Origin of the sequence: Bradyrhizobium cosmicum, assembly GCF_007290395.2 — a bacterium.
GTDB classification, from domain to species: Bacteria; Pseudomonadota; Alphaproteobacteria; order Rhizobiales; family Xanthobacteraceae; genus Bradyrhizobium; species Bradyrhizobium cosmicum.
The window spans coordinates 169,412-225,432 of the sequence record NZ_CP041656.2 but is presented as its reverse complement, the minus strand read 5'-3'; the positions used below and the strand labels follow the sequence as shown (position 1 = coordinate 225,432).

The 56,021-nt window shown below is 64.9% G+C and carries 54 protein-coding genes (2 of these 54 running past the window's edge); 27 read left to right on the top strand and 27 right to left on the bottom strand.

What is annotated here, in order from left to right; genetic code table 11:
- Positions 1-430: the 3' portion of a diguanylate cyclase domain-containing protein gene (locus tag FNV92_RS01040; protein ID WP_143842580.1), read on the top strand. It extends 1,268 nt beyond the left edge of the window; the window shows 430 of its 1,698 coding nt (coding positions 1,269-1,698); its start codon lies beyond the left edge, outside the window; it ends in the stop codon at positions 428-430.
- A 3-nt stretch (positions 431-433) separates the two neighbouring features.
- On the opposite strand, the gene FNV92_RS01035 is transcribed toward FNV92_RS01040, so the two are convergent.
- On the bottom strand, positions 434-1,480 hold the full coding sequence (locus FNV92_RS01035) for a GGDEF domain-containing protein (protein WP_186355520.1): 1,047 nt from the start codon (positions 1,478-1,480) through the stop codon (positions 434-436).
- 191 nt (positions 1,481-1,671) lie between these two features.
- Here FNV92_RS01035 and leuS point away from each other — a divergent pair, with 191 nt between their 5' ends.
- The 3 genes from leuS (at position 1,672) to holA (ending at position 5,924) form a co-directional block, all read left to right on the top strand.
- Positions 1,672-4,296 (top strand): leucine--tRNA ligase, encoded by a 2,625-nt coding sequence (gene leuS, locus FNV92_RS01030; protein WP_143842581.1) that lies wholly within the window; start codon positions 1,672-1,674, stop codon positions 4,294-4,296.
- Positions 4,283-4,834, top strand: coding sequence for an LPS assembly lipoprotein LptE (gene lptE, locus FNV92_RS01025; protein ID WP_143842582.1), 552 nt, complete (start codon positions 4,283-4,285; stop codon positions 4,832-4,834). Before leuS ends, lptE begins: the two co-directional genes overlap by 14 nt.
- A 61-nt stretch (positions 4,835-4,895) precedes the next feature.
- Complete coding sequence (gene holA, locus FNV92_RS01020; protein WP_143842583.1) at positions 4,896-5,924, top strand: DNA polymerase III subunit delta; 1,029 nt, start codon at positions 4,896-4,898, stop codon at positions 5,922-5,924.
- A 228-nt stretch (positions 5,925-6,152) separates the two neighbouring features.
- Here the strand turns inward: holA and FNV92_RS01015 are convergent, their stop codons facing one another.
- The 7 genes from FNV92_RS01015 to hemJ form a co-directional block, all read right to left on the bottom strand.
- Positions 6,153-7,040, bottom strand: coding sequence for a ParB/RepB/Spo0J family partition protein (locus tag FNV92_RS01015; protein WP_014438847.1), 888 nt, complete (start codon positions 7,038-7,040; stop codon positions 6,153-6,155).
- Between the two features lie 158 nt (positions 7,041-7,198).
- Positions 7,199-8,053, bottom strand: a complete 855-nt coding sequence (locus tag FNV92_RS01010; protein ID WP_014438846.1) for a ParA family protein — start codon at positions 8,051-8,053, stop codon at positions 7,199-7,201.
- 30 nt (positions 8,054-8,083) lie between these two features.
- Complete coding sequence (gene rsmG, locus FNV92_RS01005) at positions 8,084-8,725, bottom strand: 16S rRNA (guanine(527)-N(7))-methyltransferase RsmG (RefSeq protein WP_186355521.1); 642 nt, start codon at positions 8,723-8,725, stop codon at positions 8,084-8,086.
- A 141-nt stretch (positions 8,726-8,866) separates the two neighbouring features.
- Positions 8,867-10,747 (bottom strand): tRNA uridine-5-carboxymethylaminomethyl(34) synthesis enzyme MnmG, encoded by a 1,881-nt coding sequence (gene mnmG, locus FNV92_RS01000; protein WP_143842586.1) that lies wholly within the window; start codon positions 10,745-10,747, stop codon positions 8,867-8,869.
- Between the two features lie 360 nt (positions 10,748-11,107).
- Positions 11,108-12,466, bottom strand: coding sequence for a tRNA uridine-5-carboxymethylaminomethyl(34) synthesis GTPase MnmE (mnmE, locus tag FNV92_RS00995; RefSeq protein ID WP_143842587.1), 1,359 nt, complete (start codon positions 12,464-12,466; stop codon positions 11,108-11,110).
- Positions 12,467-12,777: 311 nt separating this feature from the next.
- Positions 12,778-14,043, bottom strand: a complete 1,266-nt coding sequence (gene rho, locus FNV92_RS00990; RefSeq protein ID WP_014438841.1) for a transcription termination factor Rho — start codon at positions 14,041-14,043, stop codon at positions 12,778-12,780.
- Between the two features lie 260 nt (positions 14,044-14,303).
- The gene (gene hemJ / locus FNV92_RS00985; RefSeq protein ID WP_014438840.1) at positions 14,304-14,738 is read right to left on the bottom strand and encodes a protoporphyrinogen oxidase HemJ; all 435 of its coding nucleotides are present in this window, start codon (positions 14,736-14,738) and stop codon (positions 14,304-14,306) included.
- Positions 14,739-15,196: 458 nt separating this feature from the next.
- Between hemJ and FNV92_RS00980 the strand changes: the two genes are divergently transcribed.
- Genes FNV92_RS00980 through dnaQ form a run of 4 tightly spaced genes read left to right on the top strand, consistent with a single transcriptional unit; the run spans position 15,197 to position 18,024 of the window.
- On the top strand, positions 15,197-16,036 hold the full coding sequence (locus FNV92_RS00980; protein ID WP_014438838.1) for a pyruvate, water dikinase regulatory protein: 840 nt from the start codon (positions 15,197-15,199) through the stop codon (positions 16,034-16,036).
- A gap of 9 nt (positions 16,037-16,045) precedes the next feature.
- The gene (locus FNV92_RS00975; RefSeq protein ID WP_143842588.1) at positions 16,046-16,654 is read left to right on the top strand and encodes a Maf family protein; all 609 of its coding nucleotides are present in this window, start codon (positions 16,046-16,048) and stop codon (positions 16,652-16,654) included.
- Between the two features lie 22 nt (positions 16,655-16,676).
- Positions 16,677-17,276: a dephospho-CoA kinase gene (coaE, locus tag FNV92_RS00970; protein WP_143842589.1), complete on the top strand. Its 600-nt coding sequence runs from the start codon at positions 16,677-16,679 to the stop codon at positions 17,274-17,276.
- A gap of 31 nt (positions 17,277-17,307) precedes the next feature.
- Positions 17,308-18,024, top strand: coding sequence for a DNA polymerase III subunit epsilon (gene dnaQ, locus FNV92_RS00965; RefSeq protein ID WP_014438835.1), 717 nt, complete (start codon positions 17,308-17,310; stop codon positions 18,022-18,024).
- A gap of 10 nt (positions 18,025-18,034) precedes the next feature.
- Here the strand turns inward: dnaQ and secB are convergent, their stop codons facing one another.
- On the bottom strand, positions 18,035-18,520 hold the full coding sequence (secB, locus tag FNV92_RS00960; RefSeq protein ID WP_143842590.1) for a protein-export chaperone SecB: 486 nt from the start codon (positions 18,518-18,520) through the stop codon (positions 18,035-18,037).
- Between the two features lie 417 nt (positions 18,521-18,937).
- Here secB and FNV92_RS00955 point away from each other — a divergent pair, with 417 nt between their 5' ends.
- The 3 genes from FNV92_RS00955 to FNV92_RS00945 are packed head-to-tail and all read left to right on the top strand — an operon-like array spanning position 18,938 to position 21,763.
- Positions 18,938-19,645, top strand: coding sequence for a Tim44/TimA family putative adaptor protein (locus tag FNV92_RS00955; protein ID WP_143842591.1), 708 nt, complete (start codon positions 18,938-18,940; stop codon positions 19,643-19,645).
- Positions 19,623-21,176 (top strand): murein transglycosylase A, encoded by a 1,554-nt coding sequence (mltA, locus tag FNV92_RS00950; protein WP_168213400.1) that lies wholly within the window; start codon positions 19,623-19,625, stop codon positions 21,174-21,176. Before FNV92_RS00955 ends, mltA begins: the two co-directional genes overlap by 23 nt.
- A complete protein-coding gene (locus tag FNV92_RS00945; RefSeq protein WP_143842592.1) occupies positions 21,173-21,763 on the top strand; it encodes a Smr/MutS family protein in 591 nt (196 codons plus the stop codon). Before mltA ends, FNV92_RS00945 begins: the two co-directional genes overlap by 4 nt.
- On the opposite strand, the gene FNV92_RS00940 is transcribed toward FNV92_RS00945, so the two are convergent.
- Genes FNV92_RS00940 through hslV form a run of 4 tightly spaced genes read right to left on the bottom strand, consistent with a single transcriptional unit; the run spans position 21,760 to position 25,455 of the window.
- Entirely contained in the window at positions 21,760-22,884 is a 1,125-nt protein-coding gene (locus FNV92_RS00940) for a hypothetical protein (protein WP_143842593.1), read from the bottom strand. The two genes, FNV92_RS00945 and FNV92_RS00940, sit on opposite strands and share 4 nt — an antisense overlap.
- Positions 22,885-22,912: 28 nt before the next feature.
- The gene (gene hslU, locus FNV92_RS00935; protein WP_014438827.1) at positions 22,913-24,217 is read right to left on the bottom strand and encodes an ATP-dependent protease ATPase subunit HslU; all 1,305 of its coding nucleotides are present in this window, start codon (positions 24,215-24,217) and stop codon (positions 22,913-22,915) included.
- 53 nt (positions 24,218-24,270) lie between these two features.
- Positions 24,271-24,891, bottom strand: a complete 621-nt coding sequence (locus FNV92_RS00930) for a DUF2585 domain-containing protein (RefSeq protein WP_041747955.1) — start codon at positions 24,889-24,891, stop codon at positions 24,271-24,273.
- Positions 24,892-24,894: 3 nt separating this feature from the next.
- Positions 24,895-25,455, bottom strand: coding sequence for an ATP-dependent protease subunit HslV (hslV, locus tag FNV92_RS00925; RefSeq protein ID WP_014438825.1), 561 nt, complete (start codon positions 25,453-25,455; stop codon positions 24,895-24,897).
- Between the two features lie 200 nt (positions 25,456-25,655).
- Between hslV and hisB the strand changes: the two genes are divergently transcribed.
- The 7 genes from hisB (at position 25,656) to coaA (ending at position 30,565) form a co-directional block, all read left to right on the top strand.
- Positions 25,656-26,249, top strand: a complete 594-nt coding sequence (hisB, locus tag FNV92_RS00920) for an imidazoleglycerol-phosphate dehydratase HisB (protein ID WP_014438824.1) — start codon at positions 25,656-25,658, stop codon at positions 26,247-26,249.
- A 65-nt stretch (positions 26,250-26,314) separates the two neighbouring features.
- The gene (locus FNV92_RS00915; RefSeq protein WP_143842594.1) at positions 26,315-26,845 is read left to right on the top strand and encodes a DUF2628 domain-containing protein; all 531 of its coding nucleotides are present in this window, start codon (positions 26,315-26,317) and stop codon (positions 26,843-26,845) included.
- Entirely contained in the window at positions 26,842-27,492 is a 651-nt protein-coding gene (gene hisH / locus FNV92_RS00910) for an imidazole glycerol phosphate synthase subunit HisH (RefSeq protein ID WP_014438822.1), read from the top strand. Before FNV92_RS00915 ends, hisH begins: the two co-directional genes overlap by 4 nt.
- A gap of 166 nt (positions 27,493-27,658) precedes the next feature.
- On the top strand, positions 27,659-28,396 hold the full coding sequence (hisA, locus tag FNV92_RS00905; RefSeq protein ID WP_143842595.1) for a 1-(5-phosphoribosyl)-5-[(5-phosphoribosylamino)methylideneamino]imidazole-4-carboxamide isomerase: 738 nt from the start codon (positions 27,659-27,661) through the stop codon (positions 28,394-28,396).
- 10 nt (positions 28,397-28,406) lie between these two features.
- On the top strand, positions 28,407-29,183 hold the full coding sequence (gene hisF, locus FNV92_RS00900) for an imidazole glycerol phosphate synthase subunit HisF (protein WP_143842596.1): 777 nt from the start codon (positions 28,407-28,409) through the stop codon (positions 29,181-29,183).
- 78 nt (positions 29,184-29,261) lie between these two features.
- On the top strand, positions 29,262-29,582 hold the full coding sequence (locus tag FNV92_RS00895) for a phosphoribosyl-ATP diphosphatase (RefSeq protein WP_143842597.1): 321 nt from the start codon (positions 29,262-29,264) through the stop codon (positions 29,580-29,582).
- A gap of 26 nt (positions 29,583-29,608) precedes the next feature.
- Positions 29,609-30,565 carry a type I pantothenate kinase gene (coaA, locus tag FNV92_RS00890; RefSeq protein ID WP_014438818.1) on the top strand — a complete coding sequence of 319 codons (957 nt, stop codon included), beginning with the start codon at positions 29,609-29,611 and terminating at the stop codon, positions 30,563-30,565.
- A gap of 104 nt (positions 30,566-30,669) precedes the next feature.
- On the opposite strand, the gene FNV92_RS00885 is transcribed toward coaA, so the two are convergent.
- From FNV92_RS00885 to FNV92_RS00875, 3 genes are all read right to left on the bottom strand, one after another.
- Positions 30,670-32,895, bottom strand: coding sequence for a response regulator (locus FNV92_RS00885; protein ID WP_168213777.1), 2,226 nt, complete (start codon positions 32,893-32,895; stop codon positions 30,670-30,672).
- 204 nt (positions 32,896-33,099) lie between these two features.
- Positions 33,100-33,573: a hypothetical protein gene (locus tag FNV92_RS00880; protein WP_014438816.1), complete on the bottom strand. Its 474-nt coding sequence runs from the start codon at positions 33,571-33,573 to the stop codon at positions 33,100-33,102.
- A 109-nt stretch (positions 33,574-33,682) separates the two neighbouring features.
- Positions 33,683-35,221 (bottom strand): YifB family Mg chelatase-like AAA ATPase, encoded by a 1,539-nt coding sequence (locus FNV92_RS00875; RefSeq protein WP_143842599.1) that lies wholly within the window; start codon positions 35,219-35,221, stop codon positions 33,683-33,685.
- A gap of 228 nt (positions 35,222-35,449) precedes the next feature.
- On the opposite strand from FNV92_RS00875, the gene FNV92_RS00870 reads away from it, so the two are divergent.
- Positions 35,450-35,695, top strand: a complete 246-nt coding sequence (locus FNV92_RS00870; RefSeq protein ID WP_027534981.1) for a PilZ domain-containing protein — start codon at positions 35,450-35,452, stop codon at positions 35,693-35,695.
- A gap of 80 nt (positions 35,696-35,775) precedes the next feature.
- Complete coding sequence (locus FNV92_RS00865; protein WP_143842600.1) at positions 35,776-36,561, top strand: tetratricopeptide repeat protein; 786 nt, start codon at positions 35,776-35,778, stop codon at positions 36,559-36,561.
- 79 nt (positions 36,562-36,640) lie between these two features.
- Here FNV92_RS00865 and FNV92_RS00860 read toward each other — a convergent pair whose 3' ends face one another.
- The 7 genes from FNV92_RS00860 to rsmI all read right to left on the bottom strand — a co-directional run bounded on the left by FNV92_RS00860 (position 36,641) and on the right by rsmI (position 43,767).
- On the bottom strand, positions 36,641-37,933 hold the full coding sequence (locus tag FNV92_RS00860; protein ID WP_143842601.1) for an AAA family ATPase: 1,293 nt from the start codon (positions 37,931-37,933) through the stop codon (positions 36,641-36,643).
- The gene (locus FNV92_RS00855; protein WP_143842602.1) at positions 37,930-38,664 is read right to left on the bottom strand and encodes a CpaD family pilus assembly protein; all 735 of its coding nucleotides are present in this window, start codon (positions 38,662-38,664) and stop codon (positions 37,930-37,932) included. Before FNV92_RS00855 ends, FNV92_RS00860 begins: the two co-directional genes overlap by 4 nt.
- Before the next feature lie 51 nt (positions 38,665-38,715).
- Positions 38,716-40,233, bottom strand: coding sequence for a type II and III secretion system protein family protein (locus FNV92_RS00850; RefSeq protein ID WP_014438811.1), 1,518 nt, complete (start codon positions 40,231-40,233; stop codon positions 38,716-38,718).
- A gap of 13 nt (positions 40,234-40,246) precedes the next feature.
- Positions 40,247-41,065 (bottom strand): Flp pilus assembly protein CpaB, encoded by an 819-nt coding sequence (cpaB, locus tag FNV92_RS00845; protein WP_143842603.1) that lies wholly within the window; start codon positions 41,063-41,065, stop codon positions 40,247-40,249.
- A 363-nt stretch (positions 41,066-41,428) separates the two neighbouring features.
- Complete coding sequence (gshB, locus tag FNV92_RS00840) at positions 41,429-42,373, bottom strand: glutathione synthase (protein ID WP_143842604.1); 945 nt, start codon at positions 42,371-42,373, stop codon at positions 41,429-41,431.
- A gap of 10 nt (positions 42,374-42,383) precedes the next feature.
- Positions 42,384-42,833: a YraN family protein gene (locus FNV92_RS00835; protein ID WP_143842605.1), complete on the bottom strand. Its 450-nt coding sequence runs from the start codon at positions 42,831-42,833 to the stop codon at positions 42,384-42,386.
- Complete coding sequence (rsmI, locus tag FNV92_RS00830; RefSeq protein ID WP_143842606.1) at positions 42,817-43,767, bottom strand: 16S rRNA (cytidine(1402)-2'-O)-methyltransferase; 951 nt, start codon at positions 43,765-43,767, stop codon at positions 42,817-42,819. The genes FNV92_RS00835 and rsmI overlap by 17 nt, the downstream gene beginning before the upstream one ends.
- Before the next feature lie 340 nt (positions 43,768-44,107).
- On the opposite strand from rsmI, the gene FNV92_RS00825 reads away from it, so the two are divergent.
- Positions 44,108-45,361, top strand: coding sequence for a penicillin-binding protein activator (locus FNV92_RS00825; RefSeq protein WP_186355509.1), 1,254 nt, complete (start codon positions 44,108-44,110; stop codon positions 45,359-45,361).
- Positions 45,362-45,511: 150 nt separating this feature from the next.
- Here the strand turns inward: FNV92_RS00825 and hemW are convergent, their stop codons facing one another.
- Genes hemW through rph form a run of 3 tightly spaced genes read right to left on the bottom strand, consistent with a single transcriptional unit; the run spans position 45,512 to position 48,088 of the window.
- Positions 45,512-46,711 carry a radical SAM family heme chaperone HemW gene (gene hemW, locus FNV92_RS00820; protein WP_143846124.1) on the bottom strand — a complete coding sequence of 400 codons (1,200 nt, stop codon included), beginning with the start codon at positions 46,709-46,711 and terminating at the stop codon, positions 45,512-45,514.
- 16 nt (positions 46,712-46,727) lie between these two features.
- Positions 46,728-47,363, bottom strand: coding sequence for an RdgB/HAM1 family non-canonical purine NTP pyrophosphatase (gene rdgB / locus FNV92_RS00815; RefSeq protein ID WP_143842608.1), 636 nt, complete (start codon positions 47,361-47,363; stop codon positions 46,728-46,730).
- Positions 47,364-47,374: 11 nt separating this feature from the next.
- Positions 47,375-48,088 carry a ribonuclease PH gene (gene rph, locus FNV92_RS00810; protein ID WP_014438802.1) on the bottom strand — a complete coding sequence of 238 codons (714 nt, stop codon included), beginning with the start codon at positions 48,086-48,088 and terminating at the stop codon, positions 47,375-47,377.
- Positions 48,089-48,262: 174 nt separating this feature from the next.
- Between rph and hrcA the strand changes: the two genes are divergently transcribed.
- Positions 48,263-49,351 carry a heat-inducible transcriptional repressor HrcA gene (hrcA, locus tag FNV92_RS00805; protein ID WP_014438801.1) on the top strand — a complete coding sequence of 363 codons (1,089 nt, stop codon included), beginning with the start codon at positions 48,263-48,265 and terminating at the stop codon, positions 49,349-49,351.
- Positions 49,352-49,448: 97 nt separating this feature from the next.
- Positions 49,449-50,066, top strand: a complete 618-nt coding sequence (grpE, locus tag FNV92_RS00800; protein WP_143842609.1) for a nucleotide exchange factor GrpE — start codon at positions 49,449-49,451, stop codon at positions 50,064-50,066.
- A 172-nt stretch (positions 50,067-50,238) separates the two neighbouring features.
- On the opposite strand, the gene FNV92_RS00795 is transcribed toward grpE, so the two are convergent.
- Entirely contained in the window at positions 50,239-51,180 is a 942-nt protein-coding gene (locus FNV92_RS00795) for a hypothetical protein (RefSeq protein ID WP_168213401.1), read from the bottom strand.
- A 398-nt stretch (positions 51,181-51,578) separates the two neighbouring features.
- Between FNV92_RS00795 and dnaK the strand changes: the two genes are divergently transcribed.
- The 4 genes from dnaK to FNV92_RS00775 all read left to right on the top strand — a co-directional run.
- Positions 51,579-53,480, top strand: a complete 1,902-nt coding sequence (dnaK, locus tag FNV92_RS00790; protein ID WP_014438798.1) for a molecular chaperone DnaK — start codon at positions 51,579-51,581, stop codon at positions 53,478-53,480.
- Between the two features lie 275 nt (positions 53,481-53,755).
- The gene (gene dnaJ, locus FNV92_RS00785; protein WP_014438796.1) at positions 53,756-54,883 is read left to right on the top strand and encodes a molecular chaperone DnaJ; all 1,128 of its coding nucleotides are present in this window, start codon (positions 53,756-53,758) and stop codon (positions 54,881-54,883) included.
- An 88-nt stretch (positions 54,884-54,971) separates the two neighbouring features.
- Positions 54,972-55,571, top strand: coding sequence for a class I SAM-dependent methyltransferase (locus FNV92_RS00780; protein WP_041747951.1), 600 nt, complete (start codon positions 54,972-54,974; stop codon positions 55,569-55,571).
- Positions 55,572-55,628: 57 nt separating this feature from the next.
- A protein-coding gene (locus FNV92_RS00775) for an NADPH-dependent FMN reductase (RefSeq protein ID WP_143842611.1) crosses the window boundary here: on the top strand, positions 55,629-56,021 show its 5' portion. The gene runs 186 nt beyond the window's last position; the window shows 393 of its 579 coding nt (coding positions 1-393); it begins with the start codon at positions 55,629-55,631; its stop codon lies beyond the right edge, outside the window.

Genomic DNA, 56,021 nt, shown 5'->3' with positions numbered 1-56,021 from the left:
CGTCGACCACTTCAAGCTGTTCAACGACACCTACGGCCATCTCGAAGGCGATTCCTGCCTGACCCGCCTGGGCGAATCGCTGTCGGGCATCGCCGCCGACACGATGGGCTTTGCGGCGCGCTATGGCGGCGAGGAGTTCTGCCTGCTGCTGCCGAACACCGACGTGAACCGCGCCGTCGAAATCGGCGAACAGGTGCGCGCGGCCGTGCTGAGGCTTTGCCTGCCGCACATCACCTCGGCGCACATGATCGTCACCGTCTCGATCGGTGTTGCCGCCACGAAGCCCAACGAGACCCTGCGCCCCGGCGATCTCATCGAAGCCGCGGACGCTGCGCTCTACGCCGCAAAACATCGCGGCCGCAACAATGTCGTCGAGCACGGCATCCAGGTGATCGAGAACGGCGCGGCCGACATGATGATGGCAGGTTGATCGCTAACCCGCGGCTGCGGCGCGATCGAGCTCGCTCTCCGTCACCACGCGATTGCGGCCGCCACCCTTGGCGAGATAGAGCGCGCGGTCGCAGCGCTCGATCAGATCGGTGATCGCTTCGCCGGTCCGGTACTGCGCCACGCCGATCGACACGCTGATGCTGGGCAGCATCTCGCCGGTCGAGCGCCGCGTGATCGTGCATTCGGCGATCGCGCGCCTGATGACCTCGGCGATCTCGGCGCAAATGGCGAGATCGGCATCCGGCAACACCGCGATCAGTTCCTCGCCGCCATAGCGCGCCGGCAAATCCTGCTGACGAACCTTTTCGCGCAGCACCCTCGCCATCAGCCGCAGCACCTGGTCGCCGACGCTGTGACCGAAATTGTCGTTGAAACTCTTGAAGTGGTCGATGTCGAGCAAGAGCACGCTGAGCGGCTCGCCCCAGTCCGCCGTCGTCTGCGCTTGGCGCAGGAACTCGTCGAGCGCTCGCCGGTTTGCGAGGCCCGTCAACATATCCGTCCGGGCGCGCTCCTCGGATTTGGAGAGCGAATCGCGAATCACGTCGAGCTCGCGGGTCTTTTCCGCAAAGCCTGCCTCGAGCCGTGTCGCTCTCGTCGCGGCGCGCGCCAGCTCGTTCATGAGCTGACCGACCAGCACCTTCGGATCGACGCCGGCGTTGCCCTGGTCGGTCACTTCGCTGATCGCCTGGATCTGGGATTGGTTGTCCGCGATCGCGGTCGCCAGAAACTCCTTCGCTGCGCCCATCAGGGTATGCAGCCGCTCGGACGTATTGACGGCGACGGCGCTTACCTGGGGCGCGACATAGGTCTCGAACAGATTCCGATTGGTCCCGGCGTCGAATGGGCGATTGTGGTCGATCAGGAGATCCACGGCGTTGCGCAAATCGTCCTGGCTGCCTGCAAAATACCGGAACCAGACGGCAAAATTGGCCGGCGTCGGTGGAATCCGCTGCTCGGCCATGCTCCGCATCGCCCGTCCGGCGATGGACGCGGCATAGTCGTGATCGGGATCGTCGAAGCCTGAATCCATTGCCTGGCGGGTGCTGTTGGCGGCCAACCTCGCACCGCCCCCTTAACCCGATCCCAACAAGCTGCACCGTAGTTTTGCGGAGCAGCCTTGCGGCGTGCCGGCGCCAGCGGCAACCCATTGACCCCTTGAGGACTTCTATGGCCTAGTCCGCCGTCTTTAGGCGGCCCAAACCACGAAAACCGAACGATTCCATGACCTCCGAACGCTACAACGCCCGCGACGCCGAACCGCGCTGGCAGGCCGCCTGGGACGACCAGGCGATCTTCGTTTCCAAGAACGACGATTCGCGGCCGAAATACTATGTGCTGGAAATGTTCCCCTACCCGTCCGGGCGCATCCATATCGGCCATGTCCGCAATTACACGCTCGGCGACGTGCTGGCCCGCTTCATGCGCGCCAAGGGGTTCAACGTGCTGCACCCGATGGGCTGGGACGCTTTCGGCCTGCCGGCCGAGAACGCCGCCATCGAGCGCAAGGTCGCCCCGAAGGCCTGGACCTACGACAACATCGCCGCGATGAAGAAGCAGCTCCGCTCGATCGGGCTGTCGCTGGACTGGAGCCGGGAGATCGCGACCTGCGACCCCAGCTACTACAAGCACCAGCAGAAGATGTTCTTGGACATGCTCGCCGCCGGCCTCGCCGAGCGCGAGAAGCGCAAGCTCAACTGGGATCCGGTCGACATGACCGTGCTCGCCAACGAGCAGGTGATCGACGGCCGCGGCTGGCGTTCGGGCGCCGTTGTCGAACAGCGCGAGATGAGCCAGTGGGTCTTCAAGATCACGAAGTACTCGCAGGAGCTGCTGTCGGCGCTGGATGGGCTGGACCGCTGGCCCGACAAGGTCCGGCTGATGCAGCGCAACTGGATCGGCCGCTCCGAGGGGCTCTTGATCCGTTTCGCGCTGGATGCGGCGACGACGCCCGCCGGCGAGAGCGAGCTGAAGATCTTCACGACACGCCCCGACACGTTGTTCGGCGCAAAATTCATGGCGATCTCGGCCGACCATCCGCTGGCGCAGGCAGCCGCCGCGAAGAACCCGAAACTCGCGAAGTTCATTGCCGACATCAAGAAGATCGGCACCGCGCAGTCGATCATCGACACCGCGGAGAAGCAGGGTTTTGACACCGGCATCCGCGCGGTGCATCCGTTCGACCCGAACTGGAAGCTTCCGGTCTATGTCGCCAACTTCGTGCTGATGGAATACGGCACCGGCGCGATCTTCGGTTGCCCCGCGCACGACCAGCGCGACCTCGATTTCGTCAACAAGTACGGTCTCGGCAACACGCCGGTCGTCTGTCCCGAGGGCCAGGATCCCAAGACGTTCGTCATCACCGACACCGCCTATGACGGTGACGGCCGCATGATCAATTCGCGCTTCCTCGACGGCATGACCATCGATCAGGCCAAGGACGAGGTTGCAAAACGCCTGGAAACCGAGCTGCGCGGCAACGCGCCGGTCGGCGAGCGGCAGGTCAATTTCCGCCTGCGCGACTGGGGCATTTCGCGCCAGCGCTATTGGGGCTGCCCGATTCCGGTGATCCACTGTCCGAAGTGCGACGTGGTGCCGGTGCCGGCTGCCGACCTGCCGGTGGTGCTGCCGGAAGATGTCAGCTTCGACAAGCCGGGCAACGCGCTCGATCATCACCCGACCTGGAAGCACGTCGCCTGCCCGAAATGCGGGGCTAAGGCACAGCGCGAAACCGACACCATGGACACCTTCGTGGATTCGTCCTGGTACTTCGCGCGCTTCACAGATCCCTGGAACGAGGCCGCGCCGACGACGCCCGCCATCGCCAATCGGATGCTGCCGGTCGACCAGTATATCGGCGGCGTCGAGCACGCGATCCTGCATCTGCTCTACAGCCGCTTCTTCACCCGCGCGATGAAGGCGACCGGGCATATTGCGCTGGACGAGCCGTTCGCCGGCATGTTCACGCAGGGCATGGTGGTGCACGAAACCTATCAGAAGGCCGACGGCACCTATGTGCAGCCGGCCGAGGTGAAGATCGAGGTCGGCGGCAACGGGCGCCGCGCCACGCTGCTGACGACGGGCGAAGACATCCAGATCGGTGCGATCGAGAAGATGTCGAAGTCGAAGAAGAACACGGTCGATCCCGACGACATCATCGAGACCTACGGCGCCGATGTCGCCCGCTGGTTCATGCTGTCGGACTCCCCGCCCGACCGCGACGTGATCTGGAGCGACGAGCGCGTCCAGGGCGCCTCGCGCTTCGTGCAGCGGCTGTGGCGGCTGGTGAATGACGCGGCGGAACTCGGCAAGGGCGCGCCGGCGGCCCGGCCGGCTTCGTTCGGGCCTGATGCGACCGCCTTGCGCAAGGCCGCCCATGGCGCGCTGGACAAGGTCACCAGCGGTATCGAGCGACTGCACTTCAATGTGTGCCTGGCCCATATTCGCGAGTTCGCCAATGCGTTCTCGGAGATCCTCCAGCGTCCCGGCCAGCCCGCCCCCGACTTGGTGTGGGCGATCCGGGAGGCCAGCCAGATCCTGGTCCAGCTGTTCTCACCGATGATGCCGCATCTGGCCGAGGAGTGCTGGCAGGCCCTGGGCCACAGCGGGCTGGTTTCCGAGGCCAATTGGCCCCAAATCGAACGCGATTTGCTGGTTGAAGACAGTGTGACCCTGGTGGTCCAGGTCAACGGCAAGAAGCGGGGCGAGGTCACAGTTGCAACAGCGGCGCAGAATCCGGAAATCGAGGCTGCCGTTTTGGCGCTTGATGCGGTAAAATTAGCCTTGGACGGCAAGCCCGTCCGCAAGGTGATTATCGTCCCCAAGAGGATCGTGAATGTTGTCGGCTAGGATCCGCATCGCAGCCCGCCTGCTGGCAATCGCCGCTCTGGCGGCGCTGACGGCCGGCTGCTTCCAGCCGATGTATGCCGAGCGTACCGACGGCACCCCCGGCCTGCGCGAGAAGCTGATGGGGGTCGATCTGCCGCCGATCTCCAAGGCCAACGCCTCGCGCGAGGCGCGCATCGGCGTCGAGGTCCGCAACGCTCTGGCTTTCAAGCTGTACGGCACAGCCACCGGAATGTCGCCGACCCACCGTCTTGAGATCCGCTTCACGACCAACAAGTCGTCCCTGATCGTCGATCCCAATACCGGCCTGCCGAGCAGCGAAAACTACGGCATCGACGCCCAGTACAATCTGATCGAAGTCGTGACCAACAGGTCGGTGATGACCGGAACGACGTTCTCGCGCGTGTCCTACGATATGCCCGGCTCCTATCAGCGCTTCGCCCGCAACCGCGCCCTGCGCGATGCGGAGGATCGTGCCGCGAACGAGATCGCCGAGAACATTACGACGCGGCTCGCCTCATTCTTTACTGCGGGTACGTAGTTCATCCCTGTCATTCCGGGGCTCGCGCTTCGAGCGCAGGGCATGACGACTTTGAGGCGGCATGGTCGCACTCCGCGGAAAAGAGATCGACGCCTTCCTCGCCCGCCCCGATGCGGGCCGGCCGATCATCCTGCTCTACGGTCCCGATGCCGGCCTCGTGCGCGAGCGCGCCGATGCGCTGATCGCCTCCGCCGTCGACGATCCCAACGATCCTTTCGCGATGGTCAAGCTCGACGGCGACGAGCTCTCGGCCGAGCCGTCGCGTCTGGTCGATGAAGCCATGACGGTGCCGCTGTTCGGCGGTCGTCGCGCCATCCGCGTCCGCGCCGGCTCGCGCAGCTTTGCCAGCGGTATCGACACGCTGGCGGAAATGGGCGTGAAGGATTGCCGGATCGTGATCGAGGCGGGCGAGCTGCGCCCGGAATCGCCGCTGCGCAAGGCCTGCGAGCGCGCCAAGACGGCCGTGGCGATCGGCTGCTATCCCGACACCGAGCGCGATCTTGCCAAGCTGATGGAGGACGAGCTCCGCATCGCGAATTTGCGGATCGCACAAGATGCCCGCGCGGCACTGATGTCGTTTCTCGGCGGTGACCGCCAGGCCTCGCGCAACGAGCTGCGCAAGCTCACCCTCTATGCTCATGGCAAAGGCGAAATCACGCTGGATGACGTGATGGCCGTGGTCGCCGATGCATCCGAACTGAAGCTCGATCCGATCGTCGATGGCGCCTTCGCCGGCCGGCCCGATATCGTAGAGACCGAATTCGCAAAGGCCATGATCGCCGGCACCTATCCCGGCGTGATCATCTCGGCCGCACAGCGACAGGCCGCGTGGCTGCACAAATCGGCGCTCGCCATCGCCGACGGCACGCCGGCCTCCGCCGTGCTCGACGGCGGATTTCCGCGGCTGCATTTTTCGCGAAAGCCGGCCGTCGAAACCGCGCTGCGCAATTTCAGCGTGACGCGGCTCGCCGCAATCATCGAGCAGCTGGCGATGGCCGCGCTCGACACCCGCAAGCAATCCACCCTCGCCGCCGCCATCGCCCAGCGTACGCTGATGGCGATCGCCGCGAACGCGAAGCGGCGGGGATAGGCCCCACTCTCTCCTCCTCATTGCGAGCGCAGCGGCGCAGCGAAGCAATGACGATGTGGGGACAGATGCGCGCCACACACTCCGCTGTCGTCCCCGCGAACGCGGGGATCCATAACCACAGGGAGTAGTTTGGCGGAGACTCGCAGTCCGTTACGACTACCCGATTTAATCGAGGGATCCCGCGGTATGGGTCCCTGCGTTCGCAGGGACGACAGCGGTGGCCGAAGCCTACAGCGCGCCCTTGGCCAGCCGCTTCATCACCTCGTCGAGCTGGTCGAGGTTGCGGTAGTTGATCTGCACGGAGCCGCCGGGGTCGCGGTGACTGACCGTGACCTTGAGGCCGAGCGCATCGCTGACGCGCTTTTCCAGATCGATCGTGTCGGGGTCCTTTTCCTTCCCCCCAGGGCTGCGCGCCTTCTGCGGCTTGCGCTCCGGCACCCCCTCCTCGTGCGCCAGCGCTTCCGCCTGACGGACGTTGAGGCCCTCCTCGACGATGCGCTTGGCGGCAGCGAGCGGATCGGGAACACCGATCAGCGCGCGGGCGTGGCCTGCCGTCAGCTCGCCGGTCGCGATCAAGGCTTGCACCTCGGCCGGCAATTTCGTCAGCCGCATCATGTTGGCGACGTGGCTGCGGCTCTTGCCGACGACTTTTGCGATGTCGTCCTGGCTGCGTTTGAACTCGTTGGCGAGCGCATGGTAGCCCTGCGCCTCCTCCATCGGATTGAGGTCTTCGCGCTGCACGTTCTCGACGATCGCAAATTCCAGCGCATCGCTGTCGCTGATGTCGACCGGCACGATCGGCACGTCGTGAAGGCCGGCCATCTGCGAAGCACGCCAGCGCCGTTCGCCGGCAATGATCTCAAAGCGATCCTGTGCGCCCTTCACGGGGCGCACGACGATCGGCTGGATCACGCCGTGCTGCCTGATCGACTCGGACAGCTCCTTGAGCTCGGTGTCCGAAAAGGTGCGGCGCGGGTTGCGCGGGTTGGGCTTGATGAATTCGATCGGCACCTTGCGCTGCGCGCGTGGGCGATCGACATGCTGCGCCTCGCCGCCGACGTCACCGATCAGACTTGCAAGACCGCGGCCCAGTCGCGAACGCGCTTCATCGGCCATCGCCAGCTCCCTTGGATTCACGGTGCAACACTCCAGAACTGAATTTCGAATCGTGGATCGTGGAGCGGATTAGCGCAGCACAATCCGCCACAGATTTACTCGAGGCGAGAGACATGGCGGGTTACGCTGCGCTAACCCACCCTACGGATTCTCGACTATCAATGCGTGACGCGCAGCTCGCGCTCGCGCTGGATCACTTCCGTGGCGAGCCGCAAATAGGCTTCGCTGCCGACGCATTTGAGATCGTAGACCAGCACCGGCTTGCCATAGGACGGCGCTTCCGAGATGCGCACGTTGCGCGGGATCATGGTCTTGTAGACCTTCTCGCCCATGAACTGACGGACGTCGGCGACGACCTGGTTCGAGAGGTTGTTGCGCGAGTCGAACATGGTCAACACGATGCCGTGGATCGACAGGTTCGGATTGAGCGTCGAACGCACCTGCTCCACCGTCTGAAGCAATTGCGACAGACCTTCGAGCGCGAAGAACTCGCACTGGAGCGGCACCAGGATCGCGTCCGACGCCGCCATTGCATTCACGGTGAGCAGGTTGAGCGAGGGCGGGCAGTCGATCAGCACATAGGTGTAGTCGGCGTCCGGCGAGACGTTGTTGTTGAGCGCACCGATGGCGTCGCGCAGCTTGAACGCGCGGCCCGGCGTGGTGCCGAGCTCGAGCTCGAGGCCGGAGAGATCCATGGTCGAGGGCGCGATGTGCAGCCGCGGCACCGCGGTCGACACGACGGCTTCGCGCAAGCTCGATTCGCCGATCAACACGTCGTAGGTCGAACAGGAGCGGTTGCGGCGATCGATGCCGAGGCCGGTGGAAGCGTTGCCTTGCGGATCGAGATCGACGATCAGAACACGCTCGCCGATCGCAGCGAGTGCCGTGCCGAGGTTGATCGCCGTGGTTGTTTTTCCCACGCCGCCCTTCTGATTCGCCAGCGCCAGGATGCGCGGGTGGCCCTGCGGCACCTCGGCGGCTTGTTGTTGCTGCGGCTCGTCAATCACGCTCATCGCAAATTCCCCACTCGACCCCTGAACGCCTCACCCGCGCCGCTCGACGGACGTCAGCTCGACGATCCAACCATCGCCGGTACGGCTTCGATGGAGGTGCGGCTGAATATTCCAATATTTAGCGGCTTCGGTCAATTCAGCCTCTACATCTTGACCCTTCGGAAACAGCGCCTTTGCGCCCTGGCGCATCAGCGGCTCCGCAAAGCCGATGAGTTGATGTAGCGGAGCAAGCGCACGCGCGGTGACGCAATCGACGGAGCCGGTGATTCTATCCACATTATCCCCGATCTCAGCCAGATGTACGACTCCCGGAGAGGCGGTGACGCGAATAGCTTCACGCAGGAATGCAGCTTTCTTGGTGATTCGCTCGACCAGATGGACGCGCGCGTCCGGCGTCCCCGCCATGGCACACGCCAGCACGACGCCGGGAAAGCCGCCGCCGCTGCCGAGATCGGCCCAGCGCTTTGCCGAGGGCGCGAGATCGATCAGTTGAAGCGAGTCGGCAATGTGCCGGGTCCAGAGGTGCGGCAAGGTCGATGGCGCGACGAGGTTGGTCTTGGCCTGCCACTCCCTGAGCAGCGCGATGTAGCGATCGAGCCGGGCCTCGGTTTCATGTGAAACGGGCGCGAGCTTGAGCGCCGCCGCCTTGTCGGCGGCGATGATGGCATCCAGCGATTGATCGTTGGCGCTCGCCTTGTCGAACTTCGGCCTAGCCGGAGTCGATTCGGATTGACGCGCGGCGCCCTCGCCCGCGCCGGGTCGTCGCGATAGCGGCCTGTCCCCGCCCGATCCGCGCTGTTTCACGTGAAACGCCTATGCAATTGCCTTGGAAGTCTTTCGTGCTTTGCGCCGGAGATACGCCGCGAGGATACCAAGCGCCGCCGGCGTCATGCCGTCGATTCGGCCGGCCTGGCCGACCGTGAACGGACGCGCCTTCTCCAGCTTGGCGCGGACCTCATTGGAGAGACCCGGGACCTGCTGATAGTCGACCTCGGACAGCACCATGCCCTCGTCCCGCCTGAAGGCTTCGACATCGGCGCTCTGGCGCTCGAGATAGACATCGTACTTGGCGTCAATCTCGAGATGGGTGGCAATGACGGGATCAATGGCCGACAGCTCCGGCCAGATCGCGCGGACCTGGCTCCAGCCGATGTCCGGATACGCCATCAGCTCGAAGGCCGAGCGGCGCTGGCCGTCCCGGTTCAATGACAGTCCGTGCTTGATCGCCTCGTTCGGGGTGATGGTCAGGGACTTCGACAATACCCGGGCCGCATTCAGGGCATCCATCTTGGCGCGGTGATGCTGCATTCGGACGCTTCCAACGCATCCGAGCGCGATCCCCTTCTCGGTGAGGCGCTGGTCGGCATTGTCCGCCCGCAGGGTCAGCCGGTATTCGGCGCGCGAGGTGAACATGCGATAGGGCTCGCTGATACCGCGGGTGACGAGGTCGTCGATCATCACGCCGAGATAGCCGTCCGCACGATCGAACACCGTCAGTGCGGCCCCGCTTGCGGCCAGCGCCGCATTCAGCCCGGCGACGATACCCTGACCGGCGGCTTCCTCATATCCAGTGGTCCCGTTGATCTGCCCGGCGAGGAACAGACCGCGCAGCCGCTTGGTCTGCAGGGTCGGGTCGAGCTCGCGGGGATCGACGTGGTCGTATTCGATGGCGTAGCCCGGGCGGAACATCTTCACCCGCTCCAGGCCGGGAATGGTGGCGAGGATCGCGAGCTGGACCTCCTCGGGAAGCGAGGTCGAGATGCCGTTGGGATAGACGGTGCTGTCGTCGAGGCCTTCCGGCTCGAGGAAGATCTGGTGGCCGTCGCGGTCGCCAAAGCGGACGATCTTGTCCTCGATCGAAGGGCAATAGCGCGGTCCGGAGCTCTTGATCTGGCCGGAGTACATCGGGGAGCGGTGGACGTTGGCCCGGATCACCTCGTGGGTCGCAGGCAGAGTCCGGGTGATGCCGCACTGGATCTGCGGCGTCGTGATCCGCTCAGTCAGCACCGAGAACGGCTCCGGCGGCTCGTCTCCGGGCTGCATCTCGACCGCCGACCAGTCGATCGTGGTCCCGTCCAGACGCGGTGGGGTGCCGGTCTTGAGCCGTCCGAGGGTGAAGCCGGCACGTTCGAACGAGCTCGACAGGCCCATCGCCGGCGCCTCGCCGACCCGTCCAGCCGGCCAGTTCTTCTCGCCGAGATGGATCAAACCACGCAGGAAGGTGCCGGTGGTGACGACGACAGCGCCTGCGCGCAGCTCCCGGCCATCCGCCAGGCGCAGTCCGGTCACCCGGCCGTCGACCACGATCAGCTCGTCAGCCTCGCCCTCGAGAACGGAAAGACGCTCAGTCCCCCGGATCGCGGCCTGCATGGCGGCGGCATAGAGCTTCCGGTCAGCCTGGGCCCGGGGACCACGGACAGCGGGGCCCTTCCGGCGATTGAGAACGCGAAACTGGATGCCACCGGCGTCTCCGACCCGGCCCATCAGGCCGTCGAGTGCATCGACTTCGCGAACCAGATGGCCCTTGCCGAGACCGCCAATGGCGGGATTACAGGACATCGCGCCAACCGTGGAGAAACGGTGCGTCACCAGAGCTGTTGTCGCGCCCATCCGGGCAGCGGCAGAAGCGGCCTCACAGCCGGCATGGCCGCCGCCGATCACGATGACGTCGTAGCTCTCTCGCTCTGTACGCATGCGGGGACTTCTAGCTCAGGGAGGAAAAAGCCGGAAGTGGAAACTGGGCGATGCGCGTGTTTCATGTGAAACAGAGGGGCCCGAGGGCGAAATGCAGCTTGGCGAAAACAACCCCATGCACAGTAGAGAGCGCCTTGTTCCGCTTGCTGTTTCACGTGAAACAGACAAGGACGTCCCGGAACTCATCGCAATGGCGAGTTTGAGGCGGGCGCTGCTCGGAACCGGGGAAAGCTATCGCGGCAAGCCAATCGTCGGGAGCCGGTGGGTGTTTCACGTGAAACACCACGGAACCATCCAAAGCGTTTCACGTGAAACACCAAACTGGAGCCCAAGCGCTAGTTCTAGAATAAAGAACTAGCGCTACTTTCCGATACAGAACTTTTCGAAAATGGCGCCAAGGACGTCTTCGACATCCACCCGGCCCAAAAGCCGCCCCAAGGCATAGGCGGCCGCGCGCAGCTCTTCGGCGGCAAGTTCTTCGCCCTCTTCTACAAGGTCCAGACTCCGGCGCAAGCTATCCGACGCTCGCCGCAGCAGATCCCGTTGACGGGCCCGGGTCACCAACGCACCCTCACCCGTTCCAAAGAACACGGCGGCGAACTTGACCAACGCGTCGACCAGATCGGGAATGCCATCGCCCCGGCTGGCCGAGATTCCGAACTCGCCTTGTGGCAAGGCTTCCCCGGCACCCTTCAGATCGATCTTGTTGCGCACGATCCAGACCGAGCTACCTGACGGATCACTCGTGTCGCCGGACACCCACAGCGATCGCATCGCGCTGGGATCCACAGCCCGGTCCCCCTCGACCAGCCACAGCACGAGGTCGGCGTCTTCGGCTCGCGCCCGCGCGCGGCGCACGCCTTCCTGCTCGACGGGATCGTCGGTCTCGCGAATGCCGGCCGTGTCGATCACCGTCACCGGATAGCCGTCAAGATCGAGCTGCACCTCGATCACGTCGCGCGTGGTGCCGGCATGCGGCGAGACGATCGCGACCTCGCGGCGCGCGAGCTGATTCATCAGCGTCGACTTGCCGACGTTCGGCTCGCCGGCGATCGCAACCACCAGGCCGTCGCGCAGGCGTTCAGAATGTCCCTGTGCCGCAAGAACATTTGCGATTTCATCATGCAGAGCTCTGATCGCCTTGACCGCCGGCGCCATCAATTCGGAGGGCACGTCGCCCTCATCCGAGAAATCGATGCCGGCCTCGATCAAGGCCGAGGCTTCGATGATGCGCTCGCGCCAGTCGCGCGCGCGATCGCCAAGGAGACCCTGCAATTGCCGCAGCGCCTGGCGCCGCTGCCGGTCGGTATCGGCGTGGATGAGATCGTCGAGACCCTCGGCCTCGGTCAGATCGAGCTTGCCGTTTTCGAAGGCGCGCCGCGTGAACTCGCCGGGCTCGGCCGCCCGCGTATTCGGTATTACCGAAATAGCGGCGAGGAGCGCCGAGAGCACCGCACGGCCGCCATGGACGTGGAATTCGGCGACGTCCTCGCCGGTCGCGCTGGCCGGCCCCGGAAACCAGAGCACCACCGAATCGTCGATCGGCTGGCCGACGCCATCCCGGAGCAGCCGGTGGCTGGCCTGTCGCGGCGCCGGCAGCTTGCCCGCGAACGTTGCCAGCACCAGACCAGCCTGCGGCCCGGAGACGCGCACCACCGCAATCGCGCTTGGTGCCCGCCCGGACGACAGTGCAAAGATGGTCTGGTCTCGCGGATGCATGGCCTATTTGTCCGGCTGCCGGAGAAAAGGCAAACGCGCTGTTATCGCGCGAGGCGATCCCGGTTTTGCTGCGCTCTAACCCGCAGTAATGTTTATATTGCGATGCAACATAAATCGCAGCATTCTTCTGCCGATACCTCCCGCTTGCGCGCGATAAGCCAGGCCCGAGTCAAGCATTCCGTAGATAAATCAACAGCTTTCATAACCCAGATCTATGTCGGGCCGTTCGTCATGCTGCAAATTTGCTGCAGCAATACCGCACAAACAAAAGGGCGCCCGAAGGCGCCCTCTGGTCTCATATTGCACTGCAATCAGGTATTCATGGAGTCGAAGAACTCCGAATTGCTCTTGGTCGAGCGCAGTTTGTCGAGCAGGAAGTCGATCGCGTCCATCGTGCCCATCGGGTTGAGGATGCGGCGGAGCACGTACATCTTCTTGAGCACCTGCGGGTCGGTGATGAGCTCTTCCTTGCGCGTGCCGGAACGCGAGATATCGATCGCCGGGAAGGTCCGCTTATCCGAGACCTTGCGGTCCAGGATCAGTTCCGAGTTACCGGTGCCCTTGAACTCTTCGAAGATGACTTCGTCCATGCGGCTGCCGGTATCGACCAGCGCGGTCGCGATGATGGTCAGCGAGCCGCCCTCTTCGATGTTGCGGGCGGCACCGAAGAAGCGCTTCGGGCGCTGCAGTGCGTTGGCGTCGACACCGCCGGTCAGCACCTTGCCGGATGACGGCACCACGGTGTTGTAGGCGCGGCCGAGGCGCGTGATCGAATCGAGCAGGATGACGACGTCGCGGCCATGCTCGACCAGTCGCTTGGCCTTCTCGATCACCATCTCGGCGACCTGGACGTGACGCACCGCCGGCTCGTCGAAAGTCGAGGACACGACCTCGCCCTTCACCGAGCGCTGCATGTCCGTGACTTCTTCCGGACGTTCGTCGATCAGCAGCACGATCAGATAGCATTCGGGATGGTTATGCGTGATCGAATGCGCGATGTTCTGCATCAGCACGGTTTTACCCGTGCGCGGCGGCGCCACGATCAGTGCGCGCTGGCCCTTGCCGATCGGCGCGACGATGTCGATCACCCTAGCAGAAAGGTCTTTTCGCGTCGGATCGTCGATTTCCATCCGGAAACGCTGATTTGGAAACAGCGGCGTGAGGTTGTCGAAATTGACCTTGTGCCTGGCCTTTTCCGGGTCCTCGAAATTGAGCGTGTTGACCTTCAGCAGCGCGAAATAGCGCTCGCCCTCTTTCGGGCTGCGGATGTGGCCTTCGATGGTGTCGCCGGTCCTCAGGCCGAAACGGCGGATCTGCGACGGCGAAACGTAGATGTCGTCCGGGCCCGGCAGATAATTCGCATCGGGCGAGCGGAGGAAGCCGAAACCGTCCGAGAGCACCTCGACGACGCCTTCGCCGACGATATCGGTTTCCGCGAGCGCAAGCTGCTTGAGGATGGCGAACAGCAATTCCTGCTTGCGCATGGTGCTGGCGTTCTCGACCCCATGCTCTTCCGCGAACGAGACGAGTTCGGCCGGCGTCTTCGACTTGAGGTCCTGGAGTTTAATTTCCCGCATTGGGGTGGTCCTGTGGGGTAACCTTGGGAGGGGGGTGCGAGGAGGCTCTGAAATGCGGACGCGAAAAGGTAAGGTCCGCAGGTCTGGCAAGGAGAGCGCCGGTGAGGCTTCAAACCTGATGCGGTGTCCGGCCTCTGGAAAGCTCAGACACAACCACATCCGCCTGCGTTGGGTGGGATGCCGTCAATATAGAAAATCACTTGTCGCTACGCAAGCCGAAGCGCTGAGCGATCGTTCGCGATTATTGCCCAGAATCTTGCCTAGAACGGCTTCACGATCACCATGACGACGATGAGAATCATCAGGACGGTCGGCACCTCATTGATAATCCGATAGAATTTCTGGCTCCGCGGGCGCCGGTCGGCGGCGAAATCCTTCACCCAGCGCGAAAAAAAGCCGTGGACCGCGGACATCGCCAGGACCAATGCCAGTTTTACGTGCAGCCAGCCGAACGTGAACCAGTGGCCGGACCAGGCGAGATAGAGCCCGGCGAGCCAGGTCACGATCATGGCGGGGTTGATGATCGCCTTGAGCAGCCGACGTTCCATGACCTTGAACGTTTCCGACTGCTTCGAGCCGATCTCGGCTTCGGAGTGATAAACGAACAGCCGCGGCAGATAGAGCATGCCGGCCATCCAAGCGATGACCGCGATCACATGCAGCGCCTTGAGCCAGAGGTAGACGTCTTCGAACATGTTTGGCGCTCGGGATTTCTGCCAGCAAATGGAACTGGGGATAGTAAGAACTCGTTAAGGTATCACCTGCACACATAGTCCATCTGGAGCGCCCCTTCTCCTATAAAGAATCTTAGATTCTTAAGGTTTGAGTCTATGTGACCGTGAATTGGACTCACAAGATTCCGTCCGCACGTTCCCGGTCGTTTGTTCACATCCATCAACATATCCCTGGCAGCTTTGGCGACTTCCGGGAAGTTGCCCAGCTTCAAAGGCTTGCGCGTGTCTGTCGGCAGCTTATCAAGGGGGTTGTCCGCGGAATCCCATGTCTGCATTTCCGGGGCATCGAACTTGTTCAGAGGGGCAGTGGTGTGAACAAAATTGGCAGTTGTCCCGCCCCCGGTGTCGCGCAACCCTTTCCGAGGGGTTAAGGTCCACAGAAATCCACAGACCACACCGTCTCCATACAAAGGGTTTTTGTGCCGACCTCGAACAATTATTTCCATCTGCACCTCGTGTCCGACTCCACCGGCGAGACGCTGATCACCGTCGCGCGCGCCGTCGCTGCACAATATGCAAACGTCACCCCGGTCGAGCATGTCTATCCGCTGGTGCGCAGCCAGAAGCAGCTCGATCGCGTGCTCGACGAGATCGAGGAAGCGCCGGGCATCGTCCTGTTCACGCTGCTGGAGAAGGATCTGGTCGCCAGGCTGGAGGACAAGTGCAAGGGGATCAACGTTCCGAGCCTGTCGATCATCGGTCCGGTGATGCAGCTGTTCGAGGCGTATCTCGGGGCTGCGACCACCGGTCGCGTCGGCGCCCAGCACGTTCTCAACGCGGAATATTTCAAGCGTATCGACGCGCTGAACTACACGATGATTCATGACGACGGTCAGCACGTCGAAGGTCTCGACGATGCTGACGTCGTGCTGGTCGGCGTGTCCCGAACGTCGAAGACGCCGACGTCGATCTATCTGGCCAATCGCGGCATCCGCACCGCCAACGTGCCGTTGGTACCGGGCATTCCGGTGCCGGCGCAATTGGAGACGCTGACGCGGCCGCTGGTGGTCAGCCTGCATGCGACGCCGGAACGCCTGATCCAGGTTCGTACGAACCGTCTTCTCTCGATGGGCGCCGACTCCAGCGGCGACACCTATACCGACAAGCAATCGGTCGCCGAGGAGGTCGCGTTCGCCCGCAAGCTCAGCGCCAAGCACGATTGGCCGCTGCTCGACGTCACGCGGCGTTCGATCGAGGAAACCGCAGCGGCGATCATGAAGCTCTACAGTGATCGCCAGCGCAATCGACCCTCTGAGTAAGTGTCGGCGATGGGTCTGTGGCTCGGCAAGTCTCCGTTGATCTTGGCCTCGCAAAGCGGCGCGCGGAAAATGCTGCTTTCCAATGCGGGGCTCGCGTTCGAGGCTGTTACGGCCGACATTGACGAGCGCGGCATTCAGGCTGCCTCAGGGCTTTCCAACCCGCGCGAGATTGCTCTGCTGCTGGCGCGCGAGAAAGCGAAAGCGGTCTCGGTGCATCGTCCCGGGAGCCATGTGATCGGCGCCGACCAGACGCTCGCTCTCGGGATGCGTCTCTTCAACAAGCCCGCGGGCCGGCCGCAGGCGCTGGCGCAGTTGCACGATCTCGCCGGCAAGAGCCACGAGCTGAATTCCGCCGTCGCAGTGGCGCGCGACGGCAAGATTGTTTTCGAGGACGTCGCGGTCGCCCGCATGACCATGCGGCAGATGAGCGAGGATGAGCTTTCAGCCTATCTCGACGCCGCCGGCGATGCCGTTACCACCAGCGTCGGCGCCTATCAGCTCGAAGGCCTCGGCATCCATCTGTTCGAGCGGATCGAGGGCGACCATTCCACCATTCTCGGATTGCCGCTGCTGCCGCTGCTTGCGTTCCTGCGCAGCGAACGGCTAGTTGCGGTGTGAATGGCAGACGAGGCTGGCGCTGATGCGGATCCTGGGACTGACCGGCTCGATCGGGATGGGTAAATCCACCACCGCGAAATTGTTCGCGGAAGCAGGCGTGCCCGTCTACGACGCCGACGCTGCCGTCCATCAGCTCTATGAGGGAGAGGCCGCTCCCGCGATCGAGGCTGCCTTTCCCGGGACCACCGTGAACGGCAAGGTCGACCGGCCGAAACTGTCCGCGCGTGTCGTGCATGATCCCGCCGCGATCAAGCAGCTCGAGCAGATCGTGCATCCGATGCTCGGCGCCTCCCGCCAGAAATTCTTTGCCGCTGCGGAAGCCGCCAAGGCGCCGGTCGTCGTGCTGGACATTCCGCTGCTGTTCGAAACCGGCGGCGAGAAGAGGGTTGATGCCGTCGTCGTGGTGTCGACCACGCCAGAACTCCAGCGTGAGCGGGTGCTGGCGCGCGGCACGATGGACGAGGCCAAGCTCGACGCCATCATCGCCAAGCAGACTCCGGACGCGGAAAAGCGCCGGCGCGCCGATTTCGTGGTGGATACGTCACACGGAGTTGAGCCTGTGCGCGCGCAAATCACGCACATTCTGGCCGAGGTCGTTAAAATGCCGCAGCGGCGAGCCTGATTCGCCGCCCCTCACACGGCGTCTCAAGATCATGCGCGAAATCGTTCTCGATACTGAAACCACCGGCCTCGATCCTCTGCGCGGCGATCGCCTGGTCGAAATCGGCTGTGTCGAGATGTTGAACCGGATGCCGACGGGGCAGACGTATCACGTCTATATCAATCCCGAACGGGATATGCCGGCGGAAGCCTTTGCGGTGCATGGGCTGTCGGCCGAATTCCTGTCGACCAAGCCACTGTTCCACGAGGTGGTCGATGCATTCCTGGAATTCATCGGCGACGCGCCGCTGGTGATCCACAACGCCTCGTTCGACATCAGCTTCATCAATGCCGAGCTCGACAGGATCAAGCGCGCGGCAATTCCTCGCGAGCGGCTGGTGGACACTCTGTTGCTGGCGCGGCGCAAGCATCCCGGTGTGTCGAACCGGCTCGACGATCTCTGCTCGCGCTATTTGATCGACAATTCGCGCCGCACCAAGCACGGCGCCTTGCTCGATGCCGAGTTGCTTGCCGAAGTCTATGTCGATCTGGTCGGGGCGCGGCAGTCGCAATTGCTGCTGGCGTCGGAATCCGAGGACATCCGTATCCATGCGGCCGGCGATGCACCGCGGCGGCAGCGGCTGGTGCCGCTCGCGCCGCGGATTTCGGATGCCGAGCGCGAAGCGCATCGGGCCTTTATCGCCACGCTCGGCGACAAGGCGATCTGGAACGAGTTCCTGCCCGCTCCAGTCGCCGCTCCGGCCGGTTAGGCCCGGCTGGTTAAGCCTGACCTGCCTGGCCACCGGCGGCCATTTGCCGTTCCATGTTCTGACGGTAGAGACCGACGAAGTCGACCGGGTCCAGCATCAGCGGCGGGAACCCGCCGTCGCGCACAGCGGTCGCGATGATCTCGCGGGCGAACGGGAACAGCAGGCGCGGGCATTCGATCATGACCAGCGGATGCAGGTTCTCCTTCGGCACGTTGGCGATCCGGAACACGCCGGCATAAGCGAGCTCGAACGAGAACATCACCTTGCCGGCGGTCTCGGCCTTGCCCTCGACCGACAGCGTCACTTCGAACTCCTGTTCGCTGAGATTGTTGGCGCTGACGTTGATCTGGATGTTGATCTGGGGCGGCTGGCCCTGCTGCTGGAGCGAGCTCGGCGCGTTCGGGTTTTCGAACGAAAGGTCCTTGGTGTACTGCGCCAACACGTTGAGCTGGGGAGCCTGGGCCGCCTCGGGAGGGGTGCCGTTGCCGTTGGTCATGAAAGTCTCTCCTTACCCGAATTGGGCTGAATTTCGCGGCGGTTGGCTAACATAGGGCCGCCTCGTTCCACAAGGACGAACGGTCCCGGATGGGGTTTCCGGTCCGTGCCCGCAACTGGGACGTTGATCCCGTCCGCCCAGCGAAATCGCGCGTTAAACGCTTGAAGATGCGCGATTTCCGGGCAGGATCGGGTTTCCCCTTAAGCATAAAACGCGCTACACTGGCGACTGTGCCAAATGGCGCCATTGGCCGGGCAAGATTTCGTGCCTACATCCCACGGACCTGACGCGCGGACCTAAAATGGTGATGTAGACTTGCCGTTCCGGTATGGAACGGTCTACTGGCCGGATTGATTTTCCCGGCGACGACCCCTTCGAGACGGCCCCTTCTAGAGAAGACCAGAAAGCGAATACGACGTGGACATCTATACCATCATCTTCCTGGCGCTGGCGGTCTTCATCTTTCTGAGGCTGCGCAGCGTATTGGGGCAGCGAACGGGCAGCGAACGGCCGCCGTTCGACCGCACCGCCGCCCGCAATGCGCTGGGGGGTGCCCCGGACAAGAACGTCGTGACCATGCCGGGCAAGGTGATCGACCAGGCCCCGCTGGCTCCGACGGCCGAGCCGGCCCCGCCGTCCGACCGCTGGAAGGGCCTGACCGAGCCGGGCACCACGCTCGCCCAGGGTCTCGACGCCATCGTCGAGAAGGATTCCACCTTCGATCCGCGCCATTTCATTTCGGGTGCCCGTGGCGCCTACGAGATGATCGTGCTGGCCTTTGCCAATGGCGACCGCCGCGCGCTGCGCGACCTGTTGTCGTCGGAGGTCTATGAGAGCTTCGACGCCGCCATCAAGGAGCGCGAGAAGAACGAGCAGAAGACCGAGACGCGCTTCGTCTCGATCGACAAGGCCGAGCTCGTCGGCGCCGAGCTGCGCGATCGCACCGCCCAGCTCACGATCCGCTTCGTCTCGCAGATGATCTCGGCCACCCGCGACAAGGCCGGCAACATCGTTGACGGCAGCGCCGACACGGTTGCCGACATCACCGACATCTGGACTTTCGCCCGCGACATCACCTCTCGCGATCCGAACTGGAAGCTGGTTGGCACCGGAAGCGCGAATTAAGGTATTCCTGAAGAACAGCGCGACGGCGCTTTGCGCTGCCATCGTCGTGCTGTCGACGTTTTCGCTCGGCGCCGAGGCGGCGCGGCGGCACCATCGCAGCCATCATCACCACCTTCCGGCACTGCCTGCGGCTCCGCCGCGGGCCTTGCCCTATCCGCAGCTTCCCCTGCCCTTCGAAATCCCCGGCGCGCAATATCTGCCGCTGCCCTGGGCCGACGTAAAGGGCTGGAGCGATGACGATCATCTCGTCGCCTACAAGACGTTCCGCGCGAGTTGCAGGTCGATCAATGCGCAGAACGGCGCTTCCGAGCCCAAGGCGTTGGCTGGCTCGCTGAACGAACCTTGCCGCGCCGCCAAGTCGCTCGAGCTCACCGACGACACCAAGGCCAAGGCCTTCTTCGAGGAGAATTTCACGCCGCTGCGGATCTCCCGCCTCGGCGAGCCCGACGGTTTCGTCACCGGCTATTACGAGCCGGTGCTCGAGGGATCGCGCACGCAGACCGATGTCTACAACGTCCCGGTCTATCGCCGCCCATCGAACCTGTTCGTGCGCGGCTACAAGCAGGACTCGGTGAGCCTGCCCAACAAGGGCCCGGTCTATCGCAAGATCGGCCGCCGCAAGCTGGTCCCCTATTACGATCGCGGCGAGATCGAGGACGGCAAGATCGCCGGCCGCGGGCTCGAAATCGCCTGGCTGAAGGATCCGACCGATCTTTTGTTCGCCCAGATCCAGGGCTCGGCGCGGATCAAGTTCGAGGACGGCGCGACGCTCCGGCTGAACTACGACGCCTATAACGGCTATCCCTATACGGCCGTGGGTCGCATCCTGATCGAGCGCGGCATCATCCCGAAAGAGGAGATGTCGATGCAGAAGATCAGGGAGTGGATGGCTCAAAATCCTGACGGCGCCAAGGAGCTGCGCCGCGCGAACCGCGCCTACATCTTCTTCCGCGAGGTCAATCTGTCCGACAAGGACGAGGCGGTCGGCGCGCAGGGCATTCCGCTGACCGCGGGTCGCTCCATTGCGGTCGACAAATCGCTTCATGTCTATGGCACGCCGTTCTTCATCGAGGGCGAGCTGCCGATCGAATCCGAACGCGCCAGGACGCCGTTCCACCGGCTGATGATCGCGCAGGACACCGGCTCGGCCATCATCGGACCCGCGCGCGCCGATCTCTATTTCGGCGCAGGCGCGGATGCCGGCCGGGTCTCGGGGCGGCTGCGCCATCCGATGCACTTCGTCATGCTGGTGCCGAAGGGCATCGACCCCACGGTGCGCGCCGCCAAGCTACCGGTGCCGGACCCGCGGCCCTCGGAGAAGATCGCAAAGCTGTTTCCACAAACCGCTCCCGCCAAGGATTCCAGCAAGGATCAGGGCAAGCCGGCGGCTCCAGCCGCGGCCGTGGCGCAAGACAAGAGTGAGACCGTCGCCGTCGCGAGCCCGGTCCCGCTGCCGGTGCCGCGTCCTGCGATCGACCCTGTTCCGGAGCCCAAGCGGCCGGTGAAAAATCGTCCCCCCCGGCAGCAATGAAGCGATCGTCCCGTCCGCCCGTGCTGGAGCCTCGTCCCTCGCCGCGCCGCCGCGCGCTGAGCGAGGAAGAGCGCGAGCTCTGGGACACGGTCGCAAGACAGGTCAAGCCGCTGAGAAAGCATCGCGCGGCAAAGGCGCCGACGGCGGTGCGCGCTGAGCCCTCACCTGTTCCAGCGGTGATGCGACCAGCGCCGCCGCCGCGTCCCATCGTCGCTGCGCCCGCGCTGCGCGCGGCGAAACCGGCCATGCCGCCGCTCGCACCGCTCGGCAAGCGCGAGCGCACAAAACTGTCGCGCGGCCGCAGCGAGATTGAGGCACGCCTTGATCTGCACGGCATGACCCAGACGCGGGCCCATCGCGCGTTGACCGGCTTCCTGCACCGCGCCCATCACGACGGCCTGACCTTCGTGCTGGTCATCACCGGCAAGGGGAGGAGCGGCGGCGAAAGCGGCGTGCTCCGCCGCCAGGTGCCCGAATGGCTGAGCCTGCCGGAATTCCGCGCCTTCGTCGTCGGGTTCGAGGAGGCCGCGATCGGCCATGGCGGCGAGGGCGCGCTGTATGTGCGGATCCGCCGGGCGAGATTCTAGAACGGCCGCACGATCCCGACGCGCGGGATCAGGGTGAGGATCAGGCCGAAGATGTTCGTCGTCCGATCCTCTGACGGAATTGGCGTCGTCTCCCGCGCGGCAGGCAGCATCTTCACGCCATGCAGGATCAGGAACATGCAGACCGCCCAGTTCGAGATCCAGCGCGAATAGTCGAACACCATCGCGAACATCACGAGATAGGCGAAGCTGACGCCAATCAATGCCGCGAGCACGAGACGGCGATGTGCCTCGCTCGCAAGCGCACCGATCAGGTTTGCGAAGAAACGCCACAGCGGCGTGTGGAGCCAGATCAAGAGCGCGAACACGGGCACGCCGAGGCTGTTGTGCGGCAGGCGGCCCCAGGTGTCGGAAATCTCCTTCGCCAGCGGCTGATACCAGATGTATGCGAATTGCAGCAGGTCGGTGCGCGAGGGATCGGCCATCCGGGTTTTCAGGTACGCAACGAAATCCGCTTCCGGGATCGGCATCGTTCCCCAGAATTGCGCGGCGAAGAACAGCGCGGAGACGACGGCGAGGGCGGTGATGCCGAACGCGACGTTGCTGCGATTGCAGCCATAGGCGAGATAATGCCGGATCACGACGATGGTGATGATGGTCGGCACATACATCAGCAGGTGAATATGGTGGATCAGGACGAGGACGATCGAGAACAGAGCGGCCGTCGCAACGAACAGCAATGAGCCCGCCGGCATCAGCAGCAGGATGATCGCCAGCGCGCAGCCATAGATGTCGAAATGGCCGAGCGTGTGCATGAAGTTCTTCAGGAAGAACGGCGAGCCCGCGATGAACACGAACAGCGGCAGTGTTCTCGCGGTGAAGCCGAACGTCTTCTGGAACAGCCGTGCGTAGAGGGCTGCTGTCACCAGCCATGCCGCCCCGCCGATCGCGAACACCAGCCAGACCGGCACCTTGGCGGTGAACAGCGCAACGATGGCGCCGATCAGCGCGCGCTTGATGAAGCCGAAATGATAGTCGACGAGCAGGTGGATGTAGGGGACGTAAGGCGGCAGCTGGATCTTGTGGACGAACACGCCGACGATGACCGCCGCGTTGATCGCGAGCAGCAGGCGCCAGGGATTTTGCAGGATGCGTGCGGTCACGCCGCATCCATAGCGTGGCCGCGTGGAATTACAAAATGAACCGGCTCAGATCGGCGTTCTTGGCGAGGTCGCCGACGTGCTTCTGCACGAAATCGGCGTCGACCCGGACGGTCTCGCCGCTGCGGTCGGGGGCGGTGAAGGAGATTTCGTCCAGCACCCGCTCCATCACGGTCTGAAGCCGCCGTGCGCCGATGTTCTCGACCGTGGAATTGACGGCGACCGCGACGTCGGCCAGCGCGTCGATGGCGCTGTCGGTGATGTCGAGCGTCACACCCTCGGTCTGCATCAGCGCGATATATTGCTTTATCAGCGAAGCCTCGGGCTCGGTCAGGATGCGGCGCATGTCGTCGCGGGTCAGCGCCTGCAATTCGACGCGGATCGGCAGGCGGCCCTGCAGTTCCGGCAGCAGGTCGGACGGCTTGGCGACATGGAAAGCGCCGGACGCAATGAACAGGATGTGGTCGGTCTTCACCGCGCCGTGCTTGGTCGAGACCGTCGTGCCCTCGATCAGCGGCAGCAGGTCACGCTGCACGCCCTCGCGCGAGACGTCGCCGCCGACGCGGCCGTCACGGGCGCAGATCTTGTCGATCTCGTCCAGGAACACGATGCCGTTGTTCTCGACCGCGCTGATCGCCTCCAGCGTCAGCTGATCGGTGTCCAGCAGCTTGTCGGATTCCTCGTTGACGAGGATCTCGTGCGAATTCTCCACGGTCAGGCGCCGTGTTTTGCTGCGGCCGCCGAGCTTTCCAAAAATGTCGCCGATCGAGACCGCGCCCATCTGCGCGCCCGGCAGGCCCGGGATCTCGAACATCGGCATGCCGCCGCCGGACGACTGCGTCTCGATCTCGATTTCCTTGTCGTTCAATTCGCCGGCGCGCAGCTTCTTGCGGAAGGAGTCCCGCGTCGCGGCGCTGGCATTGGCGCCGACCAGTGCGTCGAGCACGCGTTCCTCGGCGGCAAGCTGGGCGCGGGCGTTCACGTCCTTGCGCTTGCGCTCGCGCACCTGGGCGATTGCGACCTCGACGAGATCGCGGATGATCTGCTCGACGTCGCGGCCCACATAGCCGACCTCGGTGAATTTCGTCGCCTCGACTTTCAGGAACGGCGCATTCGCGAGCTTGGCGAGCCGCCGCGCGATCTCGGTCTTGCCGACGCCGGTCGGACCGATCATCAGGATGTTCTTCGGCAGCACCTCTTCGCGCAAAGTGCCGGTGAGTTGCTGCCGCCGCCAGCGGTTGCGCAGCGCGATCGAGACGGCGCGCTTGGCATCGGCCTGGCCGACGATGAAACGGTCGAGTTCGGAAACGATTTCGCGGGGAGAGAAGTCTGTCATGGGATCTTAGCTAGGGTCAGATGCGGGCCGGGACAAGCCGCTTTTTTCAGCCGTCAGATGATCGGCGGACCCGATTGCCATTGTTTCACGGCGTCGATCGGATGGATCAGCATCAGGATGTTGAGCGTCAGATTGTCGCGAATGTGAAGCGCCAGCATGATCTCGAAGGCGACCCCGAGCAGGACGGTCGCCGATACGGGCAGCACGCGCGCGGCGAGGAACCCCAGCACCATGGACAAATTGTCAGAGACCGAATTGACAATGCTGTCGCCGAAATAGTCCAGCGAGATCGTACCGGCGCGGTAGCGCTCGATGATGAACGGCGAGTTCTCGACGATCTCCCAGGCGCCTTCGATCAGCATGGCGATAATCAGGCGCGCGGGCCAGGAAAGACGCAGCAACGGCAGGCGCGCGAACAGCAGCCAGGTCAATCCGTAGAACAGGAAACCGTGCAGGACGTGCGAGAATGTGTACCAGTCTGCAATGTGCTGCGAATTTTCCGAGCTGTTGACCACGCCGTGCCAAAGCTTGACGTAGCCGCAGGTGCAGATCGGCACCCGTCCCATCGCGAACAGGATCGATGCCTGCAGCGCCAGCAGCAACAATGCGATCCCGACCCAGGCGAGCGGCGGAAGCGCGGGATGGGTCGGACTGGTGCCGCGGGCCAATGCCATCTGCTAGCCGGCCGGCAGGGTTTCGACGGTGACGTTGCGGTTGGTGTAGACGCAGATGTCGGCGGCGATGTCGAGCGAGCGGCGGACGATGGTCTCGGCGTCCTTGTCGGTGTCGAGCAGGGCGCGGGCAGCGGCCAGCGCGTAATTGCCGCCGGAGCCGATCGCCATGACGCCGGACTCGGGCTCGAGCACGTCGCCGGTGCCCGTCAGCACCAGGGAGACGTCCTTGTCAGCCACGATCATCATGGCCTCCAGCCGCCGCAGGTAGCGGTCGGTGCGCCAGTCCTTGGCGAGTTCGACCGCGGCCCGGGTCAATTGCCCCGGATATTGCTCGAGCTTGCTCTCCAGCCGCTCGAAGAGCGTGAAAGCGTCGGCGGTCGCGCCGGCAAAGCCGCCGATGACGTCGCCCTTGCCCAGCTTGCGGACCTTCCTGGCGTTGGACTTGATCACGGTCTGGCCGATCGAGACCTGGCCGTCGCCGCCGACCACCACCTTGTCGCCCTTGCGGACCGTCAAAATCGTGGTGCCGTGCCAGCCCGGCGAGCTGTTCTGGGAGTCGTGCATAAGTAACCCTCGTTGTCAGGCCTGATTTAGGCGGTCGGGGCCAAGGGGACAACAGGGGCGCACAACGGGCCGTTCCGGGCCTAGATTTCGCTCACCATAGGCGGAAGTGCTGCCCTGTTGGGGCGTTCCCGCAGTAGCGAAGGTGTCATTTGGCTGTTAATAGACTGGCGTTTTCGGCCAAACCATAGCGAAAGCAATCAATGCGCACCGCGACGATCAAGCGCAAGACCAAGGAAACCGACATCGAGGTCTCCGTGAACCTCGATGGCACCGGCGTGGCCAATATCGCCACCGGCATCGGCTTTTTCGACCATATGCTCGATCTCCTCGCCCGCCATTCCCGCATCGACCTCACGGTCAAGGCGGTCGGCGACCTGCACATTGACCATCACCATACCACCGAAGACACCGGCATCGCGCTTGGCCAGGCCGTCAAGCAGGCGCTCGGCAACATGGCGGGCATCACCCGCTATGCCGGGATCCATATGCCCATGGACGAGACGCTGTCGCGTGTGGTCATCGACATCTCGGGCCGCCCGTTCCTGGTGTTCAAGGCCGACTTCCCCCGCGACAAGATCGGTGAGTTCGACACCGAGCTGGTGCGCGAGTGGTTCCAGGCCTTCGCCATGAATGCCGGCGTGACTCTCCACGTCGAGACCCTATATGGCGATAACAGCCACCATATCGCCGAGTCCTGCTTCAAGGGACTGGCGCGGGCGCTGCGTGCGGCGGTCGCGATCGATCCCAAGGCTGTGGGCGAAATCCCGTCCACCAAGGGCTCGCTCGGCGGCTGACATCTCCGTCGGTTGTCGAAACGCTGCCGGCGGCATCACTGAATTCCTAGGAACGGGGCATCACCATGCCTGTCTACACAGTTCATGCTCCCTCCCCTGCCGGAGCCGATCTGCGCGCGACCGACAAGTTCGTCTTCGTGCGCGACGGCTTCTACTTCTGGGCGATGGTTTTCGGCCCGTTCTGGCTGCTCTGGAACAGGTTGTGGCTGGCGCTGATCGGCTGGGTGATCTTCCTGGCTGCATTCGATGCCGGGCTGCATAGCCTCGGCGTTGGCCGGAGCTCGATCTTCCTGGCCAACATCATCGTCGCAATGTTGATGGGGTTCGAGGCCTCGAGCCTGCGCCGTTGGACCCTGTCGCGCGGCAAATGGCGGCAGCTCGATGTCGTCGTCGGCGATGACGAGGATACCGCCGAGCGCCGCTTCTTCGAGCGCTGGAGCCAGAAGCAGCACGGCATCGTCAACGATCAATGGGCGGTCGATCGTGGTGGTCCGCCGCCGACACGCCACACGCCGGGTCAGCAATTCTCGAACCCGCCGCCGATACCGGCCGGCGGCATCATTGGTTTGTTTCCAGAACCGGGAGGGTCACGATGAGCGTCGCCATCATCGATTACGGTTCCGGCAATTTGCATTCCGCCGCGAAGGCTTTCGAGCGCGCCGCGCGCAGCATGGAGAATCCGCAAAAGGTCTTCGTCACCAGCGATCCGGACCAGGCCTATAGCGCCGACCGTCTGGTGCTGCCGGGCGTCGGCGCCTTCGCCGATTGCCGGCGCGGGCTGGATGCCGTCAACGGCATGGTCGAGGCGATCAACGAAGCGGTGCGCGTCAAGGCGCGGCCTTTTTTCGGCATTTGCGTCGGCATGCAGCTGATGGCGAGTCGCGGCAAGGAGCATGTCACGACGGACGGTCTGAACTGGATCGGCGGCGACGTCGAAAAAATCACGCCGCGCGATGAAAGCCTGAAGATCCCGCACATGGGCTGGAATACGCTCGACGTCCTGCGCGAGCATCCGGTGCTGAACAAGCTGTCGCTCGGCCCCAAGGGCCAGCACGCCTATTTCGTGCACTCCTACCACCTTAATGCCGCCAACGAGGCGGACGTGCTCGCGCGCGCCGACTATGGTGGCCCGGTGACTGCGATCGTCGCCAAGGACACCGCCATCGGCACCCAGTTCCACCCCGAGAAGAGCCAGCGTTTCGGCCTGGCCCTGATCTCGAACTTTTTGCGATGGAAACCGTGATGGCGTCCGCTCTTGTTACCTCCCCCCTCGTGGGGGAGGTCGAACGCGTAGCGTTCGGGAGGGGGGTAGCCGCAACGGCGGTGCCCGTGGCTTACCCCTCTCCCCAACCCTCCCCCACAAGGGGGGAGGGAGCGCACTGTGTGCGCGGAAAACTCCTGGCTCAATCATGATTCTATTTCCCGCGATCGATCTCAAGAACGGCCAGTGCGTGCGTCTCGAACAAGGCGACATGGCGCGCGCCACCGTGTTCAACCTCAATCCCGCCGCGCAGGCGCAGAGCTTCGTCGAGCAGGGCTTTGAATATCTCCACGTCGTCGACCTCGACGGCGCCTTTGCCGGCAAGCCGGTGAATGCGCAGGCCGTCGAGGCGATGCTGAAGACCATCAATATCCCGGTGCAGCTCGGCGGCGGCATTCGCGATCTCGCGACCGTCGAAGCCTGGCTCGACAAGGGCATCACCCGCGTCATCATCGGCACCGCGGCGGTGCGCGATCCCGAGCTGGTCAAGGCCGCGGCCAGGAAATTTCCCGGCCGCGTCGCGGTCGGGCTGGATGCCCGCGACGGCAAGGTCGCGGTTGAAGGCTGGGCCGAGACCTCGCAGGTGACGGTGCTGGAAATCGCGCAGCGTTTCGAGGATGCCGGCGTTGCCGCCATCATCTTCACCGACATCGCACGCGACGGCCTGCTCAAGGGCCTGAACCTGGATGCGACCATCGCGTTGGCCGACGCCATCTCCATTCCCGTGATCGCCTCGGGCGGCCTCGCCTCGATCGAGGACGTCAAGGCAATGCTGACGCCGCGCGCGAAAAAACTCGCCGGCGCGATCGCCGGCCGGGCGCTTTACGACGGCCGGCTCGATCCCGCCGCCGCCCTCACCTTGATCCGCAACGCGCGCGCCGCCTAGGAGCTGACACATGTTCAAGGTGCGCGTGATCCCCTGCCTCGATGTCAAGGACGGACGGGTCGTCAAGGGCGTCAATTTCGTCGATCTGCGTGACGCCGGCGATCCCGTCGAAGCCGCGATCGCCTATGACGCGGCCGGTGCCGACGAGCTGACCTTCCTCGACATCACCGCCACCCACGAGAACCGCGGCATCATGCTGGACGTGGTCCGGCGCACGGCGGAGGCTTGCTTCATGCCCGTGACCGTCGGTGGCGGCGTGCGTGAGGTCAACGACATCAAGACGCTGCTGCGCGCCGGCGCCGACAAGGTCTCGATCAACAGCGCGGCGGTGTCGCGGCGCGAGTTCGTCAAGGAAGCTGCCGAAAAATTCGGCGAGCAGTGCGTGGTGGTCGCGATCGACGCCAAGCGGGTCAAGCGCGCGGGCGGCGGCGAGCGTTGGGAGATCTTTACCCATGGCGGCCGCAATTCGACCGGCATTGACGCCATCGAATATGCCCAGGAAGTGGTCTCGCTCGGGGCTGGCGAGCTTTTGCTGACTTCGATGGACCGCGACGGCACCAGGCAGGGTTTCGACATTCCGCTGACCCGGGCGATCGCCGACAGCGTTACCGTTCCCGTCATCGCCTCGGGCGGCGTCGGCAATCTCGATCATCTCGTTGACGGTATCCGCGACGGGCACGCCACGGCCGTCCTGGCCGCCTCGATCTTCCATTTCGGGGAATTCACCATTCGTGAAGCCAAGGAGCACATGTCGCGGCGGGGGCTGCCCATGCGCCTCGATGCCTGACGACTCCGCTTCATAAAAATGCTACACAGGCCAGCGGGGATAGCCTCCGCCGTTCCCGTGTGTTTCCGAGTAATTCCGATGCCGCGTTTCACGATCCACGATCTGGCCGCAACCATCGACGCCCGCGCGGCGGCCGGAGGCGAGGCCTCCTATACCCGCAAGCTCCTGGACAAGGGCGCCGAGCATTGCGCCAAGAAGTTCGGTGAGGAAGCAGTCGAAACCGTCATCGCAGCAGTCGAAAACGATCGCGCGCATCTGATCGCCGAGGGCGCCGACCTGCTTTATCACTTCCTTGTGTTGCTCAAGGCCCGCGGCGTGAAGCTGGAAGAAGTGGAAGCGGCGCTGGACAAGCGTACGAATATGTCAGGGTTGGAAGAGAAAGCTTCGCGTAAGGGCTAGTCGGTCCACAACGGAAAGGTCGCGTCATGGATATCCGCGCACCCGAGCAGCAGTATAATCCGTACCGCGTCTATACGCGCGAAGAGTGGGCGCGTTTGCGCGACGACACGCCGATGACGCTGGAGCCGGGCGAGTTCGACCGTCTCCGTTCGTTGCACGATCGTCTCGACCTGCAGGAGGTCGAGGACATTTATCTTCCGCTGTCGCGGCTGCTCTCGATCTACGTCGACGCGATGCAGCGGCTGTATTACGCCGAGCGCCAGTTCCTCAACATCCGCGACCGCAAGATGCCCTACATCATCGGCGTCGCCGGCTCGGTCGCGGTCGGAAAATCGACCACGGCCCGCGTGCTGCAGGCTCTCTTGGCACGCTGGTCGCCGCGGCCGAAGGTCGAGCTGATCACCACCGACGGATTTCTCTATCCCAATGCGGTGCTCGACCGGCAGGGCATCATGCAGAAGAAGGGTTTTCCCGAGAGCTACGACCTGCCGCTGCTGCTCAGCTTCCTGTCGGACATCAAGGCCGGACGCCGCCACGTCCGTGCACCGGTCTACTCGCATCTGACCTACGACATCGTGCCGAACCAGTGGGCCGAGATCGACCAGCCCGACATCCTGATCGTCGAGGGCGTCAACGTGCTGCAGACCGGCAAGCTGCCGCGCGACGGCAAGGCGGTGCCCGTGGTCTCCGACTTCTTCGATTTCTCGGTCTATATCGACGCCGACGAAGCGGCGCTGCGGCGCTGGTACATCAAGCGCTTCCTCGCGCTGCGCGACACCGCATTCACCAATCCAAAGTCCTATTTCAACCGCTACGCGCTGTTGTCGGACGAGGAAGCGACCGCGACCGCGATCGCGATCTGGGAACGCACCAACCTCGCCAATCTCGAGGACAACATTCTGCCGACCCGCCCGCGTGCGACCCTCATCATAAAGAAGGGCGCCGACCACGTGGTGGAGAGCGTGGCGTTGAGAAGGCTGTGAGCCGCAGACTCGTCATTGCGAGCGAAGCGAAGCAATCCAGAATCTTTCCGCGGAGGGGTTCTGGATTGCTTCGCTGTGCTCGCAATGACGGGGAGAGACCTGGGCTACACCGCCAGATGCCGTGACGCCGCGAGCCCCGCCAGCGCCTCGTCCAGCTTGTCGCGATCGAGCGGCTTGATCAGAAATCCATTCATGCCGGCCTCGAAACAGGCGTAGCGATCCTCCACCAGGGTATTGGCGGTGAGCGCCAGGATCGGCGTGTGGTGACCGCCGGCGGCGGCCTCGTGGGCGCGGATGCGCTTGGTCGTCTCGATGCCGTCGAGACGCGGCATCTGGATGTCCATCAGCACGAGATCATAGGGCGCGCCGGCGGATGACGCGGCGAGCCAGGACTCCAGCGCGGCCTCGCCATCGATCGCGATGACGACGCGATGGCCAAGTTTTGTCAGGAGCGACCGCATCAGCAGGGCGTTGATCTCGTTGTCCTCGGCAACGAGGATCGAAAGACCCTTGGCTGGTGCGATGCTGGTCGATGGGGCCGGCGGCTCCGGCGCGAGATCCGGCGAGGCGACTTCCGGCGTCAGCGCGAGCCGTGCGGCCAGCGAAGCGGCGCGCAGCGGCTTCATCAGGAAGCCGGTGAAGGCGGCCGAGAGCTTCTCATGGCGCGAGCTCGACGTCAGCAGCACCAGCCGCTGCGGTGCGTGCGTGCGTGCGGCTTCGCCCAGCTGGTCGGCGACGTCGGGACCGAGCGCGCGGTCGATCAGTACCGCGTGCCACGAGCGTTCCGGCAGCAGCGCCTCTGCGACCGCTGCATCCGACACCAGGCAGGTCTGGCCGCCCCAGCGCTCCAGCCGCCGCGCGATCAGCGACGCTTCGATGCCGTCGGCGATCAGCAGGACGGACTTTCCGGTGAGGTCGGGGCTTGGGAACGCGGTCTGTCCCGTACCGGCTTGCGATGGCGCGAGCGGGATCGCGACCTCGAAGGTCGAGCCCTTGCCCGGCTCGCTCGCGAGCGTGATGCGGCCGCCCATGCGCTTGACGATGCGTTCGCTGATGGCGAGGCCGAGCCCGGTGCCGCCATAGGTGCGGGCGACGCGCTCGTCGGCCTGCTCGAATTCACGGAAGATGCGCTGCTGCGCGTCGGCTGCGATGCCGATGCCGGTATCGCGGACCAGAAAACTGATCTCGTTCGGCCAGATGCCGGGCTCGACGATCAGCGCGACGCCGCCGCTCGCGGTGAACTTGATGGCGTTGCCGGCAAGGTTGAGCAGCACTTGGCGCAGTCGCGCGGCGTCGCCGACCACTTCCAACGGCAGGCGCTCGTCCACATAGGCGGCGATCTCGAGCTGCTTGGCCTGTGCGCGGGGCGCGAGCAGCTCGGTGATCTCCTCGATCAGGGTGGAGAGCGCGAAGGGGCGCAGCTCGAGATCGAGCTTGCCGGCCTCGATCTTGGAATAGTCCAGCAGCTCCTCGATCAGCGCCATCAAGGCTTCGCCCGATGTCTTCACCGCCCTGGCATAGGTCGCCTGCTCCGGCGTCAGATTGGTGTCGAGCAAGAGGCCGCCCATGCCGATGATGCCATTGAGCGGCGTGCGGATCTCGTGCGAGGCCATGGCGAGGAAACGCGATTTTGCGCGGTTGGCGGCGTCAGCCTGGTCGCGTGCGTCGGACAGCGCGCGTTCGGTCTCGGTGCGATCGGTGACGTCGCGTCCCACGCTCTGCAATTCGGCGGGCTGGCCGGCATCGAGCCGAACATAGCCCTCGCGCCAGGCGATCCAGCGCGCGCCGAGCGGCGTGGTGATCTTCTGGTCGTGAATGCGCGTGCCATTGCTCTCGCGCGCGCTGTCACCCTGCTCCAGCACGTCGAAATTGAAACGCGTGCCGACCAGCGCACGGCGCGCCTGCCCTGCGAGCGCGCAATAGGCGTCGTTGGCGAAGGTGATGCGGCCCTGATGATCGCGCAGCACGATCAAATCGCCCTGCTGTTCGAACAGGCTGCGGGCGCGCTCTTCCGCTTCCTTCAGCTCCCAATTGCGGTCGATCAGCGCCTCGTTGTGGGCGGCCAGCGTGCGCATCCGCTTGTTGACGAAGCGCAACCGCATGCTCAGCGTGGCGAGGCCGAGGCAGGCGAGCGCGAACAGGAAGCTCGCGCCGATCGCGAACGCATTGGGATCGTAGCCTGACGCCTCGGACCGGCTTCCGGTGACGAATCCATAGGCGCCGCCGAACGTCGCCGAGAAGATCATGAAGGAGCGGATCGCGAAGGCAATTCTGGGATGCTGCCGCCTGAAGCGGCGCATGCGCACCTTGATCCGGAACGTTCGACCCATCGTCACCGACCCCGACTCTTGTCCGAAACCCCACCGCCGCCGGTTGCGACGATGTCTCGCCGACCTTGCAAACAGCTTGAGGCTTTGTTTCCGGCTCCGAACAAGGTTAGCGAGGTGTTAATCCTCGGCGCATGATCCGGACCCGGAGGGCCGCGCCAGCGCAAAGTGTGAAGCGGGTTTCCGAAAGATCATGCTCGAAAATAATCAGAGCGAGGCGGCCTGCAGCGGCAACGGGCGTTGGCCGCCATGGGCGCCGACGATCAGCGCCGCCGCCTCGCGCTGCGAGAACGTCTTCGAGCGCACATAGATGCGGTAATCGGCCGGACCGTCGGTGGAGAGGTAGATGACCGGGCCGCCGTCGACCGGCTGCGCGGCGATGGTGATGAGGCGGTTCGCCGGATGAGCCTCGCAGGAGTCCGTCTCGGATCCGAGACCGTCGTCAACGACCGCGAAATCGGCGTCATCGGCATCGTCCGTGATCCGGACCCGCACCGTGGCGCGCGCCAGATCGTCGGTGAAGGCGACATGGACGCCGGCGGTCCAGAACAGCGAGGTCAGTTCGACCGAGGTATCGCCGACGGCGATGCAGGGATGCGAGACCGATACGATCTCGCTGCGGGCGAACACCGCGGCCGCCAGCAGGGGAACGACCGAGGCCAGGATCTTGATACGCAACATGACGCGCTACTCGCCAGGCCCGGTGTGGAACTCGCACGGGGGAACTTGGGCCTTATGGTTTGCAGAGCGTAAAGGAAACTCGTTACCGCCGGGTTGATGCGCGGAATGATCACGCCATCTGCCGCACATCTTCCGCGAGTGCGCGGTAGGACAGCGCTTCGGCCAGATGCAGCCGGCCGATCTTCTCGGTGCCGTCGAGGTCCGCGAGCGTGCGCGCCACCCGCAGCACGCGGTGATAGCCACGCGCCGACAGCCGCATCGTCTCGGCGGCGTCGCGCAGCAGCTTCTGGCCCTGCGCATCCGGCTTGGCGATCTCCTCCAGCACCGAGCTCGGTGCTTCGGCATTGGTACGGACATGGGGCAGGCCGGCATCGGCGTAACGAGCGAGCTGGATGTCGCGCGCCGCCGCCACGCGCGCGGCGACTTCGGCCGAGCCTTCCGCCGGCGGCGGCAGGATCAGATCGGCCGCGGTCACCGCGGGAACCTCGATGCGCAGGTCGATTCGATCCATCAGCGGGCCGGAGATGCGGGCCTGATAATCGCTGGTGCAGCGGTCGATGCGGCCGCGCTTGCAGCTATAGCCGGGTTCGAACGCATTGCCGCAGCGGCAGGGGTTCATGGCCGCAACCAGCATGAACCGCGCCGGATAGGTCACGCGATGATTGGCGCGGGACACCGAGACCTCGCCGTTCTCCAGCGGCTGGCGCAGCGAGTCCAGCACGCGGGGATCGAACTCCGGCAGCTCGTCGAGGAACAGCACGCCCTGATGCGCGAGCGAGATCTCGCCGGGCTTGGCGCGCATGCCGCCGCCGGTGAGCGCGGCCATGCTGGCGGAATGATGCGGCGAGCGGAACGGCCGTCGCGCCGTCAGCGCGCCGCCCTCGATCTCGCCGGCGACGGAGGCGATCATCGAGACCTCCAGCAATTCGGCCGGCGACAGCGGCGGCAGGATCGAAGGCAGCCGCGCCGCCAGCATCGACTTGCCGGCACCGGGCGCGCCGATCATCAACAGGTGATGTCCGCCGGCGGCTGCGATCTCCAGCGCGCGCTTGGCGCTCTCCTGGCCCTTGATGTCGCGCAGGTCGAGCGTCGAGGCTGCCGCCTCGTGCACCTTCGGCACCGGCCGCGACAGCACCTGCGTGCCTTTGAAGTGGTTGGCGATCTGGATCAGCGACTGTGCAGCGATGATCTGGATGTCCGGGCTCGCCCATGCCGCCTCCGAACCGCACGCGGCCGGGCAGATCAAGCCTTCCTCGCGCACATTGGCGCCGATTGCGGCTGGCAGAACCCCGGCGACGGGCGCGATCGAACCGTCCAGCCCGAGCTCGCCGAGCACCGTGAAGCCCGTCAGCGCATCCGGCGGAATCGCGCCGATCGCGGCCATCAGCCCCAGCGCGATCGGGAGGTCGTAATGGCTGCCCTCCTTGGGCAGGTCGGCCGGCGCGAGATTGACGATGATCCGCCGCGCCGGCAGCGCCAGCCCTGAGGCGATCAGCGCCGAGCGGACCCGCTCGCGCGCTTCCGACACCGCCTTGTCCGGCAGGCCGACGATCGCGAAGGCGGGCAAACCGGGTGCGACCTGCACCTGCACGTCGACCGCGCGGGCCTCGATCCCCTCAAAGGCGACGGTAGAAACCCGCTGAACCATGCCCAAACCAGCCTGCCCTCTTGCACAATTAGGGGTAGCAGAGCTCGGCCCATTCTGCAAGAACAATACGGGAACATTGTTGCTGGCTGGACCTCCCCCTAACAAGTCGTAAACACGACGCGGACACTACGGCTCGAATGCGAGCGGCTCCGGACAGCACATCCCAACGAATATTCGCTACTGCTAGAGCCGCGGGATGGGCCGTGATCTAACGAGTGAACAATCAAGATGCTTGCAAATCGCCGCAGAAGCGAACGACGGGTGTGCACGCGGCTCGCCAAGATTCATTTTGGCGCGGGCTCGCTGCCGCGGGACTGCACGATCACGGATATTTCGGACGGGGGCGTGAAAGTGGTGGCGGAATTCCTGGAGGTGCCGCCGCAGTTCACGATCATCTTCGCGCCGGATTATTCCCGCCAATGCCGCCTGCGCTGGCGCATCGGTTGCGAATTCGGTGCCGAATTCACTGACTAAGGGTGTCGAGAGCTGCGTCCTTAACTGGACTTTAGCGTTAATCGGTAAGCATCCCTGATCAGTTGCCGAGTGATCAGAGTATGTCCAAGCGTTCGCCCCTTGCCTCTCCCCCGGCGAGATTCCTGCTTCCTGGCCTCCTTGTGCTAGCCCTCGGTGGCTGCCAGACCACAGGTATCGAGGACATCACCGGCGCGCTCGGCGGCAAATCGGAAACGGCTGGCAAGGCCGACCCCAAGCCGGACATCAAGCCGGACATGGACGCGCTGCGCGAGCGCTATCGCGCCAAGCCTGGTGATCCCAACGTCGCCCTCGAATACGGCACGGCTCTGCGCACAACGGGCCAGAGCGCCCAGGCCGTCGCGGTGATGGAGCAGGCCGTGCTCAATAATTCGAGCAACAAGGCGCTGCTTGCCGGCTACGGCCGCGCGCTCGCCGACAGCGGCAATTTCCAGCAGGCGTTCGACGTGCTCGGCCGTGCGCATACGCCGGAAGATCCCGACTGGCGCATCCTGTCGGCGCAAGGCGCGGTGCTCGACCAGCTCGGCCGCAACGAAGAGGCGCAGCAATATTATGCGACCGCGCTGAAGATCGTGCCGGACGAGCCGCAGGTCCTGTCCAATCTCGGCCTGTCCTACATGCTGCAAAACAATCTGCCGCGGGCCGAGGAAACGCTGCGTCGCGCGTATGGACGCAACGCGAACGATTCCCGCGTGCGCGCCAATCTGGCGCTGGTGGTGGGCCTGCAAGGCAAGCAGGCCGAGGCCGAGGCCATCGTGAAAGGCGATCTGCCACCGGATCAGGCCGCGGCAAAGGTCACGGCGCTGCGGCAATTGCTGGCGAAGAAGCAGCAGCGGGCGGACAAGTAATCTGCCCTCTCGCTTGCCTCTTGTCTGACGCGTTTTCCTGACGCGAACCGGGATCCACGTCGCTCGAAAACGCTTTTCCTCAGGACGCCTTGCGATGCGGGGCCGAGCCGCGGCCCGTCCTGCCCTTCAGCTTCTTCAGCAGCGGTCCGAACAGCGAGCTCTTCGGCTTCTTGACCTCGCCGCGACCGGCGAGGCGGTTCGCCATGTTCTGAAACAGCAGCGTGGTGCGGTGGCTCTTGGAGACCTCCGCGATCATCTGGCCGTTGTTGGCTGCAGTCGAGAACAGCTTCGAATCGAACGGGATCACCGCCATCGGCTGGCTTTCCATGGTCTTGGCGAACGACTTGACGTCGATCTCCGCGCGCTTGTGCATGCCGACCTGGTTGATGCAATACAGCGGCGGCCGGTCGTTCGGCCGCGCCGCCTTCAGCACGCTCAGCATGTTCTTGGTGTTGCGCAAGTTGGCGAGATCAGGCTCGGCAACGATGACGATATCGTCGGCGTTGACCAGCGCGCGGCGCGTCCAGCCCGACCATTGGTGCGGAACGTCGAGCACGATGCAGGGCGTGGTCATGCGTAGCGTGTCGAAGATCGCATCGAAGGCTTCGGCGCCGAAATCGTAGACGCGGTCCAGAGTGGCAGGCGCAGCGAGCAAGCTGAGGCGCTCGGTGCATTTGGCGAGCAGGCGTTCCATCAGCGCCGTATCGGGGCGATCCTGCGACAGCACCGCATTGGCGATGCCCTGCGCCGGGTCCTGGTTGTAGTCGAGGCCCGCGGTGCCGAAGGCGAGGTCGAGATCGATCACGACGGAATCGAGCGCGAGGTCGCGTGCGATGGTCCAGGCCAAATTGTGCGCGACGGTGGATGCGCCGACGCCGCCCTTGGCGCCGACCACCGCGATGACGCGGCCGGTGATGATGGCCTCGGAGGCCGAGAACAGGCTGCAGATCGAACGGACGACGTCGAGGGTTTCGACCGGCCCGACCACGTAGTCGTTGACGCCGCGGCGCACCAGCTCGCGATAGGGCGCAGTGTCGTTGGGATTGCCGATCACGACCACGCGGGTGCCGGGATCGCAGACGCCGGCGAGATCGTCGAGGCCTTCGAGAATGTCGCGCGTGCCGTCGGATTCGATCACGATGACGTTCGGCGTCGGCATCGTGTCATAGACGTCGATGGCCGCGGCGAGGCCGCCGCCCTTGGCGGTGAGATGCGCCTTGGCGAGACGGCGATCCAGCCCGGCCGCGGTCACGGCGGCGAGCGTCTGTTCGGTCTCGCAAAACGCCTGCACGGAAATGCGGGGAACCGGCGCAATGTGTTCCTCGGGGTGGCGCGGATCGTCCGCGTCTTCGTCGTCGAGAATGCCTGTCATTTTCCGGTGTCGCTGAGTTTGGCCCTGTCGGCCTCGGGATAGGCGGTCGTGGTGGTCGAGCCCTTGCGGTAGCGGTCGAAGGCGATGTCGCGCCGCGCGGTGTAGGCGGGCGTCTCGGCTCGCGGCTGCTCGAGGTCGGCCGGGTTGTCGATCATGGCTGCGAGATTGCGCTGGGTGGCGCAGCCGAGATTGAAGTAGGGCCGGTTCTCGTCATAGCCGGGGTCGAGGATGTTCGGACCCATGTCTTCCGGCCACAGCCCGCAGGGACCGGCGACCGCGGCGATCTTCGAATAGCTCAGGCGGATGGTCGGCAGCAGGCCGGGATCTTCAGGGCGGTAGGGATGCTGGACGATGGCGCGCGACGGCACGCCGCCGGATGCGAGCACCGACCGGATGTCTTGATAGGTCGCCGCCGCGGCGCGTGAATTCGCGGTGTCGACCGGCACGTCGACGACGACGGAGCCGGTGCCTTCGCGCACCCAGTCCCGGGCGATGCCCGCGACGTCGGCGCGCTGCGCGGCGGAAAGGCCACCTCGCGCCTTGCCGACGAAGATCACGATCGACTTCTTGCCCTCCTGCACCGCGATCGGGTGGCGCTGGCGATAATCGGTCGGCACCGTCTGGGTGACGATCTCGCCGGTGGTGTTGCAGGCGCCCAGCATGACGGAGAGCCCCGTCAGTGCGAGCGCGATCCGCAGATTGCGGCGTCGATCGGCTGATGTTGTCGTCATCGCCTGGTCCCCTCTTGCCCCGTTTCCTGCCCCGGTCCCCAAACCGTCCGCTCAGTCGATGATGAAGCCGAAATCGCCGTGCGTGCCCTCGATCGGATCGACGCGGCGCGCGACGCCATAGAGGCGGTTCATGCGGCCGAGCAGCGCCGTCTGCGCATCCGAGGCCGGCGCGAAACCGTCGTCGGGCCGTGACAATTCCTTCTGGGCGACCGCGCGCACCACATAGGGTGTCACGATGACCATCAGCTCGGTCTCGTTGTTGACGAAGTCCTGGCTGCGGAACAGCGCGCCGATGATCGGCACCTGGTCGATGCCGGGCAAGCCGTTGACCGCCTGCTTGGTCTTCTGCTGGATCAGGCCGGCCATCGCCATCGAACCGCCGGAGGGAATTTCCAGCGTGGTCTCGGCGCGGCGGGTCTGGATCGAGGGGATGGTGAGCGAGTTGCTCGAGGTCGAGGACACCGCCTGCGTCAGCGTGATCGAGTTGGTGTTCGACAGCTCCGAGACTTCGGTCATGACGCGCAGGCTGATGCGGCCCTCGCTGAGGACGACCGGAGTGAAGTTCAGGGAGATACCGAACTTCTTGTAGGTGATCTGGGTGGTACAGACGTGGGTGACCGGATCGCAGGAATAGCCCGCGGGAATCGGGAATTCGCCGCCGGCGATGAAGGTGGCGGATTCGCCCGAGATCGCCGTCAGGCTCGGTTCGGCGAGCGTGCGCATGACGCCGGCGCTTTCCATCGCGCGCATCGTGGCGCTGACGGTGGCGACGCCCTTGGCGAGGCCGGCCACGCCGAGCCCGTTGCTGCTGACGATCGGACCGCCGCTGACCGAGAATGGGTTGGAATTGTTGAAATTCACCACGGCGGTGCCGGCATTCAGGCTGGCGCTGAGATCGACGCCCAGCTGCTTGACGATGTCGCGCCTGACTTCACCGACCACGACCTTGAGCATCACCTGGTCGCGGCCGCGCACGACGATGTTGTTGACGACCTTCTCGCTGCCGCCGACGAGCTTGGCGGCGACGTCGCCGGCCTGCTGGGCCTCGACCGGGCTCGACACCGAGCCGGTCAGCATCACGCTGTCGCCGACGCCTTCGATCTGCACGCCCGGCAGCGACTGGCGCAGCGCGGTGCGCATGCCATTGAGGTCACGCTTCACGGCGATGTCGTAGGACGCGACCTGCTGTCCGTCGGAGGAGAAAAACACCACGTTGGTCTGGCCGACCTGGCCGCCGATGATATAGGCGCGCTGCGACGAGCGGATCACCGCGTTGGCGATCTTGGGATCGGCCACCAGCACGTCCTTGACCTCGCGCGGCAGGTCGATGACGACCGACTTGCCGACGCCGAGCGACAGCGAGCGCGTGCGCGTCGGTGCGATGGTCGAAACCGGCGACACGCCGAGATCCGGTGCCTGCAGCGGGGCCTGGTCCCCGACCGGCGCATCCGCGGCGCTGACGAAATCGGGAGCTGCGGCCAGCCCCAGCATCAGCATTGCCCCTGCCCAGAACGAATGCGTGCGCTTCCCCCGAAGGCGCATGCCCGTCCGAATGTCCCCGTAGTTCATGGTGTCCCCATCATCACTTCTGTGACGTCAATTGCCGCGCCTGTACCCCGTATCGGATCACGTTCACGCCGCCGCCCTGACGCTTGAGCGCCAGGTCTTCAGCCGAGAGGTCGATTGCGTTGGCGTCGACGATGCTGCGCAGCGCGAGTGTCAGTGTGCCGGCCTGGCGCGCGACCGAGAGCGTGGCGACCTGGTCGAGCTTGAGCTCGAGCGTAACGGTCTTGCCGAGGACGGCGTTCTGGCCGTCCTTCTCCTTCGGCGCCTGGTCGATCGCGAGCACGCGGATGTTGGTCAGGACAACCTCGGACAGGATCAGGTCGTTGCCGCCGGTCGGGCCGTTGGCGCCCTCGGGATTCTTCAGGCGCCGCGTCAGGACGATGTCGACCCGGTCGTTCGGCAGGATGAATCCGCCGGCGCCGGTCTCGGCTGAAATTTCGGTGGAAACGGCGCGCATGCCGGTCGGCAGGATCGCGGCCATGAAGCCGGAGCCGTCGGCCTTCACCAGCTTCTGCTCGCGGATCGGTTCGCCCTGCATCAAGGGGACGCGCGCAATCGAGCCGGCGATCTGTGTCTGTGCTTCGGGCCTGTTGTCGCGACGGATAAAGGCGCCGCTGGCCGTTGCCGCCGGCCAGGACTGCCATTGCAGGTCTTCGGGCTTGACGGCCTGGCCGAGCTGGATGTCGTTCTTCGCGATCAGGACTTCGACCGTCGGCAATTTCTCGGCGACGGGAAGGGCGGGCGCGGGCTTGTTGTCGTAGCCGCTCGCCAGATACGCAGCGACGCCGCCGGCGCTCAGCGCGATGACGAGAACGACAATGCGTGCGGTGTTCATACGCTTCTACTCTTACGCGGGGCACTCGAACCGCACGTGGCGGGTTCCCCTGCATCGATGAGTAGGGAGTAAAAGTATAAGGGGTGTTGCGAGGCCGCGCGGGACGGTCGGTCACGATGCGCGTTCTGGGCGAATGGTGAACGGGGCGTTATCCGGTCAGCCAATGGCCCCGTAGTTTCACGCGTGACGGCTGCTGCGTTCGAACGAGGCGCGCGGCGTCATGGTGAATAGGGAGTTAGTGGTGGGTGAAGCAACGTCGTGCGAATGAGATGGAAGCAACGCACCACATTGTCGGTGTCGTCCCGGCGAGCGCCGGGACGACATTGGGGAGAGTTCGTGCGCTCTCTTAGAGTGTGCAGCGCCTTACTTCTTCCGCTTCTGCTCGATCACGTCCCAGACCTTTGCCGCAACATCGGGCCCGCCGAGTCGCGCGATCGCGCGGATGCCCGTCGGCGAGGTCACGTTGATCTCGGTGAGGCTGCCGTTGATGACGTCGATGCCGACGAACAGCAGGCCGCGCTCGCGCAGCGCCGGGCCGACGGTGGCGCAGATCTCGCGCTCGCGGGGCGTGAGCTCGGTCTCCTGCGCGGCGCCACCGCGCACCATGTTGGAGCGGAGGTCGTCGGCGGCGGGCACGCGGTTCACCGCACCGGCGAACTCGCCGTTGACCAGGATGATGCGCTTGTCGCCGTGCTTCACCTCGGGGATGAACTGCTGGATCACCCAGGGCTCCCTGAACGTCACCGAGAACATGTCGAACAGCGAGCCGAAATTCATGTCCTGCGGCATCACGCGGAACACCGCCGCGCCGCCATGACCGTGCAGCGGCTTCATCACGACGGCGCCGTGCTTGTCCCTGAACGCGTTGATTTCGTCGAGGTCGCGCGAGATCAGGGTCGGCGGCATCAGCTGCGGAAAGTTCATCACGAACAGCTTTTCCGGCGCGTTGCGCACCGAGGCGGGATCATTGACGACCAGCGTCTTCGGATGGATGCGTTCGAGCAGATGCGTCGAGGTGATGTAGGCAAGGTCGAACGGCGGATCCTGGCGCAGCAGCACCACGTCAAAGCCGTTCAGCGCCTCGCGCCTGGGCTCGCCGAGCGTGAAGTGGTTGCCGGGCTCGTCGCGCACCGTCAGGAGCTGGACGGGGGCGACGATTTCCTCGCCGACCATCGAGAGCTGGTCGGGCGTGTAATAGGACAGGCCGTGGCCGCGCTTCTGTGCTTCCAGCAGCAGCGCGAAGGTGGAATCGCCCTTGATGTTGATGCGGGCGATGGGGTCCATCTGGACGGCGACGTTCAGTTTCATGGTCTGCCTTTCAGCTCGAGGCGTCGAATGCCGCCAACACATGGCGCGGAAGCGACCGCGGCGCAATCAGCATGGCGTCGAATCGCAACTCCAATTCGGCATGCTCGGGATGCGCGACGAGCCAGCCTTGCGCGGCGTCGATGATGCGCTGCTGCTGGCGCGGTGTCACGGCGAAGGCGGCATCATCCAGCGTCGCACGGGCCTTGACCTCGACGAAGGCGATCAGATTGCGGCGGCGCGCCACGATGTCGATCTCGCCATGCGGTGTGCGGTAGCGCTTGGCGAGGATGCGATAGCCCTTGGCCATCAGGTAGGCCGCAGCGCGACTTTCCGCGGAGATGCCGGTGCGGAACGCGGCGACGCGTGCGGGCGAGGCGACTTTCGGCGGCCTTGCCCCCTCAACCTTGACCCCGTCGGTCTTAGCCCGGTCAGTCTTGGCCTCGTCAGTCTTGGCCATCATCGCCCCGCAAATCCTTTGCGAGCTCGAGCGCACGGGCATAGACCTCGCGGCGCGGCCGTCCCGACAGCGCGACGGCATGCGCCACGGCGTCCTTGACGCTATGCGCGGCAAGCTGCGCGCGCAGCAGATCGTCCAGCGCAGCCGACGTCAGCCTATCGGCATCGGCCGCTGGCGGAGCGATCACTAGCACGAATTCGCCGCGTGTCTCCAGCGTATCGGCGTCGCGCGCAAGCTCGTTCAGCGTCGCGCGCGAAATCTGCTCGTGCAGCTTGGTCAGCTCGCGGCAGATCGCAGCTTCGCGGGTGCCCATGATCTCGGCGAGCTCGGCCAGCGTATCCTGCACGCGGTTGCCGGAGTCGAACATGACCAGCGTGGCATCGATGCGGGCAAGCTCGGCAAGACGCGACCTTCGCGCGGCCGATTTCGCCGGCAAAAAACCCTCGAAGAAGAAGCGGTCGGTCGGCAATGCCGCGACCGACAACGCCGCCAGCACCGAGGACGGGCCGGGCAGCGCATAGACCGCATGGCCGGCGGCGCAGACCTCGCGCACCAGCTTGAAGCCGGGATCGGAGATCAGCGGCGTACCGGCGTCGGACACCAGTGCGACCGAGCCGCCCCGCGCCAGCGCCTCCAGGATCCTGGGGCGCGCGGCTTCCGCATTGTGCTCGTGATACTGCTTGAGCTGCGCCGAGATGTCGTAGCGCTCGGTCAGGCGCCGCGTGATGCGGGTGTCCTCGCAGGCGATGATTTCGACGCCGGCGAGCGTCTGAAGCGCCCGCAGCGTGATGTCGCCGAGATTGCCGATGGGTGTCGCGACCAGATGCAGGCCCGGCGCCGCCTTCGGCGCGGTCAGCCGATGGGCGTCGATCGAGAAACCGCGCGGGGCGGCGTCCGTAGCTTCAGGTGTATTTATCGGGGCCGGCTTTGCGCGCATAATCAGACGAACTTAGGCATGATATCAGGGGCTGGGAACCGTTCCCGCGAAAAAGATCATGCCGAGGGAAGGGGTGGGAGGACTGGAATGTGATCCATCCGGCATCACATTCGAGGGGGAATGAACCGTCAGTGCCATATTCGCGGCGGAAACGCCGCCTTGATGCTGGGTGACGGACGGTGGACAGCTAGCCAGGACTTGAGGGCGTGGCCGCGTTAAGCGGATATTATCCTTTTGTTTTAGTTAACTATTTGCCGACAATATGCCTGAATCCGCGGCTTGTGTCGTGGAAAGAGTGTGTGACCGGCTGGCGAGGGCCGGTCAGAAGAGAAGCTGCCATATGCCGGGCCCGCGTGATCCCAGATCTTCCTTTTCGGAGGAGTCTCCCGTTCAGGGGCCCCGCTTGTCGGGAGCGACCCGGCGGAGCGCGCTCGGCCTGCTGCTCGGCACGCCCCTTCTTTCGGCCTGCGCCGGCGTGCAGCAGAGTCTCAGCCAGTTCTCCAATCCGTTCAGCAGCTCTTCCCCGCCGCCGGCCCAGCCGGCCGGCTCACCGCAGCAGGGGACGACCGCCGGCACCGGCGGGGTCAAGGTCGCAGTGATCCTGCCGCTCTCGGCGGCCGGCAACGCCGGCCTTGCCGCGCAGTCGATGCGCAACGCCGCCGAGATGGCACTCGCTGAGTTCCAGAATCCGAACATCCAGCTCCTGATCAAGGACGACAACGGCAGCCCGCAAGGCGCGCAACAAGGCGCACAGCAGGCGGTCGACGAAGGCGCCGAGATCATCCTGGGACCGCTGTTCGCGCAGTCGGTGCCCGCGGTCGCGCAGGTCGCGCGCACGCGGAACATTTCCGTGATCGCGTTCTCGACCGACTCCAGCATCGCCGGCCGCGGCGTCTATCTGCTGTCCTTCCTGCCGGAGTCCGACGTCAATCGCATCGTCGAATATTCCGCCAGCATCGGAAAGCGCTCCGTCGCCGTGCTCGTGCCTGACAATGCCTATGGCAATGTCGTCGAGGCCGCGGTGAAGGCGGCGGTGCCGCGCCGTGGCGGGCGCATCGTCGCGTTCGAGAAATACGGCGCCGATCGCGCCACGCCGGCACGCACCGTGGCGCAGCAGCTCGGCGGCGCGGATGCGCTGTTCATTGCCGATGACGGCGATGCCGTCGTCTCGGTCGCCGACGCGATGACCGCCGCGGGCGCGAATTTGCGCAACATCCAGCTGCTCGGCACCGGCCTGTGGGACAGCCCGCGCGTCTACGCCAATGCGAGCCTGCAAGGCGGTCTCTATGCCGCGCCAGATCCGGCCGGCTTTCGTGCCTTCTCCGGCCGCTATCGCACCAAATACGGCGCCGAGCCGATCCGCACCGCGACGCTCGCCTATGACGCGGTCGCGCTCGTCGCCGCGCTCGCGCGCACGCAGGGGCCGACACGCTTTTCGCCGGACGTGCTGACCAACCCTTCCGGCTTCGCCGGCATCGACGGCCTGTTCCGCTTCCGCGCCGATGGCAGCAATGAACGCGGCCTTGCGGTGATGAAGGTGACGACCGGCGGTGGTGTGGCGGTAGCGGGTTCGCCGAAGAGTTTTGGGGCGTAGCCGGTGCACCTCTCCCGCTTGCGGGAGAGGTCGGCGCATAGCGCCGGGTGAGGGTTCTCTCCTCTAGGGGATTGTCCCGTTGTGGAGACACCCTCTCCCCAACCCTCTCCCGCAAGCGGGCGAGGGAGCGCACCGCCTATTTGGTGAGACTTACGCCGCGAGATCCGCGACTACCGCGTCCAGCACGGGGAAGCCGCTGCTTGTCACGCGCAATCGCCCCGTCGCATCGACGACGATCGCGCCCTCTTCGCGCAGCAGCGCGATGCGTTTGGGATCGAGCGGGCGGCCGGAGAGCGCTCTGTAGCGCTCGGGATCGATGCCTTCGGCCAGACGCAGTCCCATCAGCAGGAATTCGTCGGCGCGCTCTTCGCTGTTGAGGAGATCGTCGGTGATGTTGCCGTGGCCATTGGTCTCGACCCGCATCAGCCAGGCTTCGGGCCGCTTCTCGGTGGCGGTGGCGTGGCGGATGCCGTCGATGTCGAGGCGGCCGTGCGCGCCGGGACCGATGCCGGCATATTCCTCACCGCGCCAGTACACCAGATTGTGCCGGCATTCGGCGCCGCGCCGCGCGTGGTTCGAAATCTCGTAGGCGGGGAGGCCAAGCCTGTCGCAGGTCTCCTGCGTCACGTCGTAGAGCGCACGCGCGACCGCTTCGTCTGGTGTCTTCAGCTTGCCGGCCTGGTGCAGGCCGAAAAACGGCGTGCCCTCTTCGATCGTCAGTTGATACAGCGACAGGTGCTCGGCCGCTTCGTCGATCGCTAGCTTGAGTTCATCGGCCCACATCGCCGGCGTCTGGTCGGGACGGGCGTAGATCAGGTCGAACGAATAGCGGTCGAACGAGCGGCGTGCGATCGCAACGGCATCGAGCGCCTCGCGCGCGCTGTGCATGCGGCCCAGCGCTTTCAGCGAGGCATCGTCGAGCGCCTGCACGCCGAGCGAGACGCGGTTGACGCCGGCGGCGCGATAGCCGGCGAAGCGGGTGGCCTCGACGCTGGTGGGGTTTGCCTCCAGCGTGACCTCGACATCGCTGGCGACGCGCCAGTGCTTGCCGATGGCATCGAGCACCGCGCCGACGGTTGCCGGCTGCATCAGCGACGGCGTGCCGCCGCCGAGGAAGATCGAGGTGACCTCGCGGCCGGGGGCGCGCTGCGCGGTGGTTTCGATCTCACGCGCAAAAGCCGAAGCGAAGCGAGCTTCGTCGATCGCGGCGTGGCGGACATGGCTGTTGAAGTCGCAATAGGGGCACTTCGACAGGCAGAACGGCCAGTGGACGTAAACGCCGAAGGCTTCGGATTCTTGTTTTGACGCGTTTTCTTTTGGCGCGTTTTCCTGGCGCGAACCGGTACCCACTTCGCTCGAAAACGCTCTATCGCGGCTCAAGGCAGATCTCCGCCAGTTTCACGAAGGCGCGGGCGCGGTGCGACAGGCCGAGGCCGAGTGGCGGCAGGCCGTGCTTCTCGATGCTGGTCATCTCGCCGAAGGTGCGGTCATGACCGTCGGGCAGGAACATCGGATCGTAGCCGAAGCCGGCGGTGCCGCGCGGCGGCCAGACCAGCGTGCCGTCGGCGCGCGCCTCGACCTCTTCGAGATGATCGTCGGGCCAGGCGACGCAGAGCGCGGAGACGAAATGCGCGGTGCGCTTGTCCGATGTGGTCGCGCCGCGCTCCTGCAGCAGGCGTTCGATCTGCGCCATCGCCGCAGCGAAGTCCTTGCTTGGGCCGGCCCAGCGCGCGCTGTAGATACCGGGCGCGCCGTCGAGCGCGTCGACCACGATGCCGGAATCATCGGCGAATGCGGGAAGCTTGGTTGCCTGCGCAGCGGCGATCGCCTTGATCGCGGCGTTGCTGCGGAAATCGTTGCCGGTCTCTTCAGGCTCGGGCAGGCCGAGCTCACCGGCCGACACCGCCTCGATGCCGTAAGGCGCGAGCAACTCCTTCATCTCGGCGAGCTTGCCGGGATTGTGGGTCGCGATGACGAGCTTTCCGGTGATTCGGCGGTGCATGGGCCTATTGACTACGCCACGGCCAGTTTCTGCAAGTCCACGAGCCGCGCGATGCCCTTCTGTGCCAGCGCCATCAGCGCCAGGAACTCGTCCTGCGTGAACGGCTCGCGTTCCGCGGTGCCCTGCACCTCGATGATGCGGCCGTCGCCGGTCATGACGAAATTGGCGTCGGTCTCGGCTGCCGAATCCTCGGCATAATCGAGATCGAGCACAGGGGTGCCGTTGTAGATGCCGCAGGAGATCGCGGCGACATTGTCGCGCATCACGTTGGTCTTGATCATGTTGCGCGCCTTCATCCAGCTGATGCAATCGGCCAGCGCGACCCAGGCGCCGGTGATCGAGGCGGTGCGTGTGCCGCCGTCGGCCTGGAGCACGTCGCAATCGACCGTGATCTGGCGCTCGCCGAGCGCTTCGAGATCGACGATGGTCCGCAAGCTGCGGCCGATCAGGCGCTGGATCTCGACGGTACGGCCGCTCTGCTTGCCCGCGGCAGCTTCGCGGCGGGTGCGTTCCGAGGTCGCGCGGGGCAGCATGCCGTATTCGGCGGTGACCCAACCGCGGCCCTGGCCCTTCAGCCACGGCGGCAGGCGGTCCTCAAGCGTGGCGGTGACCAGCACATGGGTGTCGCCGAATTTCACCAGGCAGGAGCCTTCCGCATATTTGACCACGCCGCGCTCCAGCGTTACGGGGCGCAATTCGTCGGGCGCACGGCGGCTTGGCCGCATGGGAAATCCTCCAAAACTTACGGGAATAGGCTGTTCGCGGTGCTTGTAGGTGGGGTGAGGGTGAGCGGCAAGGCCTTTTCGGTCCGAAGGCAACCGTCAAACAACCGCAAGACCACGCTTGTCAGGGGCGGTGCGGATAGACAAATTACAAGCGTCTGAGAGGAGTTACCGTTTGTGGCCCATCACGATCCGATCCATCTGATCGCGCCGCGCGCGGGCCTTGCCCAGCTCAACGAGCGTTCCCGCGACATCTTTCGTCAAATTGTCGAAAGTTATTTGGCGACCGGCGAGCCGGTGGGCTCGCGCAATATCTCCCGCCTGATCGCCATGCCGCTGTCGCCGGCCTCGGTGCGCAACGTCATGGCCGATCTGGAGCAGCTCGGCCTGATCTATGCGCCGCACACCTCCGCCGGCCGTCTGCCGACGGAACTCGGCCTGCGCTTCTTCGTCGACGCCTTGATGCAGGTCGGTGACCTCAACGAGGCGGAGCGGCAGTCGATCCAGAGCCAGTTGACGTCGGTGGGCCACGTCCAGTCGGTCGAGGCGGCGCTGTCGGAGGCGCTGACGCGGCTGTCCGGCCTCACCCGCGCCGCCGCCGTGGTGCTGACGCCAAAATCCAATTCGCGGCTGAAGCATATCGAATTCGTTCGGCTGGAACCCGAGAAGGCGCTGGTGATCCTGGTCGGCGAGGACGGCCAGGTCGAAAACCGTGTCTTGACTCTGCCGCCCGGAGTTCCATCCTCGGCGCTGACGGAGGCCGGCAATTTCCTCAATGCGCGGATTCGCGGCCGGACGTTGGCCGAGGCGCGGCTCGAGCTCGAAACCGCCTTGGGCGAAGCCCGTGCCGAGCTCGACCAGCTCACCCAGAAAGTGATCGCAGCCGGCATCGCCAGCTGGTCCGGCGGCGAGAATGAGGATCGTCAGCTGATCGTGCGCGGCCACGCCAATCTGCTAGAGGATTTGCACGCTCTGGAGGACCTCGAAAGGGTCCGGCTGCTGTTTGATGACCTCGAGACCAAGCGCGGCGTGGTCGATCTGCTCGGCCGTGCCGAGACCGCCGAGGGCGTGCGCATCTTCATCGGCTCGGAGAACAAGCTGTTCTCGCTATCCGGCTCCTCCACGATCATCTCGCCCTATCGGGATGCCGCCGGCCACATCGTCGGCGTTTTGGGCGTGATCGGGCCGACACGGCTGAATTATGCCCGTGTGATCCCGACCGTGGACTATGCCGCCCGCATCGTCAGCCGCCTTCTGGGGGGCTGACCGGCGTTCCCGCGATCACGGGCGCTTGATTTTCCCCGCCCGAAGCACGATATCCGGGCGAGAAAACTCCCCTGCGACGAATTCGAAAAGAGACCCGATGACCGATCGAGACCGGCAACCCGAAGACACGACTGCTGCGACCGGCGAGCCCGTGGTGTCGAAGCCCTACATCATGCCCGACGACCCCGAGCCCGGTTCGGTCGAGCTGTTGCAGAAGGAGGCCGCCGAGGCGCGCGACCGTATGCTGCGGACGCTGGCCGAGATGGAAAATCTGCGCAAGCGCACCGCCAAGGAGGTCGCCGACTCCAAGCTTTACGGCATCACCGGCTTTGCCCGCGACGTACTCGACATCGCCGACAATCTGCAGCGCGCGCTCGATGCCGTTCCGGCCGAGGCGCGGGCGGCGGCCGATCCCGGCCTGACCGCGCTGATCGAGGGCGTCGAGCTCACCGAGCGCTCGCTGCTCAGCGCGCTGGAAAAGCACGGCGTGAAGAAGCTCGATCCGCAGGGCCAGAAGTTCGATCCGAACTTCCATCAGGCGATGTACGAGGTGCCGGATGCATCGGTGCCCGCGGGCACCGTCGTGCAGGTCATGCAGGCCGGCTACACCATCGGCGAACGCGTGCTGCGTCCGGCTCTGGTCGGTGTCGCCAAGGGCGGTGCGAAGGCGGCGCCGGCGGCCAACAGCAACGAGTCGAACGGCGCGCCGAACTGATCGATCCTCACTTCGTGCTTAGTTAGAGCCTCATCGCGAGGCGCGCTCTGCGCGCGTCGCGGAAGGGTGGAGGCCAGCTTTCGCAGCTCGGCCTGCATGGTTCGAGCGTCGATGACGAGCAGCGCGGACGCCTCGTCCGGCTCGATCGAGGCCGCTGCGCAGCCGGTTCGGGCTAACCCTTCGGCTGGATCCCGTCGCGCACGGCGCGGAAGCGGGTGAAGGCGGCGGCCCACTGGTCGCGCGGGGCGCTGGCGATGATGCGCAGCGAGGCGCCGCCGCTCGAGAAGCGAATCCACTGCACCACGGTCACCGGGGTCTTGTCCTTGCCGCTGATGCCGTCGATCCGGGTCTCGAAACCCTGCTGGCCGTTGATGCGGATCGGCTCGGACATGGTGACGCGCGACTCGCGCACGCCGGGGATCTGCAGGGCGGCCTCTTGGGCGAAGCGGGCGCGGTCATCGGCCTGCTGCGGGGTGGCGCCGATCAGGCCGAGGATCATGAACGGCCTCGACTCGTAGCCTGTGGCCTCGTTGCCGTCGGCCAGGATGATGCTGGAGCCGGGCGCCAGCGTGCGGATGTCCTTGAAGTCGGCGAGATCGGTGATCTTGAACGGCATCAGCCCGATCTGCTCTTCGGCCGAGACCTGCTTGCGCGTGGTGACGCTCGCAAACATCTGCCGCACCGCCTCGTCGGTGTAGATCTTGGTCGCATTCTCCGGGATCTGCACCGCGACATAGCCGGAGAAGCCGGCACCCGGCACGATCATCGAATAGCGCTTCACCGGGGTGTCGCCGGCCTTGCCGGTTTCGGTGGTGAAATAGGCAAGGCCCGCGGGGGTCTCGACCTTGTCCTGCTTGACGCCATTGGCGCCGGCCGGATTGGAATTGAAGGCGCTGACGACCTCGCCATAGGCGGCCGGCGGCAGCTCGGTGATCAGGACCTTGACGTTGCCGTCCTCGCTCTCGAAGCCCGGGAAGGTCTTTGCCGTGTTGAGACCGACCAGCGGCACCATGCCGAGGCGCAAGCCGGGCGGGAAAACGGCGTCGGCGGCGAAGGCCGGAAGTGCCGTGGCGGCGAGGAGGGCGAGCGCGGCGAGGGGGCGGATCAGCTTCATGGGCACTCTGATTGGTTCACATTGAGGCCGTTCGATGGTCGGCGACCGGGCCGCATTGTCGCGCGGAGCAGCCTGGATGGCGGCTGTCCGGCCGGTCCGCCTTTTAGCGGGTTTGGTTTGACCGTAACAGGGTGGGGCGTATCACGGTGGCGCGGGCCGGCGGATCGCCCGGACCTGTTAATAATTCCTCACCCGCAAGTGCGGTCGAGCCCGGATATGATCTTCCAAAACCCAATGTTTTCACGGCCGAAACTTGCGTTCGGTCCTTGCGGGCCCCTCCCCCCCTCCTATATGAGCGTCAACCATCGCAATATCGCGAATGTTTGATCTTAGGGGGTTGCGGTTCGGGTGCCTTCTGGGCCCAGCCAACCTGCCGCAAAAAGAAGGATATCAGGACCATGGGAAAGGTCATTGGGATCGACCTCGGCACCACGAATTCGTGCGTCGCCGTAATGGATGGCAAGAACGCCAAAGTCATCGAGAATTCCGAAGGCATGCGCACGACGCCTTCGATCGTCGCCGTCACGGACGACGGTGAGCGCCTCGTCGGCCAGCCTGCCAAACGCCAGGCCGTCACCAATCCCGAGCGCACCTTCTTTGCAGTGAAGCGCCTCATCGGCCGCCGCTACGACGACCCGATGGTCGAGAAGGACAAGAAGCTCGTCCCGTACAAGATCGTGAAGGCTTCCAACGGCGACGCCTGGGTCGAGGCCGACGGCCAGACCTACTCGCCCTCGCAGGTCTCCGCCTTCATCCTGCAGAAGATGAAGGAAACCGCGGAGGCCCATCTCGGCCAGAAGGTCGATCAGGCCGTCATCACCGTTCCCGCCTATTTCAACGACGCCCAGCGTCAGGCGACCAAGGACGCCGGCAAGATCGCGGGCCTTGAAGTGCTGCGCATCATCAACGAGCCGACCGCGGCGGCGCTCGCCTATGGCCTGGACAAGACCAAGGCCGGCACGATCGCGGTGTACGATCTCGGCGGCGGCACGTTCGATATTTCCATTCTCGAAATCGGCGACGGCGTGTTCGAGGTGAAGTCGACCAACGGCGACACCTTCCTCGGCGGCGAAGATTTCGACATGCGCCTGGTCGGCTACCTCGCCGACGAGTTCCAGAAGGAGCAGGGCATCAACCTGCGCAACGACAAGCTCGCGTTGCAGCGCCTGAAGGAAGCCGCTGAAAAGGCCAAGATCGAGCTGTCGTCGACGACGCAGACCGAGATCAACCTGCCCTTCATCACAGCGGACCAGACCGGTCCGAAGCATCTGACGATGAAGCTCACCCGCGCCAAGTTCGAGGCGCTGGTCGACGATCTCGTCCAGCGGACCGTCGAGCCCTGCCGCAAGGCTCTGAAGGACGCGGGCCTGACCGCAGCCGAGATCGGTGAAGTGGTTCTGGTCGGCGGCATGTCGCGCATGCCGAAGGTCCAGGAAGTCGTGAAGCAGCTGTTCGGCAAGGAGCCGCACAAGGGCGTCAACCCGGACGAAGTCGTGGCGATCGGCGCCGCGATCCAGGCCGGCGTGCTCCAGGGCGACGTCAAGGACGTGCTGCTGCTCGACGTGACCCCGCTGTCGCTGGGCATCGAGACGCTGGGCGGCGTGTTCACCCGCATCATCGACCGCAACACCACGATCCCGACCAAGAAGAGCCAGGTGTTCTCGACTGCCGAGGACAACCAGAACGCGGTCACGATCCGCGTCTTCCAGGGCGAGCGTGAAATGGCGGCCGACAACAAGATCCTCGGCCAGTTCGACCTGATGGGCATTCCGCCGGCCCCGCGCGGCATGCCGCAGATCGAGGTGACCTTCGACATCGACGCCAACGGCATCGTCAACGTCTCGGCCAAGGACAAGGCCACGGCCAAGGAGCAGCAGATCCGCATCCAGGCCTCCGGCGGTCTGTCGGAAGCCGACATCGACAAGATGGTCAAGGACGCCGAGGCCAACGCCGCGGCCGACAAGCAGCGCCGCGAGGCGGTCGATGCCAAGAACCATGCCGACGCGCTGGTGCACTCCACCGAGAAGGCACTGGCCGAGCATGGTTCGAAGGTCGCCGAGACCGAACGCCGCGCCATCGAGGATGCCGTCAGCGACCTCAAGGAAGCGCTGAAGGGCGACGATGCCGAGGCGATCAAGGCCAAGACCCAGACGCTGGCCCAGGCTTCGATGAAGCTCGGCGAGGCCATGTACACGCAGCAGGCCGAGGCCGACGCCAAGAAGGATGCGGCCAAGGACGACGTCGTCGATGCGGAATTCACCGAAGTCGACGACGACAAGAACAACAAGAAGTCCGCCTGATCCCCAAGAGGGTGATGATGCGGACGGCTTGGACCCAACACGCTTCACCGGCCTCCCCCCTCGCGGGGGAGGCCGTCGTGTCGGGCTCAACGGGGCAAGGCTCTGTCGCGATCGGCCCCGTTACGATCGATCAATTCCCAGCCGTTATGCTCAACGCCGCGAAGCAGCCCTCTGCCGCAACGCGCAGTGCCGCCTATATCAAGGCGGCCTGTATCGTCGCGCGGCGACACCGTTTCGCTCCGACTTGAATCGCGATTGGATAGACCGGGTCCGACATGTCCACCAAGCGCTGCTATTACGAAACCCTCGAAGTCGAACGCTCTGCCGACGATTCCGCGCTGAAATCGTCCTTCCGCAAGCTTGCGATGAAGTTTCACCCCGACCGCAATCCCGGGGACGACACCAGCGAGGTCAAGTTCAAGGAAATCAACGAGGCCTACGAGGTCCTGAAAGACAAGGACAAGCGCGCCGCCTATGACCGTTTCGGTCACGCGGCCTTCGAGCAGGGCGGCCCCGGCGGCGGTCCCGGTTTCGGCGCCGGTTTCGCGTCTTCCTTCTCCGACATTTTCGAAGATCTGTTCGGTATGGCCGGACAGCGCGGCCGCGGCGGCCGCGAGCGCGGCGCCGATCTGCGCTACAACATGGAAATCACGCTCGAGGAAGCTTTCGGCGGCAAGACCGCACAGATCGAGATCCCGGTCTCGGTCACCTGCGAGCCCTGCTCGGGCACCGGCGCCAAGGCCGGCACCAAGCCGAAGACCTGCTCGACCTGCGGCGGCGCCGGCCGCGTGCGGCAGTCGCAAGGCTTCTTCACGCTCGAACGCACCTGCCCCGGCTGCCAGGGCCGCGGTCAGATGATCGAGGATGCTTGCCCGTCCTGCTCGGGCCAGGGCCGGGTCACCCGCGAGCGGACGCTGTCGGTGAACATTCCACAGGGCGTCGAGGACGGCACGCGGATCAGGCTCGCCGGCGAGGGCGAGGCGGGAGTCCGTGGCGGTCCGCCCGGCGATCTCTACATCTTCCTGTCGCTGGCCCAGCACCAGCTCTTCCAGCGCGACGGCGCGGATTTGCATTGCCGTGTGCCGATCTCGATGGTGACGGCCGCGCTCGGCGGCGAATTCGAGGTGCCTACCATCGACAAAGGCAAGACCAAGGTGAAAGTGCCGGCCGGAACCCAGACGGGGCGCCGATTCCGCATTGCATCAAAAGGCATGCCGGTACTCCGCTCGCGACAGACCGGTGACATGTACGTCCAGGTCGCGGTCGAGACCCCGCAGAATCTCACCAAGAAACAGCAGGAATTGCTGGCCGAGTTCGAAAAGCTCTCCTCCGGCAATACCCAGCCCGAATCCGTCGGCTTCTTCGCCAAGGTCAAGGATCTCTTCAGCAATCGGGCGAGCTGACTCGTCTTGACCGTATCGCCTTCGGCCTATACCTGTTTATGACTATTTTCTGACACGCCGCGTCCCTGCGGTCCCGTCCGGTCCAGACATGCCATTGCCATCGTCCGCGCGTGCGTTGAAGAAGCCCCGTCTCGATGACGAGGTGCGCTTCCTAAGGTCGTGGATCGAAAAGCCCCTCCACATGGGCGCGGTGATGCCATCGGGCAAGCTGCTCGCCCGGACCATGGCTCATTACGTTGACGTCAATTCGGACGCTCCTGTGGTCGAGCTCGGGCCCGGCACCGGCGCCATCACCTCGGCCCTGGTCGAGCGCGGCGTCGACCAGAAGCGCCTTGTCCTCGTCGAATACAATCCCGGCTTCTGCGCCCTGCTGCGCGACCGCTATCCGCAGGCCAAGGTGGTGCAGGGTGATGCCTATCGCCTGCGCGACACGCTCTGGAACGTCCTGGGTGCGCCGGCCTCCGCCGTCGTCTCGGGCCTCCCGCTCGTCACAAAGCCGATGCTGACGCGGCTGCGGCTGATCCGCGACGCTTTCACCGCGCTCGCGCCCGGGGCGCCCTTCGTGCAGTTCACCTACGCGGTGGTGCCGCCGATCCCGAAATCGCTGCCCGGCGTGTCCACAGAGGCCTCGGAACGGATCTGGATGAACCTTCCGCCGGCGCGCGTCTGGGTGTATCGCAAGGACTAATTCCGTCGGCATTCTCCCTTGCGCGGCGGGCTCGTTTCGCCGAACGCATGGAAGCGGATGTCCGCACCCAAAATCCTGGTCATTCCCGGCTCGCTGCGCACCGGCTCGCACAATGCGAAGCTGGCAGCGGTTGCCGCCTATGAATTCGCCCGGGCCGGCATCGACGTCACCCGCATCTCGCTCGCCGATTTTCCGCTGCCGATCTACGACGGCGATCTCCAGGCCAAATCCGGCGTGCCCAAGCACGCGATCAATCTCAAGCGCATGATCGGCGCGCATCATGGCGTGCTGTTCGTCTCGCCCGAATACAACGCCTCGGTGCCGCCGCTGCTGAAGAACGCGATCGACTGGGTCAGCCGCGTGCAGGATCCGCACGAGACGCGCGGCGAAGTCTTCCGCAACCGCGCCTTCGCGCTCGCCGGCGCCTCGCAGAGCCGGCTCGGTGCCGCC

What these genes read in the sequence shown, in the direction of transcription:
- FNV92_RS01035 (WP_186355520.1), bottom strand. Translation starts at nt 1,480, where the DNA reads ATGGATTCAGGCTTCGACGATCCCGATCACGACTATGCCGCGTCCATC.
- leuS (WP_143842581.1), top strand. Translation starts at nt 1,672, where the DNA reads ATGACCTCCGAACGCTACAACGCCCGCGACGCCGAACCGCGCTGGCAG.
- lptE (WP_143842582.1), top strand. Translation starts at nt 4,283, where the DNA reads ATGTTGTCGGCTAGGATCCGCATCGCAGCCCGCCTGCTGGCAATCGCC.
- holA (WP_143842583.1), top strand. Translation starts at nt 4,896, where the DNA reads ATGGTCGCACTCCGCGGAAAAGAGATCGACGCCTTCCTCGCCCGCCCC.
- FNV92_RS01015 (WP_014438847.1), bottom strand. Translation starts at nt 7,040, where the DNA reads ATGGCCGATGAAGCGCGTTCGCGACTGGGCCGCGGTCTTGCAAGTCTG.
- FNV92_RS01010 (WP_014438846.1), bottom strand. Translation starts at nt 8,053, where the DNA reads ATGAGCGTGATTGACGAGCCGCAGCAACAACAAGCCGCCGAGGTGCCG.
- mnmG (WP_143842586.1), bottom strand. Translation starts at nt 10,747, where the DNA reads ATGCGTACAGAGCGAGAGAGCTACGACGTCATCGTGATCGGCGGCGGC.
- mnmE (WP_143842587.1), bottom strand. Translation starts at nt 12,466, where the DNA reads ATGCATCCGCGAGACCAGACCATCTTTGCACTGTCGTCCGGGCGGGCA.
- rho (WP_014438841.1), bottom strand. Translation starts at nt 14,043, where the DNA reads ATGCGGGAAATTAAACTCCAGGACCTCAAGTCGAAGACGCCGGCCGAA.
- hemJ (WP_014438840.1), bottom strand. Translation starts at nt 14,738, where the DNA reads ATGTTCGAAGACGTCTACCTCTGGCTCAAGGCGCTGCATGTGATCGCG.
- FNV92_RS00975 (WP_143842588.1), top strand. Translation starts at nt 16,046, where the DNA reads ATGGGTCTGTGGCTCGGCAAGTCTCCGTTGATCTTGGCCTCGCAAAGC.
- coaE (WP_143842589.1), top strand. Translation starts at nt 16,677, where the DNA reads ATGCGGATCCTGGGACTGACCGGCTCGATCGGGATGGGTAAATCCACC.
- dnaQ (WP_014438835.1), top strand. Translation starts at nt 17,308, where the DNA reads ATGCGCGAAATCGTTCTCGATACTGAAACCACCGGCCTCGATCCTCTG.
- secB (WP_143842590.1), bottom strand. Translation starts at nt 18,520, where the DNA reads ATGACCAACGGCAACGGCACCCCTCCCGAGGCGGCCCAGGCTCCCCAG.
- FNV92_RS00945 (WP_143842592.1), top strand. Translation starts at nt 21,173, where the DNA reads ATGAAGCGATCGTCCCGTCCGCCCGTGCTGGAGCCTCGTCCCTCGCCG.
- hslU (WP_014438827.1), bottom strand. Translation starts at nt 24,217, where the DNA reads ATGACAGACTTCTCTCCCCGCGAAATCGTTTCCGAACTCGACCGTTTC.
- FNV92_RS00930 (WP_041747955.1), bottom strand. Translation starts at nt 24,891, where the DNA reads ATGGCATTGGCCCGCGGCACCAGTCCGACCCATCCCGCGCTTCCGCCG.
- hslV (WP_014438825.1), bottom strand. Translation starts at nt 25,455, where the DNA reads ATGCACGACTCCCAGAACAGCTCGCCGGGCTGGCACGGCACCACGATT.
- hisB (WP_014438824.1), top strand. Translation starts at nt 25,656, where the DNA reads ATGCGCACCGCGACGATCAAGCGCAAGACCAAGGAAACCGACATCGAG.
- FNV92_RS00915 (WP_143842594.1), top strand. Translation starts at nt 26,315, where the DNA reads ATGCCTGTCTACACAGTTCATGCTCCCTCCCCTGCCGGAGCCGATCTG.
- hisH (WP_014438822.1), top strand. Translation starts at nt 26,842, where the DNA reads ATGAGCGTCGCCATCATCGATTACGGTTCCGGCAATTTGCATTCCGCC.
- hisA (WP_143842595.1), top strand. Translation starts at nt 27,659, where the DNA reads ATGATTCTATTTCCCGCGATCGATCTCAAGAACGGCCAGTGCGTGCGT.
- hisF (WP_143842596.1), top strand. Translation starts at nt 28,407, where the DNA reads ATGTTCAAGGTGCGCGTGATCCCCTGCCTCGATGTCAAGGACGGACGG.
- FNV92_RS00895 (WP_143842597.1), top strand. Translation starts at nt 29,262, where the DNA reads ATGCCGCGTTTCACGATCCACGATCTGGCCGCAACCATCGACGCCCGC.
- coaA (WP_014438818.1), top strand. Translation starts at nt 29,609, where the DNA reads ATGGATATCCGCGCACCCGAGCAGCAGTATAATCCGTACCGCGTCTAT.
- FNV92_RS00885 (WP_168213777.1), bottom strand. Translation starts at nt 32,895, where the DNA reads ATGGGTCGAACGTTCCGGATCAAGGTGCGCATGCGCCGCTTCAGGCGG.
- FNV92_RS00880 (WP_014438816.1), bottom strand. Translation starts at nt 33,573, where the DNA reads ATGTTGCGTATCAAGATCCTGGCCTCGGTCGTTCCCCTGCTGGCGGCC.
- FNV92_RS00875 (WP_143842599.1), bottom strand. Translation starts at nt 35,221, where the DNA reads ATGGTTCAGCGGGTTTCTACCGTCGCCTTTGAGGGGATCGAGGCCCGC.
- FNV92_RS00870 (WP_027534981.1), top strand. Translation starts at nt 35,450, where the DNA reads ATGCTTGCAAATCGCCGCAGAAGCGAACGACGGGTGTGCACGCGGCTC.
- FNV92_RS00865 (WP_143842600.1), top strand. Translation starts at nt 35,776, where the DNA reads ATGTCCAAGCGTTCGCCCCTTGCCTCTCCCCCGGCGAGATTCCTGCTT.
- FNV92_RS00860 (WP_143842601.1), bottom strand. Translation starts at nt 37,933, where the DNA reads ATGACAGGCATTCTCGACGACGAAGACGCGGACGATCCGCGCCACCCC.
- FNV92_RS00855 (WP_143842602.1), bottom strand. Translation starts at nt 38,664, where the DNA reads ATGACGACAACATCAGCCGATCGACGCCGCAATCTGCGGATCGCGCTC.
- FNV92_RS00850 (WP_014438811.1), bottom strand. Translation starts at nt 40,233, where the DNA reads ATGAACTACGGGGACATTCGGACGGGCATGCGCCTTCGGGGGAAGCGC.
- cpaB (WP_143842603.1), bottom strand. Translation starts at nt 41,065, where the DNA reads ATGAACACCGCACGCATTGTCGTTCTCGTCATCGCGCTGAGCGCCGGC.
- gshB (WP_143842604.1), bottom strand. Translation starts at nt 42,373, where the DNA reads ATGAAACTGAACGTCGCCGTCCAGATGGACCCCATCGCCCGCATCAAC.
- FNV92_RS00835 (WP_143842605.1), bottom strand. Translation starts at nt 42,833, where the DNA reads ATGATGGCCAAGACTGACGAGGCCAAGACTGACCGGGCTAAGACCGAC.
- rsmI (WP_143842606.1), bottom strand. Translation starts at nt 43,767, where the DNA reads ATGCGCGCAAAGCCGGCCCCGATAAATACACCTGAAGCTACGGACGCC.
- FNV92_RS00825 (WP_186355509.1), top strand. Translation starts at nt 44,108, where the DNA reads ATGCCGGGCCCGCGTGATCCCAGATCTTCCTTTTCGGAGGAGTCTCCC.
- rdgB (WP_143842608.1), bottom strand. Translation starts at nt 47,363, where the DNA reads ATGCACCGCCGAATCACCGGAAAGCTCGTCATCGCGACCCACAATCCC.
- rph (WP_014438802.1), bottom strand. Translation starts at nt 48,088, where the DNA reads ATGCGGCCAAGCCGCCGTGCGCCCGACGAATTGCGCCCCGTAACGCTG.
- grpE (WP_143842609.1), top strand. Translation starts at nt 49,449, where the DNA reads ATGACCGATCGAGACCGGCAACCCGAAGACACGACTGCTGCGACCGGC.
- FNV92_RS00795 (WP_168213401.1), bottom strand. Translation starts at nt 51,180, where the DNA reads ATGAAGCTGATCCGCCCCCTCGCCGCGCTCGCCCTCCTCGCCGCCACG.
- dnaK (WP_014438798.1), top strand. Translation starts at nt 51,579, where the DNA reads ATGGGAAAGGTCATTGGGATCGACCTCGGCACCACGAATTCGTGCGTC.
- dnaJ (WP_014438796.1), top strand. Translation starts at nt 53,756, where the DNA reads ATGTCCACCAAGCGCTGCTATTACGAAACCCTCGAAGTCGAACGCTCT.
- FNV92_RS00780 (WP_041747951.1), top strand. Translation starts at nt 54,972, where the DNA reads ATGCCATTGCCATCGTCCGCGCGTGCGTTGAAGAAGCCCCGTCTCGAT.